Source organism: Bradyrhizobium sp. UFLA05-125, assembly GCF_059803515.1.
Genome location: NZ_JBANBJ010000010.1, coordinates 112709 through 168329, shown reverse-complemented (window position 1 = coordinate 168329; position 55621 = coordinate 112709). Strand labels below are relative to the sequence as shown.

Below are 55621 nucleotides of genomic sequence, written 5' to 3'. Positions count from 1 at the left end.
CCGTCCGAGACTGCGGACACCATGGCGCAGGCGGAGCGGCTTACGCTGCAATCTGACCTCGCCTGGGTCGGGCAATATAACGGCGCGATCACCGGCGACGTCAGCGAGCGCATGGTCAACGCCATCAAGGAATACCAGAAGGCGAATGGCGGCAAGCCGACCGGCGTGCTGAACCCGCAGGAGCGGGCCGCACTCGCCGAGACGGCGCGCAAGAGGCAGGAGAGCGTCGGCTGGAAAGTCGTGATGGAGCCGACCAGCGGCGCGCGGCTCGGCATCCCTGGCAAGCTCGTGCCGCAGCAGGCGAGCGATGCCAACGGCTCGAAATGGACCTCGCCGACCGGCACGGTGCAGGTGCTGCTCAGCCGCCGCAAGGAGGCGAACCCGACACCCGCAAAGCTCGCGGAAGTCGAGAAGAAGGAGCCCGCCGGGCGCAAGGTCGATTACACCGTGGTGAAGCCCGACTTCTTCGTGCTGTCGGGATTGCAAGGCCTGAAGAAGTTTTACGTGCGCGGCACCTTCAGGGGTGACGAGGTGCGGATCATGACGATCCTCTACGATCAGGCCATGGAAAACACCGTCGAGCCGGTCGTGATCGCGATGTCGAGCGCCTTCAACGCGTTTCCCTCGATGCCGCAGGCGGGACCACCACCGCGGAAAACCGTCGAATACGGCACCGGCATCGTCGTCACCGACGACGGCGCGATCGTCACCGACCGTCTCGTCACCGACGGTTGCCTCGCCCTCACCATCGGCGGCTACGGCAATGCCGACCGGTTTGCGGAAGACAAGGAACACGACCTCGCGCTGCTGCACATCTACGGCGCGCGCGGCTTGAAGCCGCTGAATTTGGCGAGTGGCACAGCCAAAGCGGCTGTCGATATCGTCGGCATCGCCGATCCGCAGAACCAGGGCGGCGGCACCGCCGTCTCGAGCCTCAAGACTGCGCTAGCGGCCGTCACCGGCGGCGATGCAGCGCTCTCGCCGGCGCCGGCGGTTGGATTTTCCGGCGGCGCCGCGATCGATGGTGACGGCAAGTTCGCCGGCATCGCATTGCTGAAACCGGCGGTCGTCGCAGGCCCCGCCAATCCGGCGCCTGCCGCGCAGGCCGTGATGGTGTCCGCCGATGGCGTGCGCAATTTCCTGAAGGCGAAGGATGTCACCGCCAATGGCAGCTCGACGGACGCAAAAGCGGCCGTCGTGCGAGTCATTTGCGTGCGGAAGTAGCCGAGTCAGCCGCGCCGGCCGATCAGGTAAGCCAGGGTCAAATCGTTCAGTTCGCGTTCGAGCCGCGCGAAGTCCCGAGGGCCATAGGCCATCGTTTGCGCGACATGCGTGATATGTTCGATGGTGTTCACGACCACGAACGCAGCCGTCGGCAAATCCCTGACCTCGAGCTCCGCGCGATGCGCGGCCAGCAACTCCACGACTGATTGGAGGATGTTGCGCTTGAGTTCGGCGATACGCGCGGGACGTCCGATCCGCGGCAGCTCCTCGATGATCGCGCGGCGCAAGCGCGGATTCTCCGCATGCGCTTGCATGGTCGCGCGGATCAACGCTTTCACCAGGCGCGGCAAGTTATCGTGAGGCGCCGCATTCACCCCGGCCGCAATGACCGCCGCCATGGATTCGGTGTGGCGCACGGCGACTGCGCCGACCATCGCGGTCTTGTTCGGAAAATATTGATAGAGCGATCCGACGCTGACGCCCGCCACCTCTGCGACGCGGTTGGTGTTGACCGCCTCGAACCCCTCCTTGGCCAAAATGCGAGCCGTCGCGTCCAAAATCGCGGTGACGGTCGCCCTGGCGCGGTCCTGCTTCGGCGATTTTCTCGGCTCTGTCGGGCTCATTGGGACCTCTCGGAGAGCATCCGGGAATGCGAGTTGGAAATACCGAGCATTTGCTCATATTTGACGGCACCGATCAAATCTGCACCCCGTGTGGGGCAGCCGCTTACGGAGGCACGGACAATGAGCAGGACGGAACGCAGCACAGTCATGCTGGGAATCGCCGGCGGGCTGCTCGCCTTGATGCTTTTTGCGCTGGCGCTGGCCACGCAGGGGTCGCAAGGGTTGTTTCAGATCAACCGCCCGGCAGCAGATTACGCGACATTGCTGGTGCAACGCGCGCCATTCTTGCGCACCGACCTCGGATTGGATTTCATGTTCATCGTCGTCTATTCCGCCTTCTTCATCTCACTCGCGCTGGTGCTGAAAGCCTGGGTCGCCGACAAGCCGTTCCGGACCAATGTCGCGACCGTCGTCAATTTCGCGATCGGGGCGATCCTGATCACCGGCGTGCTCGACGCGATTGAAAACGCGCATTTGCTTGCCATGCTCGCAATGGCCGAGCAGGGCCAGAGCATCGGACAGGGCGAGATCGCCGGCCAGATGGTCGAGAGCCAGATCAAGTTCATGTTCAGCTATTTCGGTCTGTTCGTGCTCTCTTTCGCGCTGCCCGAGGAGGCCGCGATCGAAAAGCTGATCGTCATGGTCTTCCGCTGGATCCAGCTTCCGGTCGGCATCGGCATCTTCGTGCTACCTCCGGAGCTGGTCCGGCCGCTGTTCATCTTCCGTGCGATCTTCTTCTTTGTCGGCCTGTGGGCGATGGCAGGGATCATCGTGCAGCGGGCACGGCGGCGGAGAGCGTGACATTCACCTCAGGACCACCATGCCGCGGCTCGAGCCACCCGCTGCTTCTGACAACTCAAAGGCCGTCGCCGCACGATCGCGCCAATCACCGCCCACGCTCTTTTACCTCGTTGTGCCCGGCGATGAGCACTTCATACGTACGACTACTGATCCAGTAGTCCTACGGATTAGCTGGCATCCCCTATTCCACCATCATCGTACCGTTGATTCGGACATCCGCGATCCCTTTGGATCGGGCCGGGCACGTCCTGAGCGAGAAGAGCTCAGCATCCGTCGATGCACGTTCGCGTGGCGTTACCCAGGACTCAGGCATTCCAAAGGATACATCATCCATGCATACCATCGTACTGGCCACCCAAAAGGGTGGCAGTGGCAAGAGCACTCTTGCCATCGGCCTCGCACTGGCCGCAAGGCAGGCCGGATTCAGCGTTCGCCTGATCGAGACCGACCCGCAGGGAACGCTGTCGAACTGGCGGCGCCGCCGCACCACGGCTGAGCCTGTGGTCGAACCGATCTACCAGGCCTCCAACATCGAGCCACGCCTGAAGATGCTGGCGGAGAGCGGCCTGCAGCTCGCGATCGTCGACACCGCGGCCGGCCTCAGCGCCGCGACCACGGCAGCGATCCGCCATTCCGATCTGTGCCTGATCCCATCCCGGCCCACGGTCGCTGACATCGAAGCCACCGCCTCGACGCTCAGCGTGGCCCGCGCCTGGAAGCGTCCCTTCGGCTTCGTGCTGAACCAGACGCCGATCCGTGGCCAGCGCATCGACAATGCGGCCAATACTCTCGGCGAGGAAGCCGCGCTCGACCTCGCCGATGTGCTCGTACGCCCGCTGATCGTGATGCGCAACGATCACCAGGACTCGCTTGCCGCCGGCCTTGCGGTCAGCGAATTCGCGCCCGGCAGCAAGTCGGCGGACGAAATCCGCGGCCTCTGGCAGTGGATCGAGACCCGGCTCAATCTCGCGACAACGACCAATCTCTTGATCGATCAGGTTATCTCGGCCGCAAACGGCATGGTGCACGCCGCCGCCGAGATCCCGTCGAACGAGAGGGCCACGCTGGCGTCCTGAGTAGGGCGATCGCTCAGACGACAGCCGGGCTTGCCTCTACCGGTAAAGGGAAGCCCAGGCGACGAAGCAATCCGGCCACCAGCCCGGCCGGATTGCTTCGCTTCGCTCTTTGCAAACGTCACGTGGCTAGGGCTGGCCCCTCCAGCAACCAGGCTTCGCGCCGCACGATCCACCTTTCGGACTTCGACTGTCCGCCGTGATGGGCGAGCTCGATGAAGCCGACGAACTCCGCGCCGGTCTTCTGCTTGACCCGGCGTGAGGCCTCGTTCGACGCGGCGTTGCAGACGTAGAAATGGTCGAGGCCAAGCGTGAGAAATGCGAAGTCGTTCACCGCCGTGATCGCCTCCGTCATCAATCCGCGCCGCCAATAAGGTTCGGCCAGCCAGAAGCCACGATTGCCCTTGGCGCCGTCGGCTCGAGGGCGGAAATGAATGTTTCCGATCGCCTCGCCGTCACCGCCCCGCAGCACCAGCACCCAATGATGGATCTCTTCACCCGCTGAGATCTTTTCGAGCTGCTGGCGGATAAAGGTTTCAGCGCCATCCGCCGGATACGGCCAGGGGACGACCATGGCGAGATGCCGGATGATGTTCCAGTTGTTGAAATGGCGCTGGATCGCAGGCGCGTCAGCCAATGCCAGCGGACGCAGAATCAGGCGTTCGGTTTCAAGCAAGGGCGTCTGCATCGCTGGCTACTTCTGACATTTCGGGCACCAGAACGTCGATCGTCCGTTCTGGGTGAAGCGCTTCACGATGCCGCCACAGCCCGGCGTCTTGCACGCCTCGCCTTCGCGATCATAGACCTTGAAGGAATGCTGGAAGTAGCCGAGCTCGCCAGAGGTCTGGCGATGATCGCGCAAGCTCGAGCCTCCTGCCTTGATCGCGTCATTGAGCACTGCGTGGATCGCTCCGACCAGCTGCCTGGCGTGATCGGTCGCCTCGCCCCCGGCAACGCCCTTGCGTTGTCCGGCCCGCGTGGCGAGCGTCGCGGCGATCCGGCGCGGCGACAGATGCGAGCGATGAAGCGCCTCGCAGACATAGATGTTGCCAAGCCCTGCCACCACGCGCTGGTCGAGCAGCGCGGCCTTCAGGCTGGTCTTCTTGCCGGCGCAGGACCGCGCCAGCATCGCCGCGTCGAATTCGTTGCCGAGCGGCTCGGGGCCGAGCCCGCGCAACAGCGGCTCGTCCTCCAGCGCATTGCGCGCGATCACTTTCATGTAACCGAAGCGGCGCGGATCGTTGAACACGATGTCGGCGCCGGAGGACATGCGAAACAGCACGTGGTCGTGCGTGGAGTCCTTGCCCTTGGGATAGTGAAATTCTCCCGGGGCCGCTGCATCATCCGGCTTGATCACGCGGAATGAGCCGGACATGCCGAGATGCATCAACAGCACGTCACCGGAGGCGAGATCGGCCATGAGATATTTTGCGCGCCTGCCGAGCCCGGTGACCACCTGGCCCTGCAGCCGCGCCACGAAATCCGGCTGAAAGGGAAACCGCAGATCGGCCCTGCGGGCCTCCGCCTTGACGATTTTTGCGCCTTCCATGACGGGCTGGAGGCCGCGACGGACGGTCTCGACTTCGGGCAATTCAGGCATGGTCGGGCATTCACCTTATGAGGGCGGTGTGATAGCGCCATTGCGGCGGCCGCGCTATGGTCCGCCTCGTGGAGTAGAGTAATGGATCGGCCGGGCGAAACCACGCATTTTGGCTTCAGGGATGTCCCCCTGAGCGACAAGCAGACACTGGTGAACGATGTGTTTCACAGCGTTGCCTCGCGCTATGACCTGATGAACGACCTGATGTCCGGTGGACTGCACCGGATCTGGAAGGAGATCATGATCAACGCGCTCGACCCGCCGCGGAGTGACCGGCCATTCGCGCTGCTCGACGTTGCCGGCGGCACCGGCGATATCTCGTTCCGCGCCGCCAAGGCGGCCGGCCCCGGCTTTCACGCCACGGTCTGCGACATCAACGCCAACATGCTTGCCGTTGGGCGCGAGCGTGCCGAGAAGCAGCATCTCGACACCCAGGTCGACTTCGTCGAGGGCAATGCCGAGGCGCTCGCCTTTGCCGATCGCAGCTTCGATGCATATACGATCGCCTTCGGAATCCGCAACGTGCCGCGAATCGATCTCGCACTTGGTGAGGCCTATCGGGTGCTGAAGCCGGGCAGCCGCTTCCTGTGCCTGGAATTCTCAACGGTCGAGATGCCCGGGCTCGATCGTCTCTACGACCTGTTCTCGTTCAAGGTGATTCCGCCGCTTGGCCGCATGGTGACGGGCGATGCCGAATCGTATCAGTATCTCGTCGAGTCCATCCGCAAATTCCCCAAGCCGAACGCCTTCGCCGACATGATCCGCGATGCCGGCTTCTCCCGCGTGAGCTGGCAGACCCTGTCCGGCGGCATCGTCGCATTGCATTCAGGCTGGCGTTTGTGATCTCTGCAATTACCCACATTGCGCGTCTTGCCCGCGCCGCGATCGTGTTCGCGCGCGAGGGCGTGTTCGGCGCCGTCGATCCGAGCCTGGTGCCGCCACCCGGACAGCTCGCCTTGAAGCTTGCGCGGCTCGTCGAACGGCGAGGCCCAAAGCATGGACCGCGGCTGTCCCGCGCACTGACCCGGATGGGCCCGGCCTATCTCAAGCTCGGCCAGTTCCTGGCAACACGCCCGGACGTTGTCGGCGTCGTCATGGCGCGCGACCTCGAAAGCCTCCAGGATCGCCTGCCCGCGTTTTCGCAAGCCGAAGCGGAAACCCAGATCGCAACCTCGCTGGAGCGTCCTCTGACGGAGGTGTTCGCGAGCTTCGGCCCGCCCGTTGCGGCAGCCTCGATCGCGCAGGTGCATCGCGGCGAGGTGGTACGCGACGGCGTGCGCAAGGCGGTCGCGATCAAGGTGCTGCGACCCAACGTCGCCGCACGTTTCCGGCGCGACCTCTCCGACTTCTTCTTCGTCGCGCACAAGGCCGAGACCTATTCGGCCGAAGCGCGCCGCCTGCGCCTCGTCGAGGTCATCAACACGATGTCGCGCTCCGTCGCCATGGAGATGGACCTGCGGCTGGAAGCGGCCGCGCTGTCGGAGATGGCGGAGAACACACGGGACGATCCGGATTTCCGCGTACCCACGGTCGATTGGGATCGCACGACACACAACGTACTGACGATGGAGTGGATCGACGGTATCGCGCTGAACGATCACGCGCGCCTGCAGGAGGCCCGTGTCGACCTGCCCGACCTCGGCCGCAAGATCATCCAGAGCTTTCTGCGCCATGCGCTGCGCGACGGCTTTTTCCATGCCGACATGCATCCGGGAAATATGTTCCTGGACGATGCGGGACATCTCGTCGCGGTCGATTTCGGCATCATGGGCCGGCTCGGCCTGAAGGAGCGGCGCTTCCTTGCGGAAATCCTGCTCGGCTTCATCACCCGCGACTATCGCCGCGTGGCGGAGGTGCATTTCGAGGCGGGCTATGTGCCCTCGCACCATTCAGTCGAGAATTTTGCGCAGGCAATCCGCGCCATCGGCGAGCCGATCCACAACCGCACCGCCGAGGAGATCTCGATGGCGCGGCTGCTCACGCTGCTGCTCGAGGTCACCGGCCTCTTCGACATGCAGACCAGACCCGAACTGATCCTGCTCCAGAAGACCATGGTGGTGGTCGAGGGCGTGGCGCGCGGCTTCGATCCCAAGCTCGACATCTGGAAGACTGCCGACCCGGTAGTGCGCGAGTGGATCGCGCACAATCTCGGCCCGGTCGGCCGCATCCAGGGCGCGATGTCCGGTGCCGGCGAGCTCGGCCGGATACTGGCGGGACTGCCAGCTATCGCCAGCCGCGCCGTGACGGTGCTCGAGCAGCTGGAAACCATGACCCGCGAAGGCCACATGCTGTCGTCGGACACGATCGAGGAAATGGCCCGTGCGGAGGGCCGCAAGGCCCGGTGGCAGACAATTGGCCTTTGGGTCATTGCCTTTTCCCTGGTTGGAATCCTGCTCGCCATCCGAGGGAACTGATTGCAATGCATTCATGATGTGATAGCATCGCTATCACCTCATTGGAGGCCCGCCTCATGGCCAGCCTGACCATCCGCAAGCTCGACGAAGGCGTCAAAACCTATTTGCGCCTGCGCTCCGCCAAGAACCGCAGGTCGGTCGAGGAAGAAGTCCGGGTCATCCTGCGGGAGCTGATCGAGGGCCGCGAGGAACCGCTGACGCCGTTCGCGGTGCCGCCGGCGGCGTCCGCCGCCCCCACATCCCCACGCACCAACGCTCTGCCCGAGGCCAGCGTCACCCTGATCATCGGCGGCGGGATCGCAGCCTACAAGTCGCTCGACCTGATCCGCCGGCTCAAGGAACGGCGCGTCGAGGTCCGCTGCGTGCTGACCAAGGCCGCGCAACAATTCGTCACGCCGCTGGCGGCGAGCGCGCTGTCCCATGAGCGCGTCTATACCGACCTGTTCGACCCCCAGAGCGAGTTCGATGCCGGCCACATTCGCCTGGCACGCGACTGCGACCTGATCGTGGTGGCGCCGGCGACCGCCGATCTGATGGCCAAGATGGCATGCGGTCATGCCGACGATCTCGCCAGCGCCATCCTGCTCGCCACCAACCGAAAAATCCTGCTGGCGCCGGCGATGAACCCGCTGATGTGGAACAACGCCGCGACGCGGCGCAACGTGGCGCAGCTCCGGCGCGACGGCGCGGTGATGATCGGCCCCAATGCCGGCGAGATGGCGGAAGCGGGCGAAGCTGGCGTCGGGCGGATGTCCGAGGCGATCGAGATCGCGGCTGCCGCCGAGCGATTGCTGCGGCCGCCCGTGCCGCGACCGCTCACGGGCAAGCGCGTGCTGATCACAGCCGGTCCAACGCATGAGCCGATCGATCCGGTGCGCTACATTGCCAACCGTTCCTCCGGCAAGCAGGGCTTTGCCATTGCCGCCGCTGCGCAGGCCGCCGGCGCAGAGGTGATCCTGGTGAGCGGCCCGGTCGACCTCGACGATCCCGACGGCGTCAACGTCAAGCACGTGGAATCGGCCCGGCAGATGCTGGAGCAAGTGCAGGCCTCGCTTCCGGTCGACATCGCCATCTTCGCCGCCGCGGTTGCCGACTGGCGCGTCGCCAATGAGGGCGAGCAGAAGCTGAAGAAGACGTCGGCCGGCATGCCGCCGCTTCAGCTCGTCGAAAACCCCGACATCCTCGCCACGATCTCGAAGCTAACGGAAAAGCGCCCGCCGCTGGTGATCGGCTTTGCCGCCGAGACCGAGCACCTCATCGACAACGCCAAGGCCAAGCTCGCGCGCAAGGGCTGCGACTGGATCGTCGCCAACGACGTCTCGCCGGCAACCGGCGTGATGGGCGGCGACCGCAACACCGTGCATCTGCTCAGCCGCAAAAGCGATGGGGAGGACGGCGAGATTGCGGTTGATTCCTGGCCGGTGATGACCAAGGAACAGGTCGCCACCGAGCTGATCGCGCATGTCGTAAAGAGCGTGGCCGGCAAATCCCTGGAGCCCGCATCTTGAGCACGAAGGTCACCGTCGAACTGCAACGACTGGCCCATGCCGAAGGCATACCACTGCCGGCCTACCAGACGGCCGAGGCCGCCGGTCTCGACCTGATGGCCGCCGTTCCCGAGAGCGAATCCCTGACGCTCGAACCGGGCAAACACGCGCTGGTGCCGACGGGCCTCGCGATCGCATTGCCGGCCGGGTACGAGGCGCAGGTGCGGCCACGTTCGGGGCTCGCCGCCAAGCACGGCGTCACCGTGCTGAACTCGCCCGGAACGATCGATGCGGACTATCGCGGCGAGATCAAAGTCATCCTGATCAATCACGGCGATACGCCGTTTGTCATCAAGCGCGGCGAGCGCATCGCGCAGATGGTGATCGCGCCGATGGTTCAGGCCACCCTGGTTCCCGTCGCCACGCTGTCGGCGACGGATCGCGGCGGCGGCGGCTTCGGGTCGACCGGACGCTGAACCTTCCACGAATTCGGATCAAATTGACCGCAAACTACGCGGTTGCCGTGGTGTGGCCCGCATTTTTTTGGGGCCACCTTTGCGTTCACGATCTGGACTCTTACCGGTCGAGTCACGAAGGGGATATTGTCCTTTGATTCGCGCGCGGCGGGGGAAAACGCCGGGCGAAGATTCGTGCGGTCTTGGGGCAATTATGTCAGGCGTGATCGTGTCGATGCGTCGGACGCTGCTGTCGTGCACGTCTTTGGCGCGCAACGGCCTGATCGGCGGCGCTCTCGCGGCGTTGCTTCCGGCTGCGCCGGCGAATGCCGCCGAGCTCATCGACACACTTTCCACACTGCTGGACTTCAACCGGCAGGAAGTCGCGGTGCTGGCGACCGCGCTCGCGTTGCTGGGCTTCTCGGTGGTCGCCGCGATCCTGTTGATGCGGACCCGCGTCCGCACTGCGAAGAATGAGGAGCGGTTGCAGACACGGATCGGGGAACTGCAACTGCAGGCCGATCGCTTCGGTGCGCTGCTCTTCGCCGAGCCGCAGATCCTGATCTCCTGGCCCGCAGGCGATAATCGCGCTCAGATCTCCGGCGACATCTCCATGGTGCTGCCCCGCGATTCCTCGCCGCAGCGCGTGCTGGCCTTCGGCACCTGGCTGCCGCCGGAGCCGGCGCTGCAGATGGATCACGCCGTCGATGCGCTGCGCGAGCATGGCGACGGGTTCCAGCTCAACCTGACCACAGCGAGCGGCCGCACGCTCGAAGCCATCGGCCGCGCCATCGGCGGCCAGGCCATCGTCAGGATTCGCGAACTCTCGGGGCTCAGACGCGAGCTCGCCGAAACCAATCTGCGCCACAAGGCGCTGCTCGACGAGACCGAGATGCTGCGCGGCTTTGCCGCCGCCAGCCCCTGGCCGATCTGGGCTAAGAGCGCGAACGGCGCGCTCGCCTATGCCAACCCCGCTTATGTGCGCGCGACTGAAGCTTTGAACGTCATCGACGCCCAGGAGCGCAAGCTCGAGCTCCTGGACAGCGCCGACCGCACCGACATGGAGCGTGGGCTGAGGGACGCGGCCAACTTCACCTCGCGCCTGCCGATCGTGATCGGCGGTGAACGCCGAATCTATGACGTGCGCGCCGTCAATGTCGGCGATGGCAGCGTCGGCGTCGCGATCGACGCCAGCGAGGCGGATGCGCTGAGCTCGGCGCTGGTGCGGATGGCGGAGGCGCATCGCCGCACCCTCGACCAGCTCTCCTCCGGCGTTGCCGTGTTCGACGGACAGCGGCGGCTTGCCTTCTACAACGACTCCTATCGCCGGCTCTGGGATCTCGACCGTACCTTCCTCGATGCCAATCCCGATGATTCCAGCGTGCTAGACCAGCTCCGCGCTGCGCGAAAACTGCCGGAGCAGCCGGATTTCCGCGCCTGGAAGGCCAAGCTGCACGAGGCCTATCGCGCGGTCGAGACCGCCCATGACACCTGGTTCCTGCCCGACGGTCGCGCACTCTCGGTGGTTACCACGCCCAGCCCCGAAGGCGGCGTCACCTATCTGTTCGACGACGTCACCGAGAGCCTCGACCTTGCCCGGCGCTTCGACGGCCTGATCCGCGTGCAGCGCGAGACGCTGGACAGTCTCGCCGAAGGCGTCGCGGTGTTCGGCAGCAACGGCAAGGTCCAGTTGTCGAACCCGGCCTTCGCGCGGATGTGGAAGCTGTCCAACGAGGCGTTGCGCGAGCAGCCGCACATCCAGGCCGTGGAGGGCTGGTGTCAGCCGCTGTTCGATGAGGCGAACGTCTGGCGGCAGATCCGCGAGGCCATCACCTCGATTGAAAATCGCGTCGATGTGCCGCTCAAGCTGGAGCGCAAGGATGGCAGCGTCGTGAACGGCATGATCCGGCCGCTGCCCGACGGCGCCACCATGCTGACCTTCCAGGACATCACCGACACCGAGAATGTCGAGCGCGCGCTGCGCGAGCGCAACGAGGCACTGGAAGCCGCCGACCAGATGAAGGTGGATTTCGTCCACCATGTCTCCTACGAGCTGCGCGCGCCGCTCACCACCATCATCGGCTTCGCGCATTTCCTCAGCGATCCCTCGACCGGTCCGCTGACGGCGAAGCAGGCCGAATATCTCGACTACGTCACCAAATCGACCAACGCGCTGCTGGCACTGACCAACAACATCCTCGATCTTGCGACCATCGACGCCGGCGCGATGAAGCTCGAGCTCGGCCCGGTCGACGTCTCCAAGACGATCGAGCTTGCAGCAGAAGGTATCCAGGACCGGCTCGCCACCGACCGCATCCGCCTCAAGGTCGAGATCGCTCCAAACGTCGGCGGCTTCGTCGGCGACGAGAAGCGCGTGGTGCAGGTACTCTATAACCTGCTCGCCAACGCGGTCGGCTTCTCGCCGCAGGATTCGATCGTCGGCATCAGCGCGCGCCGCACCGAGCGCAGCGTGGTCTTCACCGTGACAGATTCCGGGCCTGGAATACCTGCCGACATGAAGGACAAGGTGTTCAACTGGTTCGAAAGCCGCTCGCAGGGCTCGCGCCATCGCGGCGCCGGGCTCGGCCTGTCGCTGGTGCGCTCCTTCGTCGAGCTGCATGGCGGCAAGGTGCGGGTGGATTCGATCGTCGGCAAGGGCACGACCGTGACCTGCGATTTCCCGACCGACCAGGCGGCGCATCGCGACGCCGCCGAATGACCGCATCGACGACATTCTCCGTCGCGCTTTTCAACGAGACGGCCACCGCACAACTGATGGCCGACGTCGCGCTGCTGGTCAGACCCGGCGACGTCATCACGCTCTCCGGCGATCTCGGTGCCGGCAAGACCGCGGCCGCACGCGCGATGATCCGCTATCTCGCGGACGACGAGACGCTGGAAGTGCCGAGCCCGACCTTCACGCTGGTGCAGGGCTATGAGCTGCCGACGTATCCGGTGCTGCATGCCGATCTCTATCGCGTCGAGGACGAAGGCGAGCTCGAGGAGATCGGGCTGTCGCCACTGCCCGAAGCAACGCTCGTCCTCGTCGAATGGCCCGAGCGCGCGCCGTCCGCCTTGCCTCCGGATCGCATCGACATCGCGCTCACGCATCGGCCGGCGCTTGGGTCGACCGCGCGCGCGGCCGATATCACGGGCTACGGCAAGGCCGCAGCGACGGTCGCACGGCTGAAGGCGCTGCGCGAATTCCTCGACAGGTCGGGCTTCATGGAGTCAACGCGGCGGCGCATGAATGGCGACGCCTCGACCCGCTCCTATGCGCGGCTGCTCCGCGACGACGGCATCGTCATCCTGATGAACTTCCCCAAACGCCCGGAGGGCGCTGCGATCTACAACGGCAAGTCCTACAGCGCCGCCGTGCACCTGGCCGAGGACGTCAAGCCCTTCGTCGCGATCGACGAAGGCCTGCGCGAGCAAGGCATCTCCGCGCCTTTCATCCACCATTCCGATCTCGACCATGGCTTCCTGATCACGGAGGACTTTGGCAGCGAGGGCGTCATCGAAGGCGACCCGCCGCGCCCCATTGCCGCACGCTACGAGGTCGCAACCGACGCACTGGCAGCACTGCACGGCAGGGCGCTGCCGGAGGTATTGCCGCTGTCCGGTCATGACGACTACGCCATTCCCGTCTTCGACACCGAGGCACTCCTGATCGAGATCGGGCTGATGCCGGAATGGTACCTCCCCGATCGCGATGCCCCGCTGAGCGAGGAGGGGCGCGCGGAATTCTTCGCGATGTGGCGCGAGCTGCTCGCAAAGCCATTGGCGGCGCCGAAGACCTGGGTGCTGCGCGACTATCACTCGCCCAATCTGATCTGGCTTGCCGACCGCACAGGCATCGCGCGTCTCGGCGTGATCGACTTCCAGGACACCGTGCTCGGGCCGCGATCCTACGACGTCGTATCGCTGCTCCAGGACGCCCGCATCGACGTGCCAGAGAGCCTCGAGCTGACGCTGCTGTCGCGCTACATCAAGGCGCGCCGTGCCGGCGATGCCGGCTTCGATCCGGCGGGCTTCGCCGAGCTCTACGCCATCATGTCGGCGCAGCGGAACACGCGCCTGCTCGGCACCTTTGCGCGTCTCAATCGCCGCGACGGCAAGCCGCATTATCTGCGCCACCAGCCGCGGATCTGGACCTATCTTCAGCGCTCGCTGGCCCATCCGTCACTGGCCCATATGCGCGACTGGTACCTCGCCAACGTTCCGCCGCCGAAAGGCTGATTTACCGGCCGTTAGCCATCGCAGCCGTAATCTCGCCCGCTGGAGGCCGCAAAGATACGAGCAGGAAGCGAGGACGCATGGCAGCGAGCACCGAACGACGCAAAGGCGATCGCGTCGTCTTCGAGCGCGGGATACCTGCCCACATGATGGGGATCGACGGGACCTGGCGGCGCGATTGCACCATGGAGGACGTCTCCGAAACCGGCGCCAAGCTCACCATCGAGGGCTCGGTCGAGGGCCTGCATCTCAAGGAATTTTTTTTGCTGCTGTCGTCCACCGGATTGGCCTACCGGCGCTGCGAGCTGGCCTGGGTCAATGGCGATCAGATCGGCGTCAACTTCCTCAAACAGGGCGACAAAAAGAAAAAGACGCGGTCCACATCCGTGGGAGCTTGATTGCAACACCCGTCGTACAAACGTCATCCCAGGTGATTATGGCGGTTCGGTCGGCTCATCCGCGTGCTAGGGTTGCTGGGGCCGCGAAACTGAGGTTTTCGAGAAGGTCAGGCATGCCCGTCAAACCGACCAAAGCCATGGTGCTCGCAGCCGGCCTCGGCCTGCGCATGCGCCCCCTGACGGAGAAGATGCCGAAACCTCTGGTCAGCGTGGCGGGCCAGCCGCTGCTCGACCATGTGCTCGACAAGCTCGGCCAGGCCGGCGTCGCTGAAGCCGTGATCAACGTGCACTATTTGCCGGACCAGATCATCGACCACGTCGCGAGCCGCAAGCGGCCGCACGTGACCATCTCGGATGAGCGCGACCAGGTGCTCGGCACCGGCGGCGGCGTGGTCAAGGCGCTGCCGTTGCTGGGCGATGCCCCGTTCTTCCACGTCAATTCCGACACGCTGTGGATCGACGGCGTGCGCTCCAACCTCGAGCGGCTTGCGGAGAATTTCGATCCGGCGCGGATGGACATCCTGTTGTTGATGGCGCCGACTGCGAGCAGCATCGGATATAGCGGCCGCGGCGATTACTCGATGCTGCCGGATGGCACCCTGCGGGCCCGCCGCGAGAACCAGGTGGTGCCGTTCGTCTATGCGGGCGCGGCGATCATCTCGCCAACGATCTTCGCCGGCGCCCCGCAGGGCGAGTTCTCGATGACAAAAATGTTCGACCGCGCCGGCGAGCAGGAGCGGCTGTTCGGCCTCCGCCTCGACGGCCTGTGGATGCATGTCGGCACTCCTGATGCCGTGCACGCCGCCGAAGAGGCGTTTCTGGAGAGCGTGGCTTAAGGCCCACGGTCGACTTCGTAGGGTGGGCAAAGCACAGCGTGCCCCCCTCTTCTATCAAACGATCGGACTCAGAAGTGGTGGGCACGGTGCAAGCGCGCCTTTGCCCACCCTACGAAGTGCTGCTAACAGCGGACCATGATGCATCCTGCGTCGGCGAATCAGGCAGCACATGCGCGTTTTCACCGTTCCAGTCTCGGTTCCCTTCCTGCGCACCGTCGTTGCCGCGCTGCTCGACGGCCGGCTGGTCGATGGCTTTGAGGCGCGCAAGGAACCGGCACGGCTGGCGGACGCGACGCTCTATCTGCCAACGCGGCGCGCGATGCGCGTGGTGCGCGAGATCTTCCTGGAGGAGATGAAGGCCGACGCGGTTGTGCTGCCGCGCATCGTCGCCCTCGGCGATATCGACGAGGACGAGCTCGCCTTTGCCGACGAGGCCGAGCAGTTTTCCGGCACGACGCCGCTGGAGATTCCACCACGATTGGGCGAGCTCGAGCGCAGGTTGACGCTGGCGCGCCTGGTCGCGGCCTGGGCCAAAGGCGAGGTGTTGGCGCCGCTGGTGGTCGGCGGCCCGGCCTCGACGCTGGCGCTCGCCTCGGATCTTGCTCGCCTCATCGACGACATGGTCACGCGCGGCGTCGACTGGAGCGCGCTCGACGGGCTCATTCCCGACCAGCTCGATCAATACTGGCAACACTCGCTTCAGTTCCTGCGCATCGCGCGGGAGGCCTGGCCGAGCCATCTCGCCGAGATCAACCGCATCGAACCCGCGGCACGGCGCGATCAACTGATCGCCGCGGAAGCAAAGCGGCTGACAGCGCATCCCGCAGGGCCCGTGATCGCAGCGGGCTCGACCGGTTCGATGCCGGCCACCGCGAAATTCCTGCACGCGGTTGCCTCGCTCCCGCATGGCGCCGTGGTGCTGCCGGGGCTCGACACCGATCTCGACGAGGACGCGTGGCGGACCATCGGCGGCGTGCGCGATGCGCTGGGCAAGTTCGCGGAACATCCCGCCTCGAACCATCCGCAATATGCGATGCACGCGCTGCTGCAACGTTTTGGTATCAAGCGCAGCGACGTCGACATCCTCCAACCACCGTCGGAAGGTGGACGCGATCTCCTGGCCTCCGAATCGATGCGGCCGTCAAGCGCGACCGAGAAATGGCACGACCGGCTGAAGCAGAGCGATGTCGCCGGCAAGATCGCCGCCGGCATGAAAGGGCTTGCCGTCGTCGAGGCGCCCAATCCCGAGATGGAAGCACTCGCGATCGCGATTGCGATGCGGGAGGCGCGGCATCTCGACAAATCCGCAGCTCTGGTGACACCAGATCGCGCGCTTGCCCGGCGGGTGATGGCGGCGCTCGCGCGCTGGGATCTCGCCTTCGACGACTCCGGCGGCGACGTGCTGATGGAGACCTCCGCCGGCACGTTTGCACGCCTCGCGGCGGAAGTTGCGACCAAGGGCCTGGAACCACCGACCTTGCTCGCGCTCCTGAAGCATCAGCTGTGCCGGCTCGGCGCTGTGCCCGGCGCGTGGACGGCCGCGATCGAGGGCCTGGAGCTCGCGGTGTTGCGCGGCACGCGCCCGCCGCCCGGCACGGCGGGGCTCTCGCGCGAGTTCACCCGTTTCCGCGATGAGCTTGCAAAACTCTGGCGCAGCGAGGTCTCGGCGCTGCATCGAGGCGAGCCCCGCGCGCGGCTGCAGGCCGAAGACCTCGATCGTATCCAGGCGCTGATCGCGGCGTTGCAAACGGCGCTGGCGCCGATCGAGAGCCTGGCACCGTCAAAACCTTGCGATTTCGCCGAGCTCGCGCATCGCCATCGCGAGATCCTGATCGCGCTGTCGCGCGACGAGCAGGGCGTTGCGCTTGCCTTCGAGGACCGCGAGGGACTGGCGCTTGCCGCCGCCTTCGATGACCTCCTGCGCGGCGGGACAACGAGCGGGCTGGTCGTTCCGCTGCCGGATTATGTTGACGTGTTCCACACCGCATTCGGCGACCGCGCGGTGCGGCGGCCGGACAAGCCCGGCGCACGGCTCCAGATCTATGGTCCCCTGGAATCGCGCCTGATGCAGGCCGACCGCATCATCGTCGGCGGGCTTATCGAAGGCGTGTGGCCGCCCTCGCCGCGCATCGATCCCTGGCTGAGCCGCCCGATGCGGCATGAGCTCGGCCTCGACCTGCCGGAGCGCCGCATCGGCCTCTCCGCGCATGACTTCGCGCAGCTGCTCGGCGCCGACGAGGTGATCCTCACCCATTCCGCCAAGGCCGGCGGAGCGCCGGCGGTGGCCTCGCGCTTCCTGCATCGGCTGGAAGCAGTTGCGGGTGCCGACCCCTGGAAGGCGGCAAAACGAGCCGGCGAAAAATACGTGCAATTCGCTGACGCGCTGGACCGGCCCGACGAGGTCAGGCCGATCAAGCAGCCCGAGCCGCGGCCACCGCGCGCAACGCGGCCGCTGAAGTTGTCGGTCACCGCGATCGAGGACTGGCTGCGCGATCCCTACACGATCTACGCAAAATACATCCTGCGGCTCGATGCGCTCGATCCCGTCGACATGCCGCTCTCGGCCGCCGATCGCGGCTCTGCGATCCATGATGCGCTGGGCGAGTTCACAGAAGCCTATGCCGCCCGCTTGCCGCAAGATCCAGTGCGTGTCCTGCGCGCGATCGGCGAAAAGCACTTTGCGCCGCTGATGGAGCGGCCAGAGGCGCGAGCGCTGTGGTGGCCGCGTTTCCAGCGCATCGCCCGCTGGTTTGGCGAATGGGAGCAGGCGCGGCGCGGCGCGATCGAGGCGATCGCCGCCGAGACTCGCGGCGAGATATCAATCCTGCTCGACAATGGGCGCACGTTTTATCTCTCCGCGCGCGCCGATCGCATCGAGCAACGCCAGGGGGGCGGTTACGCGATCCTCGACTACAAAACCGGCCAGCCGCCGACCGGCAAGCAGGTGCGCATGGGATTGTCGCCGCAGCTCACGCTGGAAGCAGCGATCCTGCGCGAGGGCGGTTTTCCCGACATCGACGCCGGCTCATCCGTCAGCCAGCTCGTTTACGTTCGCCTGAGCGGCAACAATCCGCCGGGCGAAGAGCGCATTCTCGAGCTCAAGATCAGGCCGAGTGACACACCGCAGCCGCCGGACACCGCAGCCGCGGAAGCACGAAACAAGCTGGAAGCACTGATCCGCGCCTTCGAGGATGAGAACCAGGCCTACACCTCGCTGAACCTGCCGATGTGGACCAACCGCTACGGCAGCTATGATGATCTCGCACGCATCAAGGAATGGTCCGCTGCCGGCGGCTTGGGGGTGGAGGAATGGTGAAGGCGCCCCGTCCCATCCCCGATGCCGTGCGCGCGACGCAGGCGCGTGCGTCCGACCCGAACGCATCGGCCTTCGTGTCGGCCAATGCCGGCTCGGGCAAAACCCATGTGCTGGTGCAGCGCGTGATCCGCCTCTTGCTGTCGGGCGTGCCGCCGGAAAAGATTCTCTGCATCACCTTCACCAAGGCGGCGGCTGCCAACATGGCCGAGCGGGTGTTCACCACGCTCGGCCATTGGGTGACGCTGGATGACGCCGCACTCGACGATGCAATACGTGCGGCCGGTATCCCCTATCCCAGCACAAAGCTGCGCCGCGAAGCGCGAAAACTGTTCGCCTGCGCGCTGGAGACGCCGGGCGGCCTGAAAGTGCAGACCATCCACGCGCTGTGCACGCGCTTGCTCCAGCAGTTCCCGTTCGAGGCCAACGTACCGGCACGCTTCGCCGTGATCGACGAGCGCGACCAGACCGATATGATGGAGCGTGCCAATCTCAAGGTGCTGCTCGAGGCCTCGCGCGATCCCGATAGCGTCACCGGCCGCGCCTTGCTCACGGCGATGGCGAACGCCGCCGATGTCACCTTCAAGGAGGTCGTGCGTGAAGCTTGCCTCAGCCGCGATCATTTCATGGCCTGGACGGATACAGCCGGCAGCGCCGGGGCAGCTGCTGCGGAGATGGCGGCTGTGCTGGGCGTCGATATCGCTGACCGCATGGAGGATATCGAGATGGAAATTCTCGATGGTCCGTTCCTGCCGCGATCGCGCTGGGATGACATCGCCCTTGCGCTCGAGGACGGCAGCAAGTCCGACAACGACCAGGCAGAGCGCTTACGCGCCGCAAAAGTGTTTTCCGGCAGCGCGCAGGTCGATGCCTATCTCAGCGTCTTCCTCACCGACGAGAAACTGCCGCGCAAGGCCGTGCTGACCAAGAAGTTCGGCGATCACAATCCGTCCGTCGCGCGCCTGTTCGAGGCCGAGGCGCAGCGGCTCGGCGGACTGATCGAGAAGCGCCGCGCGGTCAGCGTGCGCGATCGCACCGAGGCTCTGCTGCATATTGCGACCGCAGCGGCGGCGAACTACCGCCGCGAGAAGCAGGAGCGCGGCCTGCTCGACTACGACGATCTCATCGACAAGACGCTGACGATGCTGAACCGCGTCAGCTCGGGCTGGGTGCACTACAAGCTCGACCGCGGCGTCGATCACGTGCTGATCGACGAGGCGCAGGACACGAGTCCGCGGCAATGGGATATCGTCGCGCACATCATCTCCGAGTTCACGGCCGGAGAAGGCGCGCGCGAGGGACTGAACCGCACCATCTTCGCCGTCGGCGACGAGAAGCAATCGATCTTCTCCTTCCAGGGTGCTGCGCCGCACGAATTCGACGCACGCCGGCGCGAGCTGCATCGCAAATTCACCGCTGCCGGCCTGAAATTCGATCCCGTCGCGTTCACCTATTCGTTCCGCTCGGGCGCGACGATCCTGCAGTCGGTCGACCACGTGTTTCGCGAGCCCGAGATCTACAAGAGCATCCACGCGATCGAGATCGGCCATCCCCTGCACAATGCGCTCAGCGATGCCGGCCCGAGCCTGATCGAGCTCTGGGATCTTGCGGAAGCCGACGACAGGCAGGACATCGAAGGCTGGCGCGCGCCGTTCGACGGCGTCTCCGTCACCAGCCCCGAGGTCAAGCTCGCCCGCCGCATCCAGGCCGAGATCAAGCGTCTGGTGGAGAGCGGCACGCTGACGGGACACACCGGCGAGCGGCGCCCGTTACGCTATGGCGACATGCTGATCCTGGTGCGGCGGCGCGGCAACGCGTTCGACGCGGTGATCCAGGCGTTGAAGCATGCCGGCATCCCCGTCGCCGGCGCCGACCGGCTAAAGCTCACCGAGCACATCGCGATCATCGATTTGATGAACCTTGCCGATGCGCTGCTCCTGCCGCAGGATGACCTTGCGCTCGCGGTGGCGCTGAAGAGCCCGCTGTTCGGCCTCGATGACGACGATCTCTTCGCACTCGCCTGGGATCGCAAAGGCCCATTGCGCCGGGCGCTGGCTGAGCACGCGCGAACAAGCGAGAAATTCGCAACCGCGCATCGCCGGCTGGAAGCCTGCGAGGCCCGCGCGCGCAACGAGACGCCGTTCGCCTTCTATGCCTGGCTGCTGGGGGGCGACGAGGGCCGCGCACGCATCCTGCGCCGGCTCGGCCATGAGGCCAACGACGCGCTGGACGAATTTTTGGAGCTCGCGCTGAACTACGAGCGCAAGGCGCCGGCCTCCCTGCAAGGTTTCATGGCCTGGCTGCGCTCGGCCGACACCGAGGTGAAGCGCGACATGGAGATCTCGCGCGACGAGGTTCGCGTCATGACCGTGCACGGCGCCAAGGGGCTGGAAGCCTCCGTGGTGTTCATGGTCGACACCACGTCCTCGCCCGCGGACACGCAGCGCCTGCGCCTGATCCATGTGCCGCGCGGCAATGGCGGTGAGGTCGTGGTCTGGGCCGGGCGGAAGGCGGACGATCCGAAACCCATCATCGACGCGCGCAAGGCAATGCTCGAGGAGACCGAGGACGAATATCGCCGCCTGCTCTATGTCGCGATGACACGCGCGGCCGACCGGCTGATCGTCGGCGGCTGCATGCCCGGCAACATGAACACGGTGCGAAGGCTGTGCTGGTACGACCTCGTCGACAAGGGGCTTACCGGTTCCGGCCTTGAGAGGCAGACGATCGAAACGCCGCTCGGCAAGGTGACCCGCTTTGCCCGTCCGGAGGACGTCGCGCCGCTCGGCACACCTGCGGCTTCCGTGAACGAGACAATCGCGCTGCCAGACTGGCTGCGAAGCCCGGCGCCGAAAGAAATCCTCGATGACGATCCGGTGCGCCCCTCAGGCCAAGCCGCCGGGGGAGGCCGGGCTGTCCGGACGGGCGAATCGGTCCAGTGCCGGGCCCTTGCACTGCAGCGCGGCACGCTGGTGCACCGGCTGCTGCAATCCCTGCCCGACATCGCCACCGACCGCCGGCGCGAGGCCGCGCTCGGCTTCATGGCGCGCAACGCCGCGGACTGGCCGGAAGCCGACCGCGTGGCGCTGGCCGACAAAGTGCTCGCCTTGATCGCCGCGCCACGTTTTGCCGCCGTGTTCGCCGCCGGCAGCCGGGCGGAGGTCGCGATCGTCGGCCGGCTGGAGCGAGCCGGCCGGGCGCCGGCGCTGGTGTCGGGCCAGATCGACCGGCTGGTGGTGACCTCCGAGGAGGTCCTGATCGTCGACTTCAAGACCAACCAGACGGCGCCGAAGAGCGCCGCGGAGGCGCCGGCGGTTTATGTCCGCCAGCTCGCACTGTACCGGGCCGTGCTCTGCCGGCTTTATCCCCAAACGCCGATCAGGGCGGTCCTACTCTGGACCGAGGCCCCTGAATATATGGAGATTTCCGCTCCCGCGCTGGACGCGGCGCTGGCATCCCTTCATGTCGGCGTGAGCGTCCTTGACCCGGCAAGGCGCCGTTCATAGGTTCACGGCATGATCTCGGGCGCGATTCCCGTCGCGCCCTTCTCTCATTGTGCGAGGTATCCCCATGGCCGTTGGTAAGGTTTCTGATTCCGATTTCGAAGCCGAAGTGCTCAAGGCGAACGGCCCGGTGGTCGTTGATTTCTGGGCCGAATGGTGCGGCCCCTGCCGCATGATCGCACCCGCGCTCGACGAGATCGCCGGCGCGATGGGCGACAAGGTCAAGATCGTCAAGCTCAACGTCGACGAGAGCCCGAAGACCGCATCGAAGTACGGCGTGATGTCGATCCCGACCCTGATGATCTTCAAGGGCGGCGAGATGGCCTCCCGCCAGGTCGGCGCGGCGCCGAAGGCGAAGCTCCAGCAGTGGATCACCGCTGCGGTCTGATCTCGCTTAGCTGACGATTATTTTCGACAACGGCCGGCGAAATGCCGGCCGTTTGGTATTGCCCGTAGCCCGGATGGAGCGAAGCATAATCCGGGGCCTTCATCGCTTGTGGCACGATCCGGGATTGCGCTCCGCTCCATCCGGGCTAAACGGCGAAAGTGTCTATCTGATCCATCCGGTCGCAAGCGCATTCGCGAGCTCACCCTGACCATTGCTGCGTGCGAGGACGGCCATGGCCTCGTGATCATATGTGACATGGCGGAACGTCACCTGCCAGGCACCGTTCACCAGCTCAAGGATCGCATAGCGCGCGTGCGGCGTGCCGGCTTCGACGACGTGCGGATGCGGATGCTTGTCGCGATAGCCGGGGCTGCCGACGCTGCCGGGATTGACGATCAGCCGGCCGTCGCGCAGCCGCACGGCCCGCGCAAGATGCGTGTGCGCGCAAAGGATCAGCGATTGCGCGATGCCTTTTGCGAATTGCTCGATGCGATCCAGCGGTGACATTGCGACCGTGCCGTCGGGATGAACGGAATCGAGCCAATAGACCTCATCGTCCTCGGGTGTCGCATGGCACAGGAACACCTGGTCGCGAAACACGCGCGTCATCGGCTGCGCGCGCAGCCAGTCGAGATGCGAGCTATCCAGCTGCGCATGGGCGGGACGATCCCATGAGCCCATCTTCTCGGGCGGACGGTAGAGCAGATAGCGATCGTGGTTGCCGAGCACGTGCACGGCGTCCAGAGGCATCAGGATATCGATGGTTCGACGCGCATCGAGTGGCCCGCTCAGCATGTCGCCAAGATTGACGATGTCTTTGATGCCGTGCGCGCGGATGTCGGCAAGCACCGCCTCCAGCGCGAGGTAATTTCCATGGACATCGGCAATCGCGGCAAAACGCATCGTCATTCCCCATCTCGTGCCCCGGACGCAGCGCGGCACGCAGTGATGCACTGCTGAGCCGGGGCCCATCTGGCCTTGCTGGGTCCCGGCTCTGCGTCGCGTCCGGGACACGAGAGATTTATGCAGGAGGCGTGCCGTTGATCCCGAGCACATGGCCGGCAAGATAGAGCGAGCCGGTGATCAGAATGCGCGGCGGCACTTCATAGGCGAGCCGTGACAGCGCGCGCAGCGCTGCCTCGACGCCGGGCGCTGTCTCGACGCGCATGCCAAAACTGCGCGCAGCATCCGCAACACGGTCGACCGGCATGGCGTTCTCGGCCTCCGGGATCGGCACCGCGATGATGTGGCGGGTGAGGCCGGCGAAATTGGCCAGGAAACCGTGCGCGTCCTTGTTGGCCATCATACCGGCGATCACGACCAAAGGACGCGACACCCGCTCCTCGAGATCGCCGAGCGCGGCGGCCGCGACGCGGCCACCCTCCGCATTATGTCCGCCATCGAGCCAGATCTCGGAGCCCTGCGGCCCCCAGCCGAGCAACGCACCGGAGGTGATCCGTTGCATCCGCGCCGGCCATTCGGCGCCGACGATACCGGCTTCGAACGCTGCATGATTGATCTTGAAGGCGCCAACTGCGCGCAGCGTTGCGATCGCAAGGCCGGCATTGTCGAACTGGTGACGGCCAAACAGGCGCGGCGCCGCAAGATCCATCAGGCCGCGATCGTCGGAATAGACCAGACGCCCGTGCTCGACATTGACGTGCCAGCTCTCGCCCGCAGCAAACAGCGGCGCACGCATGCGCTTGGCCTGCGCCTCGATCACCGCCATCGCCTCGCCCGTCTGCTCGGCCGATATCACGGGCACGCCGCGCTTGATGATCCCCGCTTTCTCGGCGGCGATCGCGCTCAAGCTATCCCCGAGGAAATCCGTGTGGTCCATGCTGATCGGCGTGATCACGGAAGCTGCCGGCGTGTCGATCACGTTGGTCGAATCGAGCCGTCCGCCGAGGCCGACTTCGAGCAGCACCACATCGGCGGGATGGTGTGCAAACATGTGGAAGGCAGCCGCGGTCTTTAGCTCGAACACGGTCGCGGGCTCGCCGGCGTTGACGCGCTCGACCTCCTCCAGCGCGGCGCGCAACTCGTCGTCACCGACAAGCACACCGCCGCCGACGCGGCCAAGCCGAAAACATTCGTTGATACGAACGAGATAGGGCGAGGTATAGGCGTGGACCCGCAAGCCGGCGGCCTCCAGCGTCGCGCGCAGATAAGCGAGCGTCGAGCCCTTGCCGTTGGTGCCGGCGATGTGGATCACCGGCGGCAGCTCACGTTCGGGATGTCCGAGCCGCTCGAGCAGTCGGTGCATCCGCTCGAGCCCAAGATCAATGCGTTTCTGATGCAGGGCTGACAGCCGCCCGATCACGTCACCGAGCGACGGCTTTGCGCTATCGGCGGAGGCGTTCACGCGTGCGGTGCGGCCGGCGCCACGTCGGGGGCCGATACGATCTGCGCCGCGCTCGTCACCGGCTGCGCCGATTTCGACCCGCCGTCCAGCGCCGGCGACCTGGTCAGCAAACGGCAGAGCCGCGCCAGGGTGGGACGCAAATCATGGCGGTGCACGACCATGTCGACCATGCCGTGCTCCTTCAGGTACTCAGCGCGCTGGAAACCTTCGGGGAGCTTTTCGCGGATGGTCTGCTCGATGACGCGGGCGCCGGCAAAGCCGATCAGCGCGCCGGGCTCGGCAATCTGCACGTCGCCGAGCATCGCATAAGACGCGGTGACGCCACCGGTGGTCGGGTTGGTCAGCACCACGATATAGGGCTGCTTCGCCTCGCGCAGCATCTGCACGGCGACGGTCGTGCGCGGCATCTGCATCAGCGACAAGATGCCTTCCTGCATGCGTGCGCCGCCCGAGGCTGCGAACACGATGAACGGCGACTTCTTTTCGACCGCGAGCTCGAGCCCGCGCACAATGGCTTCGCCCGCGGCCATGCCGAGCGAGCCGCCCATGAAGTCAAAGTCCTGCACGGCGATGACGACGGCGGCACCTTCGAGCTTGCCGTAACCGACCTTGATCGCATCGTTCAGGTTGGTGCGGGCGCGCGCATCCTTGATGCGGTCGGCATATTTCTTCTCGTCGCGAAATTTCAGTGGATCGGGAGCGACCTCCGGCAGAGCGACGTCGAACCAGGTCTCGTTGTCGAAGATCGACTTGAGTCGGGCCACCGCGCCCATGCGCATGTGATAGTTCGAGCCAGGAATGACGAACTGGTTGGCCTCGACATCCTTGTAGAACACGAGCTGCCCGGAATCCGGGCATTTGATCCACAAATTCTCCGGCGTCTCCCGCCGCAGCATGTTGCGGATCTTCGGCCGGACCACATTGGTGAGCCAGTTCATGGTTTGCTCCGATTAGCCATCCCGCAGGAATCGCCTGAAGAGATATATGGCGGCCGGGACTTCTCCCGGCAAGCCGCCGTGTGGTCCGCGTTAGAGCATGATCCGGAAAAGTGTGAAGCGGTTTTCCGACAAGATCATGCTCAAACAAAGAGCTAAAGCGCGATGACAATTCAAGCCAGTCTCATCGCGCTTTAGAAGCGGAATTATGACCTATTCCGCCGCCTGCTGCGCGCCCCGCACACCCTGGGCGAGGGATGCGGTCAGCTCGGCGACGGCGTTAACGGTTTTGCTGGTGGCCCGGCCTTCCGCATCGAGGCTGTTCTTGAGGGCATCGACCAGCGCGGTACCGACCACCGCGCCGTTGGCATGCGAGGCGATGGCGCGCGCGTTTTCCGGCGTTCGGATGCCAAAGCCGACGCAGACCGGCAGCTTTGTATGTCGCTTGATACGGGCGACCGCTTCGCTCACCGCCGTAGCGTCCGCAGCCGCCGCACCGGTGATGCCAGTGATGGCGACGTAGTAGACGAAGCCCGAGGTGTTGGCGAGCACCGCCGGCAGGCGCTTGTCGTCGGTCGTCGGCGTCGCCAGGCGGATGAAATTGAGGCCGGCCTTCATCGCGGGCAGGCAGAGTTCGTCGTCCTCCTCCGGCGGCAGGTCGACGATGATGAGGCCATCGACGCCGGCGGTCTTGGCATCGGAGAGGAACTTGTCGACGCCGTAGATGTAGATCGGATTGTAATAGCCCATCAGCACGATCGGCGTGGCATCGTCGTCCTTGCGGAAGCCGCGCACGAGCTCGAGCGTCTTCTTCAGCGTCATGCCAGCCTTGAGCGCGCGCAGCCCGGCCGCCTGGATCGACGGACCATCGGCCATCGGATCTGTGAAGGGCATGCCGAGCTCGATCACGTCGGCGCCGGCCTTCGGCAACGCCTTGATGATATCGAGCGACGTCGCCGGATCGGGATCGCCGGCCATCACGAAAGTTACGAAGGCCGAACGGCCCTGCTTCTTCAGCTCGGCAAAACGGGTGTCGATACGCGTGGTCACTTGGTCTTGCCCCTCAGGATGTCGCCGACCTGCGGGACGTCCTTGTCGCCGCGGCCGGAAAGGTTGACGACCATCAGGTGATCCCTGGGCCGCTTCGGCGCGATCTCCATCACCTTGGCGATGGCATGTGCTGGCTCGAGCGCCGGGATGATGCCTTCGAGCCGCGACAGCAGCTGGAATGCTGCGAGCGCCTCGTCGTCGGTCGCGGAGAGATAGTTGACGCGGCCGATCTCGTGCAGCCAGGAATGTTCGGGACCGATGCCGGGATAGTCGAGACCAGCCGAGATCGAGTGCGCGTCCTGGATCTGGCCATCCTCGTTCATCAGGAGATAGGTACGGTTGCCGTGCAGCACCCCGGGACGGCCGCCCGCGATCGAGGCCGCATGCAATTGCGTGAGCCCGTGGCCCGCAGCCTCGACACCGAAGATCTCGACCGAGGGATCATCGAGGAAAGGATGGAACAGGCCCATGGCATTGGAGCCGCCGCCGATGCAGGCGACGAGCGAATCCGGCAGCCGGCCTTCGACCTCCTGCATCTGCGCCCTGGTCTCGTTGCCAATGATCGACTGGAAGTCGCGCACCAGCGTCGGATAGGGATGGGGACCGGCCACCGTGCCGATGCAATAGAAGGTGTTGTGCACGTTGGTGACCCAGTCGCGCAGCGCCTCGTTCATGGCGTCCTTGAGCGTGCGCGTGCCCGACTGCACCGGAAACACCTTTGCGCCCAGCATCTCCATGCGGATGACATTGGGCTGCTGCCGCTCGACGTCGACGGCGCCCATGTAGACCACGCATTCCAGGCCGAAGCGCGCGCACAGCGTCGCGGTGGCGACACCGTGCTGGCCGGCACCGGTCTCGGCGATGATGCGCTTCTTGCCCATGCGCTGCGCCAGCATGATCTGGCCGAGCACGTTGTTCACCTTGTGCGAGCCGGTGTGGTTCAACTCCTCGCGCTTCAGATAGATTTTTGCTCCGCCGAGATGCTCGGTGAGGCGCTCGGCGAAATACAGCGGCGAGGGCCGGCCGACATAGTTCTTGAGATAGCCGTTCATCTCGGCCTGGAAGGCCGGATCGGCCTTGGCCGCGTTGTACGCCTTCTCCAGATCGAGAATCAGCGGCATCAGGGTTTCGGCGACGAAGCGTCCGCCGAAGATACCGAAATGACCGCGCTCGTCCGGACCGCTGCGATAGGAGTTTGGTTTGGCGATGTTCATCGTACGCTCAACTCTTGAGTGGCGCGCGCGGCGCGAATAAAGGCTCTGATCATCTCCGGATCCTTCACGCCGGGGGCGCTCTCGACACCAGAGGAGACGTCGACGCCGCCGGCGCCGGTGAGGCGAAGGGCCTCCGTGACGTTCTGGGCATGCAACCCGCCCGAGACCATATAGGGCAGCTTCAGATCGAGGTTTTCCAACAGGTGCCAGTCGAAGGGCGCGCCCAGTCCGCCGGGCCGTGTTGCGTCCTTCGGCGGACGGGCATCGAACAATATGCGGTCCGCAACCGCGGCGTAGCCGGGCAGCACCGCGAGATCGGCCGCCGTCTCGATTGGAAGCGCCTTCATCACCGGACGGCCGAACTTCTGCTTGATGTCGCGCAGCCGCGCGATGCTCTCCTTGCCGTGGAGCTGAAGGATGTCCGGCGACAGCGCGTCCATGATGTTGTCGAGCGTCGCGTCGTCGGCATCCACCGTGAGCGCGACCTTGAGCGCACGCTTCTTGACCTGCCGACCGAGATCGCGCCCGATTTCCAGCGACAGATGCCGTGGCGAAGGTGGAAAGAACACGAACCCCACCATGTCGGCGCCGGCATCGAGCGCGACGTCAAGCGTCTCGCGCGTGGACAGGCCGCAGATTTTGACGAGCAGGGGCATGGTTTCAAAGCGCGTGGAGGCGGCGAGGCCGCGGCCGGAAAAACGGGGATTTCGATGCGGCCGCTTCTACAACGTCGCGCGCTGCTTGTCTCGTCCGACGGGGCCGTAAAGGCCGGCGCCGGCGGGGACCGGCAGACGCTGCGGATCGGGCCGCGAGGCCGCCGTCGAGGCCCTTAAGTCAGCCAGTTCGGACCTTGCCGAGCGCGCATCGGCCTCGTGCCGGCGCGCCGCACGACGCCAGTGCCGCTGGCCGAACCAGACGGCGCAGCCGCCGGTCAGCACCCCAAGGACAGCCACCAGGATCAGGAGCAGGAATAGCGGCAGGGCAATTCTCAGCGCCGGATCGGCCGAATTGAACGGGTCGAAGGAGACCGTTACCAGATGATGGTTGGCGACGGCGAAGTCCACGAGCAGCAAGGCCACCGGAATCACGATCAACGCGGTCAGGAATTTTCGCATCTCGATCGCTCGCCTTGAATCATGCTTGTGGCCGCAACAGGCGGCCACGCCGGTAAACCTGGGCGTCGGCCCTAGTCCGGCCCGCCAGGGTCCGGATGGTCCCGGTTCAGCCGCTCGCGCATTTCCTTGCCCGTTTTGAAGAACGGGACGCTCTTCTGGTCGACGGGCACATGGGCGCCGGTGCGCGGATTGCGACCTGCGCGCGCGGGGCGGTGCTTCACCGAGAAAGCACCAAAACCGCGCAGCTCGACCCGATCCCCGCGCGCGAGCGCTGCGACGATCTCCTCGAGGATCGCATTCACAATGTTCTCGACATCCCGCTGGTAAAGATGCGGGTTGTGCTCGGCGATACGCTGAACAAGTTCGGATTTGATCATCGAGAGATAGGACCCGGAAGCGTGCGGATGACCATTTCCGTGAAAATACCTTGATCTGTCAAGACGCTAAATCAAGCTTGGACAGCGCTAAAGTGCGTGACAAAGGCCTGAAAGGCGGTCTGTCACAATACAAGCCGAACGGGAAAACCCTCTCGGCCTCGCCCGGTTCCCGGTTAATTTGACGCGGCGGGCTCCCATAGCGCGAGCATTCCGTCCAAACCGATCCGATCAACCGCCTGCGTGACTCCGCTGCGCTCGATCTGATGCGCCAGCGAGCTCAAACCGATGGCTTCGAGCGTGACGGTGGCCGCCGACTTGAGGAATGGCAGATCGCCAAAGCGAGGCTGCAACTTGTAGTCGCGGACCGGCAGGTCCTTCTTGACGCCCTTCTGCTCGACGAGCCAGGTCACCGCAGTTTTCTCGTCGCCGAGCTGGTCGATCAGCTTCAGCTCGATCGCCTGCCGGCCGGTGAAGACGCGGCCATCGGCGACCTTCTCGAGCTGCGAATCATCCATGCCGCGGCGCTCCTTCACCAGTCCCCTGAACCAGGCGTAGGAATCCTTCACCAGCGCATCGAGCGCGGCGCGCGCTTCGGGGCTGGTGGGCTCGAAACCGTTCGGCGCTGCCTTCAGCGGCGAAGATTTGACCTCCTCGACCTTGACGCCGATGGTCTTCAGGAGATCGGTGACGTTCGGAAACTGGAACAAGACGCCGATCGAGCCGACGAGCGAGCTCTGCTGTGCAATGATGTGGTCGGCCGCGATCGCGGTGATGTAGCCACCGGAAGCGGCAAGCCCCTCGACCACCACGACGAGCGGCTTCTTCGCCTTCAGTCGCGTCAGCGAATCATAGAGCTGCTCGGAGCCCGCGGTAGTGCCGCCCGGCGAATTGATGTGAACGATGACGGCGGCCGCGCGCGAATTCTCCAGCCGCTCCAGCGCCTGGGTGCGCTCGGAATCGCTGCGGATCAGGCCATCGATCTGGACGCGCGCGATCGAGCCGGCGGACGCGAATGTGCCGCCTGCGCCCCGCGTTGCGACCAGCGCAAAGCCTGCAATCGCCGCGATCGCGATCAGCGCGGTAGCGACGCGCCAGAAGGTCAGCTTGCGACGGATCCGGCGGCGATCGACGATGATGTCCGAATCGAGCGACATCGAAAAATCTCCAAAATGTGGGCTCACGCCTTTTGCAGTCGCAGCGTGACCATCGGCTTATCTGGATACATCAATTGCGACGCGATTTGAAGAATTGAAGGCTGGTAACCACGTAGCCCGGATGGAGCGAAGCGTAATCCGGGATTAGCTCGCCGCGCAAAGATACCCGGATTTCGCTGCGCTCCATCCGGGCTACGGGCGCAAAAAAGCCCCGGCGAAATGCCGGGGCTTTGATGCTTTGCGAAACAAGCGTACCGCTTACTTGTTCTCGCCGCGGTTCTTGAGCGCGGTGCCGAGGATGTCACCGAGCGTCGCACCCGAATCGGAGGAGCCGTACTGCGCGATGGCCTCCTTCTCCTCGGCGACTTCGAGCGCCTTGATCGACACCTGGACCTTGCGGGCCTTCTTGTCGAACTGGATGACGCGGGCATCGACCTTCTCGCCGACGGCGAAGCGTTCGGCGCGCTGGTCGTTGCGGTCACGGGCAAGCTCGGAGCGCTTGATGAAGGTGGTGAAGTCGGTACCGGCGATCTTCACCTCGATACCGGCTTCCTTCACTTCGAGCACTTCGCAGGTCACGACCGCGCCCTTCTTGACATCGCCCGGCTCGGCGAATGGGTCGCCTTCGAGCTGCTTGATGCCGAGCGAGATACGCTCCTTCTCGACGTCCACATCGAGCACCACGGCCTTAACCACGTCGCCCTTCTTGTAGTTGTCGATCACCTGCTCGCCCGGAAGCTTCCAGTCGAGATCGGAGAGATGGACCATGCCGTCGACGTCGCCCTCGAGACCCAGGAACAGACCGAACTCGGTCTTGTTCTTGACCTCGCCCTCGACCACCGAACCCGTCGGATGCTTCTCGACGAAGACCTCCCAGGGGTTGCGCATGGTCTGCTTGAGGCCGAGCGAGATACGGCGCTTGACGGAATCGACTTCCAGCACCTGCACTTCGACTTCCTGCGAGGTCGAGACGATCTTGCCGGGATGCATGTTCTTCTTGGTCCACGACATCTCGGAGACGTGGATCAGGCCTTCGATGCCCGGCTCGAGTTCGACGAACGCGCCGTAGTCGGTGATGTTGGTGACGCGGCCGGTGAAGCGGGCACCCAGCGGGTACTTGGCTTCGATGCCCTGCCACGGATCGTCCAAGAGCTGCTTCATGCCCAGCGAGATGCGGTGCGTCTCGTGGTTGATCTTGATGATCTTGACCTTCACGGTCTGGCCGATCGAGAGCACCTCGGTCGGGTGGTTGACGCGGCGCCATGCGATGTCGGTGACGTGCAGGAGGCCGTCGATGCCGCCGAGATCAACGAACGCACCGTAATCGGTGATGTTCTTGACCACGCCGTCGATGACCTGACCCTCTTCGAGGTTCTGCACCAGCTCCTGACGCTGCTCGGCGCGGGTCTCTTCCAGCACCGTGCGGCGGGAGACGACGATATTGCCGCGGCGGCGATCCATCTTGAGGATCTGGAACGGCTGCGAGTTGTTCATCAGCGGCGCAACGTCGCGGATCGGACGGATGTCCACCTGCGAGCGCGGCAGGAACGCCACGGCGCCGTCGAGGTCGACGGTGAAGCCGCCCTTGACCTGGTTGAAGATGACGCCGTTGACCTTTTCGTTGTTCTGGAACGCCTTCTCGAGCTTGCCCCAGCTCTCTTCGCGGCGCGCCTTGTCGCGCGACAGCACGGCCTCGCCGAGGGCGTTCTCGATGCGATCGAGGAACACTTCCACCTCGTCGCCGACCTTGAGATCGCTTTCACGGCCGGGGCCGGAAAATTCGCGCAGCGCGACGCGGCCCTCGGTCTTCAGGCCGACGTCGATGACGGCCATGTCCTTTTCAATTGCAACAACCTTGCCCTTGACGACGGAGCTTTCCTGCAGATTGCCGCCTGCGAAGGACTCGTCGAGCATCGCGGCGAAATCGTCGCGCGAGGGGCTGTAGGTATTAGCGGAAGTCGAAGCCATTTGTTCTCCAGTTGCGGACGTCTTGCCGGCCGTTGGGTTTATGGGCGTATCGCGCGCGCAGTGTCGGAAGGTCCGCAAAACCTTCGAGCGACCGCTCGTTGCCTCGGGTCTTTGACCGAGAACAGCAAGAGCGGGCCGGCGAGAGCCCGCGCGTTCGATACGTTGAATTGTTTCCGGAGCCTGAAATCGTCGCCGGTCCCAAAACGGGGATCGGAATATCGACCTTCAAGAACGGGAGCGGGCTCTTCCTCCAATGACGACCGCGGCTTAAACCCGCGGACGGCCCGCTCGGACGGCCTCGATAATGTCGATGGCGGCCCGGACGCCGCCTTCTATATCCAGTTGGGAGTTATCTAGCAAGTAAGCATCGGGGGCCGGCTTCAAGGGCGCGATCGGCCGATTCTGGTCGCGTTCGTCGCGCGCGATGATGTCGGCGAGCACGGCCGCTTCGTCCGCCTCCTCGCCCCTTGCCCTGGCCTCCATGGTACGGCGGCGGGCGCGGACCTTGGGATCGGCGACGACGAAGATCTTCACGTCGGCATCGGGGCAGATCACGGTTCCAATATCGCGCCCGTCGAGCACCGCGCCGGGCGGGTCGGCGGCGAATTGCCGCTGAAAATTGACCAGGACCTCGCGAACCCTGGGAATCGCGGAGACCACGGAGGCGGCCTCGCCGATCTGCTGGGTCTTCAGGACGGGATTGCCGAATTTTTCCGGATCAAGCTCCAACGCCACCGCAACGGCGGCAGCCTCGTCGCGCAGGTCGGCGCCCGCCTGTATCAGCGCATGGGCCACCGCGCGGTAGATCACGCCGGTATCGAGGTGACGGTAACCATAATGATGCGCGAGGCGCTTGCCGAGCGTGCCCTTGCCAGAGGCCGCGGGGCCGTCGATGGCGATGATCATGAAAAATCGGCCCCCAGCGAACGCATCATCGGAATGAAGTCGGGAAAGCTGGTGGCGATGAAGGCGGTGTCGTCGACCTTGACCGGCTGATCGGACGCGCAGCCCATCACCAGTGCCGACATTGCAATCCGGTGATCCATATGGGTGGCGACGAGTCCGCCGCCGGACACGTGACCCCTGCCCTCGACGATCAGATCGTCGCCGGAAATCTCGACCTTCACGCCGTTGACGCGCAACATGTCGGCGGTCGCCGCCAGCCGATCGGATTCCTTGACGCGCAGCTCGTGCAGGCCGCGCATGATGGTCGTGCCTTCGGCGAAGGACGCCGCCACCGCGAGCACCAGATATTCATCAATCATCGACGGCGCGCGCTCCGGCGGCACCTCGACGCCGCGGAGTTTTGAGGCGCGCACGCGCAAGCTCGCCATGGGCTCACCGGCATCGCCGCGGACCTCGCTCTCCTCGATCGAGCCGCCCATTTCGCGGAGCGTGGTGAAGAGCCCGGTGCGCAGCGGATTGGTCATGACGTCGGACAGCACGACGTCGGAGCCTTCGGCGATCAGCGCAGCAACGACCGGAAAGGCCGCCGAGGAAGGATCGGCGGGTACCACGACAGCGGCGCCGTGCAGCTCGCCCTGGCCGACCAGCGCGATGCGGCGGCCATGCCGGCCCTCTGCTACCGACGTGATATCGGCGCCGAAATGCTTCAGCATCAGCTCGGTGTGGTCGCGGCTCGCCTCGCTCTCGATGACGGTCGTTGTTCCCGGCGCAGCCAGGCCCGCCAGCAGCACCGCCGACTTGATCTGGGCGGAGGCCACCGGGGTCTTATAGGTAATCGGAAGGGGATCGCGTGCGCCCTGGAGCGTCAGCGGAAGACGGCCGCCCTCGCGCTCGGCGATCACTTTGGCCCCCATCTTCTCCAAGGGGTCCACGATGCGCCGCATGGGGCGGGTGCGGAGCGAGGCGTCGCCGTCAAACACCGCCGAGATCGGGCAGCCTGCGACCGCTCCCATCACCAGCCGGCAGCCGGTCCCGGAGTTCCCGAAATCCAGGGGCGCCTTGGGCTGGGCAAATCCGGCCACCCCGACCCCGCGCACGCGCCAGGCAAAATCCCCGGTGCGCTCGACCGTGGCGCCGAGCGCCTGCATCGACTTGGCGGTATTGAGGACGTCCTCGCCCTCGAGGAGGCCGGTGATCCGGGTCTCGCCGACCGACAGGGCACCCAGGATCAGCGAACGGTGGGAAATCGACTTGTCCCCGGGTACCCGGACTTTGCCGGTCAGGGCGCCGCTGGCGCGCGACTGGAGCGGCCTCGGTTGGTTGGAATGCGTCAAGATTGTGTCCTTGAATGCCCTCAGGTGGATCTTGAATGCTCCTTGGGGCTCGCGCGCGCAGGTACCACATGGTCAGCCGGCCGTCACGGGCATGTCTTTCTTCCGCAATGCGCTATTGACAGCGGGCCGCCAACTAGCCAAGTGAAGCACCGCTTTTCAGACATTCCCAGGATTCCTGCCGTGGCCAAGTCCGAACTCGGAACCAAACGCATTTGCCCGACCACGGGCAAGAAGTTCTATGACCTCAACAAGAATCCGGTGATCTCGCCCTATACCGGCGAGGTGGTGCCGATTGCGCCGCTGGCGCCGGCGCGCCCGACCCGCGGCGCCGAAGCGCGCAGCATGGCCCCGGACACCGCGCCCGAACCGGTCGAGACCGAGGAAATGGTCTCCCTCGAGGAGGCCGATGCCGAGGAGAACACCGGCAAGGTCAAGGCCGTCGTGCCGGAATCCGAGGACGACATCGAGGTGGACGAGACCCTTGAGGACGACGATGACGATGATTCGACCTTCATCGCCGACGACGAAGAGGGCGATGAGGACGTAACCGACATCATTGGTGATGTCGGAGGTGATGAAGAGACTTGAGATCAGACCTGATCTGTGATCAACGGTGCTGCCGCGCGAGTCACCTTTTACGGCTCGCCGGCCGAGAGTGATCCCCCAGGATCACCCCAACCGCAGGACTAACGGGGCCATAGCTCAGCTGGGAGAGCGCTTGCATGGCATGCAAGAGGTCGGCGGTTCGATCCCGCCTGGCTCCACCAGCCTTCGCTCGCTTCGCGAGCTACGGCTCGGCAAGCCCGGGAAGTCCCTCGTAGCGAAGTGAGCGAAGGCTGCCTCGCCATAGCCCGAAGGGCGACGGCGGGCTTAATTCACAATCACTCCTATTCGCGAGCTACGGCTCGGCAAGCCAGCTCCGCTCCATCTTAGCGAGGCTGCCGCGGCGTAGCCCGAAGGGCGAAGCCGGGCCTCGGCAAAATCTCGTCCTGAGATACTATCTACCCACTGCGTAGAGCGGGGGACAGGATGAAGCACGTCTACATTCTCGAAAGCCTCGATTCCGAACATTTCTACATCGGCATCACCGACGATTTGCGAGCCCGGCTCTCAAAGCACAACGCCGGCGAAGTGCCCCACACGTCAAAGTATGGCCCTTGGCGCATTAAGACCTACATCGCTTTCAGCGACGAGGCGCAGGCGATTGCGTTCGAGAAATATCTCAAATCAGCTTCGGGCCGCGCGTTTGCGAAGAAGCGCCTTTGAGGGCAGGTGACGCTCGCGCGGAGAGTTCGAGAGGACGGGGCTTACCGTTGGAAGAGCCCCCCTACTCCCCAATCACCGCATTCAGCCGGTCGCGTAGCGCGACGATCTCGTTTTTCATCGCGACCAATTCAGGCACCGTGCAATCAGATGCCGCCAGGATCGACTGCGGCACGCTGCGCGCCTTGTCCTTCAACGCCTGCCCCTGCGCCGTCAGCGCGATCAGCACCTGGCGCTCGTCCTCGGTCGAGCGCGTTCGCTTGACGAGCTGCGCGGCCTCGAGGCGCTTGAGGAGCGGCGTGAGCGTGCCGGAATCCAGAAACAGCCGCTCGCCGATGTCCTTCACCGGCACGCCGTCGCGTTCCCACAGCACCAGCATCACCAGATATTGCGGATAGGTCAGCCCGAGCCGGTCGAGCAGCGGCTTGTAGACGCGGTTGAAGGCGTGCGCGGCGGAATAGACCGCAAAGCAGATCTGGTTATCGAGCCGCAGCGGCTGGTCAGCGGCCAGTTGTTTCCGAGCCATGGGAAACCTCAACGGAAAACCTCACGAGATTCGCTTCGACATTCTGGGGCGGAGCGGCGGCACATTCAATTGCGAACAATTAAATGTGAGGCCGCGCAATTTATATTGCACACAATCTAATTGTCTGCAATATGTGGCGCACCCCAACCGGAAACCAGGGAGACCCAAGATGTCCGTGAATGTCCTCTACAAGACCAGCGCCAAGGCCACTGGCGGCCGCGACGGCCATGCCGCGACCCTCGACGGCGCGCTGGACGTGAAGCTGACCACCCCGAAGGAGCTCGGCGGCGGAGGCGGGGCGGGCAACAATCCCGAGCAGCTGTTTGCGGCCGGCTATGCCGCCTGCTTCATCGGCGCCATGAAGTTCGTGGCCTCCCAGGGCGGACCGAAGGTTCCCGCCGACACCTCGGTGACCTCGACGGTCGGCATCGGCCCGCGCTCGGAAGGCGGCTTCGGCCTCGACATCGATCTCGTCGTTTCGCTGCCCGGTGTTCCCCGTGCGGAGGCCGAGGCGCTGGTCGAGAAGGCCCATCAGGTTTGCCCGTACTCCAATGCGACCCGTGGCAACGTCGACGTCCGCCTGAAGGTTGCGTAAAGCCAAACGCGGGCTGGCTGGCCCGAAATCCCCCTCGCGCCAGCCGCTTGCGCCTTGATATGCCGCGCCACGGGATTGGCCGCGGCAGCGCATGCGGCCCTACGCCAGGAGCCATTGCCGGCTCTCGCGAACCTCGCTAGGCCTGTGATCGAACAGAGATCAGCGAGCCGAAACGAAGGTTGGCGTCATGACTTCCGAAGCCGCATCCGGTGCGATGAGTGGACTGCGCGTGATCGATCTTACGCGCGTGCTCGGCGGCCCCTATTGCACGCAGATTCTCGCCGACCACGGCGCCGACGTGATCAAGGTCGAGCCGCCCGCGGGCGATGAGGTGCGCGAGTGGGGACCTCCCTTCCATGAGGAGGACGCGGCATATTTCGTCGGCATCAACCGTAACAAGCGCTCGATTGGCCTGGATCTCGCCTCCGAGGGCGGCCGCCTCGTGCTGCTCAAGATGCTGGAGAACGCCGACGTCCTGATCGAGAATTTCAAGCCCGGCACGCTGGAGAAATGGGGCATCGGCAACGAGGTGCTGCGCGAAAAATTCCCGCGCCTCGTGCATTGCCGGATCTGCGGCTTCGGCGCCGACGGCCCGCGCGGCGGCAATCCCGGCTATGACGCCATCATCCAGGCGATGACCGGCATGATCGCGGCGACCGGCTCAAAGGAAAGCGGGCCGATGCGGATCGGCGTGCCGCTCGTCGACATCACGACCGGACTCTATGCCGCGATCGGCATCTTGATGGCGTTGTCGGAACGGCAGCGCTCAGGGCTTGGGCAATTCCTCGAGACCACGCTGTACGAGACCGGTCTTGCGATCATGCACCCGCATACCGCAAATTACTTCATGCACGGCAAGCCCCCCGGCCTGACCGGCAACGAGCATCCCAATCTCGTGCCCTATGCGATCTTCCCGACCAAAACCGACGACATCTTCATCGGCGTCGGCAATGACGGCACGTTCCGCAAACTGGCCAGGGAGATCGGCAAGCCCGAGCTCGGCACCGATCCGCGCTTTGCCCGCAACAAGGACCGCATCGCCAATCGCGAGGCGCTGCGCGCCGAGCTTGCCGCCGTGTTCCGCCAGCACGAGGCCGAGCCGCTGTGCGATCGCCTGCTCGCCGCAGGACTGCCCGCAGGTCCCGTGCAGAAGATCGACCAGGCGTTGAACAACCCCCATACGATCTACCGCGGCGATATTATCGAGAAGGACTGGTACAAGGGCGTCGCCTCGCCGATCCGGCTCGATCGCAGCAAGCCGAGCCTGCGCCACGTGCCGCCGAAATTCAGCCAGCACGCCACTGAAGTGCTCGGCGAGTTCGGATATTCCAGCTCCGAGATCGACGCGATGGTCGAGAACGGCGTGGTCTGCGGGCCCGAGCGCAAGCGCTAGGATCGCGGCGAGCAACATCCCCCTCGTCGATGCCGCACTGCGGCGCGCCCCACGAGCGCCGCGAACGGCGTGCCTTGCGAAGGCACCTTCGCCTAATTTCCGGCTTCCCTTTTGCGGCGCTTGCCGCTTTCGTTTCGGCCGCTTACACAGTCACGTGAACGTCATACGGCGCTGCTAGCGCAAGCGCACTTTGATGACGGCCCAAGGGAGGTTTTCTTAATGGCTCTTCGACAATTCGCTGCGGCTGCCACCATTGCCGCCACGTTCGGCTTTGCCGCCACGCCGGCGCTGGCCGTGACCGAAATTCAGTGGTGGCACGCGATGACGGGCGCAAACAACGACGTCATCGTCAAGCTCGCCAACGACTTCAACGCGTCGCAGAGCGACTACAAAGTCATTCCGACCTACAAGGGCAACTACGCCGACACGATGAACGCCGGCATCGCGGCCTTCCGCGCCGGCAACGCGCCGCACATCATGCAGGTGTTCGAGGTTGGCACCGCGACCATGATGGCCGCGACCGGCGCCGTCAAACCGGTCTACAAGCTGATGGCCGAGACCGGCGAGAAGTTCGATCCCAAGGCCTACCTGCCCGCGATCACCGGCTACTATTCGACGTCGAAGGGCGAGATGCTGTCCTTCCCCTTCAATTCGTCGTCCACCGTCATGTGGGTGAACCTCGACGAGCTGAAGAAGGCCAACGTCGAGATCCCCAAGACCTGGCCCGAGGTCTTCGAGGCCGCCAAGAAGCTGCACGCCAATGGCCATCCCACTTGCGGCTTCTCCGGGTCCTGGGTGACCTGGGTCAATCTCGAGCAGCTCTCGGCCTGGCACAACGTGCCGCTCGCCAGCAAGGCCAACGGTCTTGACGGCTTCGACACCAAGCTGGAATTCAACGGACCGCTCCAGGTCAAGCACCTCGAAAACCTGATCGAGCTGCAGAAGGACAAGACCTACGACTATGCCGGCCGCACCAACACCGGCGAAGGCCGCTTCACCTCGGGTGAGTGCGCCATCTACCTGACCTCGTCGGCCTTCTTCGGCAACGTCAAGGCGCAGGCCAAGTTCAACTTCAACGCGGTGCCGATGCCTTACTATCCGGACGTCAAGGGCGCGCCGCAGAACTCGATCATCGGCGGCGCCTCGCTCTGGGTCATGGGCGGCAAGTCGGCCGACGAATACAAGGGCGTCGCGAAATTCCTGACCTTCCTCTCGGACACCGATCGCCAAGTCTACATCCACAAGGCCTCCGGCTACCTGCCGATCACCAAGGCAGCCTATGAGAAGGCAAAGGCCGAGGGCTTCTACAAGGATCAGCCCTATCTCGAGACCCCGCTGCTCGAGCTGACCAACAAGGAGCCGACCGAGAACTCCCGCGGCCTGCGCCTCGGCAACATGGTTCAGCTCCGTGACGTCTGGTCGGAAGAGATCGAGCAGGCGCTGGCCGGCAAGAAGACCGCCAAGCAGGCACTGGATGCCGCCGTCGAGCGTGGCAACACGATGCTGCGACAGTTCGAAAAGACCGTCGTCAAGTGAGGCAATGAGCGGCAGGCCGCGGATGCGTGGCCTGCCGCTCTGCTGACGTCATGCAGAAGCAATCGATTTTCCAATCAAGGCTATTGCCGTTCGCGCTGGTTGCACCGCAGCTCGCGATCGTCCTGATCTTTTTCTACTGGCCCGCCGCACAGGCGGTGATCCAGTCCTTCCTGCTCCAGGACGCCTTCGGTCTTTCGACCAGCTTCGTCTGGTTCGACAACTACATCGAGCTCTTCAAGGAGCCCGCCTATTTCGAGGCGATCGTCCGCACCTTCTTCTTCTCGTTCGCCATCGCCATCTCCTCGCTGTCGCTGGCGCTGCTGCTCGCCGTGATGGCGGACAAGCCAATGCGCGGCGGCACGATCTATCGCACGCTCCTGATCTGGCCCTATGCGGTGGCTCCCCCGGTCGTCGGCGTGCTCTGGATCTTCATGCTGCACCCCTCGCTCGGTGTACTCTCGCGCTACCTGCGCGACATGGGCGTCGACTGGAATCCGCTGCTCGACGGCAACCAGGCCGCGCTGCTGGTCATTCTCGCGGCCGCCTGGAAGCAGGTCTCCTACAATTTCCTGTTCTTCCTCGCCGGGCTTCAGGCTATCCCGAAGAGCGTGCACGAGGCCGCTGCGATCGACGGCGCCCGTCCGATGCGGCGGTTCTGGACCGTGACCTTCCCGCTGCTGTCGCCGACCATCTTCTTCTTGCTGGTCGTCAACATCGTCTACGCGTTCTTCGACACCTTCGGCATCATCGACACCATGACTCGCGGCGGTCCGGGAACATCGACGGTAACGCTGGTCTACAAGGTCTACACTGACGGCCTGCTCGGCGGAAACCTCGGCAGCTCCGCGGCGCAATCGGTCATCCTAATGGTCATCGTCATCGTGCTGACGGGAATCCAGTTCCGCTTCGTCGAACGCAAGGTGACCTACTGATGGTCGAGCAAGAGGGCATCCGCCGCTACGTCGCCCATATCATCCTGTGGATCGGCATCGCGATCGTCGCATTCCCCGTCTACATCGCGATCGTGGCCTCGACCCAGGACAACGCGCTGATCGCCAACGGTCAGATGTCGCTCTTGCCGGGCGGGCACTTCCTCGAGGTCTACTACCAGACGATTTTCGTCGGCACGAGCGGATCGACCCGCGAGCCCGTCGGCAACATGATGCTCAACTCGCTCGTCATGGCGATGCTGATCGCGGTCGGCAAGATCGCGATCTCGATCATCTCGGCCTATGCGATCGTGTATTTTCGCTTTCCGTTCCGGATGCCGATCTTCTGGATCATCTTCATCACCCTGATGCTGCCGGTCGAGGTGCGCATCTATCCGACCTACAAGATCGTCGCCGACCTCCTCATGCTGGACAGCTATGCCGGGCTGTCGCTGCCGCTGATCGCGTCGGCCACCGCGACGCTGCTGTTCCGCCAGTTCTTCATGACGGTGCCAGACGAGCTCCTGGAGGCCTCGCGGATCGACGGCGCCGGACCTCTGCGATTCTTCTGGGATACGCTGCTGCCGCTGTCGCGTACCAACATGGCGGCGCTGTTCGTGATCCTCTTCATCCTCGGCTGGAATCAGTATCTCTGGCCGCTGTTGATCACGACCCGCGATGACATGCAGACAATTCAGGTCGGCATCCGCAAGATGATGACCACCAACGACGCGCTCACCGAATGGCCCATCGTGATGGCAACCGCAGTGCTCGCGATGCTGCCGCCGGTTTTCGTCGTCGTGGTGATGCAGAAACTGTTCGTACGCGGCCTGGTCGAGACCGAGAAGTAGGTTTTTGGAAGTGTTTTTTCATGGCTAACGTGACCCTGCGCAACGTCCGCAAGACCTATCAAGGTGGCTTCGAGGCCATCAAAGGCGTCAACGTCGATGTCGGCGACGGCCAGTTCTGCGTGCTGGTCGGCCCAAGCGGCTGCGGCAAGTCGACGCTGCTCCGCATGGTCGCGGGGCTCGAGACCGTCAGCGGCGGCGAGATCGACATCGGCGGCCGCGTCGTCAACCAGGTCGAGCCCGCCGACCGCGACATCGCGATGGTGTTCCAGAACTACGCGCTCTATCCGCACATGAGCGTCTACAACAACATGGCCTATGGCCTGCGCAATCGCGGCATGGCGGAAGCCGAGATCAAGACCCGCGTCGAGGAAGCCGCGCGCGTGCTCGAGCTCGCACCCATGCTCGAGCGCAAGCCGCGCCAGCTCTCCGGCGGCCAGCGCCAGCGCGTCGCGATGGGCCGCGCCATCGTGCGGCAGCCAAAAGTGTTCCTGTTCGACGAGCCGCTGTCCAATCTCGATGCCAAGCTGCGCATCGCGATGCGGGTCGAGATCCGCAAATTGCAGCGCCGGCTGAACACCACGTCGATCTACGTCACTCACGACCAGCTCGAGGCGATGACGCTGGCCGATATCCTCGTCGTGATGAACGGCGGTCAGGTCGAGCAGATCGGCAATCCGCTCGCGATCTACGAGAAACCGGCAACGACGTTCGTCGCGTCCTTCATCGGCGCACCGCCGATGAACCTGATGTCGACGCGGCCGGACGAGATCAGGACGCAGCTCGGAGGCGGGCGAGTGGCGGAAGCCGGCATCCTCGGCATCCGCCCGGAGGACTTCGTCATCACCGGCCAGACGCCGGCCGGCGGCGTGGCACTTGGCCTCACCGTGGAAGCAATCGAGCGGGTCGGCGCCGAAACCTTCGTCTACGGCTCGCGCCAGCAGGACGAACAGCAGGTCTCAGCGACGCCCGGCGAGCTGCCGCCCGGCGAGGTCATCGTCCGCATTCCCGGAACCGAGGCACCCGCGATCGGCCAGAAGATCCGCGTCGCTGCTAGCCGCGAAAAGCTGCATCTGTTCAGTGGCGACGGCCGCAAGCGGATCGAGGCCTGAGGCTTTCCGTCAAGGGCCGTTAAAAATATCGAAAACAACCCCATGCAAAGTAGCCGGCATGGGACTTGGTCATTCCGGAGCTCGCGTCAGCGAGAACCCGGAATCTCGCGCCACAATCTCTGGATTCCGGGTTCGGCGCTACCCGCCGCCCCGGAACGACGAATTCACAGCCCCCCGCTAGGTGCTTGAACGCGCATGGGGATATGCCCATATTGGGTCACAAGGGGTGCCATTCCGGGCCCTGAAACGTCAAAGTCGCTTTCGGCGAGGACTTTGTAAACTATGTCTCGTGTTCCCACGTTATCCAGTCCGTTCCTTCTGGGGTTCGACGAGATCGAGCGCGTGCTCGATCGGGTCGTCAAAGGCGCCGACGGGTACCCTCCCTACAATATCGAGAGGTGCGACCGGTCGGACGGCCAGCCCGAGCGCCTACGTATCACGTTGGCGGTCGCCGGTTTTACCCGCGACCAACTCGATGTAACCATTGAGGAAAACCAGCTCGTGATCCGCGGGCGTCAGCAGGACGACAAGACCCGGCAATACATCCATCGCGGCATCGCCGCGCGCCACTTCCAGCGCACCTTCGTGCTGGCAGAGGGGATGCTGGTGCTGGGTGCGGATCTGAAGAACGGGCTGTTGTCGATCGATCTTGCCCGGCCGGAACCGGAAAGGATCGTTAAGACAATCGCTATCAATGAGCACGAATAATGGAACGAGTAGCGGACTCGACCGCTTAGTTTCGAGAGAGGAGTCGAGACCATGAGTAACGGTCACGTTGCATTCGAATACGAAGCCAACAACGTCTCACCGGAGACGCTGGCAACCCTCGGCGAGGGCCACATCGCCTATGTGAAGCAGATCCGCTCGGAGGACGTGCCCGACCTGTTTCCCGAGGCGCCCAAGATTGCGCCAGGCCTCAAACTCTTCGCGCTCCACGCCGCCGACGGCACGCCGATCATGTTGACCGACAGCCGGGAAGCCGCGATCGCCAATGCCTGGAGCAACGAGTTGCAGGCGGTGAGCGTGCACTGACGTAGCGTCGCACGTCGCAATAGAGTTTCAAGCGGGCACGCCCTGACGAGGGCGTGCCCGTTTTGCTTTGGGGCTCGCAATTGGTTTGATAGATCGTCGTCATGAACACGATCGCCCCCATCCCGGTCGCCAGCTTCGAGATATCGCCCGGCGCGCCGCTTTGTGACGCCCTCCTCGCGCTCAACAACAGCCACGCGGAGGAGTTGTCATGGCTTGAGCCTGAGCGGATGAAACATCTCGTCGCGGAGGCGTTCTACGCCCGGAGGATCGGCGATCTCGACGCTTTCCTCATCGCGATTGACCAGGACGGACAATACGACAGTCCAAACTTTCTGTGGTTTCGATCCCGCTATGCGCGATTTGTTTATGTCGACCGAATCGTCGTCGCACCATCGGCGCGTGGTAACGGATGTGCGCGTCGGCTCTACGCCGACCTGTTCGATCGCGCAGCCGAAGCCGGGCACGACCGCATCGTTTGTGAGGTCAATCGGCAACCACCGAATCCATCATCGGATGCTTTTCACGCTGCGTTGGGATTTATCGAGGTCGGCACCGCCATCATCCACAATGGCAGCAAGACGGTGCGTTACCTGTCGCGCTCGATCTAGTTGGCGCGTCTGAAAGGTGAAGCGGTTGGCCTACGCCGCGGTCGCGGGCGGCAGCGCGAGCACGGAATAGATCGCCTGCGCATCGCGCGAGGCGCGCAGCTTCTTGGCGATGTCCTGGTCGCGCAACAGGCGCGCGATGCGCGCCAGCGCCTTCAGGTGATCGGCGCCCGCGCCTTCAGGCGCGAGCAGCAGGAAGACGAGATCGACGGGCTGGCCGTCCATCGCCTCGAAATCGATCGGGCGATCGAGCCGCGCGAACAGGCCAAAAATCTTTTCCAGCTTGGGCAGCTTGCCGTGGGGAATCGCGACGCCGTAGCCGACGGCGGTGGTGCCGAGCTTCTCCCGCTGCAACAGCACCTCGAACACCGAACGCTCGTTCTGTCCGGTCAGCTCCGCGGCCTTCGCAGCGAGTTCCTGCAAGGCCTGCTTCTTGCTGTTGACTTTCAATGCCGGGAGAATCGCCTCGGGTGCGACCAGATCGGTAATCGGCATGGAGCTTTCCGAGGTGAATTAAGCCGTCAGGTTCCGAATTGGCCAACTTGGAAGACCAGATTTGGCCGGCGTCAATAAGGTGAAGCAGGAGGCGGACTTAGCCCCGGTCCTGATGTGGGGCGCTTCTACTCCAACGCAATCCCGGTGCCAACTCCCGCAAACGCCTTTTACCGTGCTCATCCTTAAAGACAGGAGTCCTACGGGGAGGATCCCAAAATCCACGATGAGGGCGGTCTAACTCCCAGCTTTTGACCCAGGAGGGTCGATCCAGCCGACATTGCCATCCGCCCGGCGGTAAATGATGTTCACGCGGCCGCTCGAGCCATGCTGAAATACCAGGCAATGGGCGCCGCTGAGGTCGAGTTCCATGACGGCTTCGCTGACCGAGAGCTGCCTCAAGGAGGTGGTCGATTCTGCGATGATTACGGGGCTATAGCCGGTGACCTCGTCCTCGCCCTCGCCGGGAGCCTCCAGGACGTAGGCGGTGGCGTCCAGTGAGGCCAGCGCCGCCGAGGCCGCAGCGGCCTTGCGGGCGGAGCGGTCCTTCAGCCGGCTCTTGTAGCGCTTGAGCCGCTTCTCGATCATCAGCAGCGCCTGGTCGGCGCTGGCATAGGCGTCCGACGCGTTCGAATCGGCCTCCAGCGTGATCCCGGAATCGAGGTGCAGCGCGCAATCGGTGCGGAAGCCGAACCCGTCCTTGCTCAGCGTAATGTGGCCCGAATAATTGCCGTCAAAATATTTGCGCAACACCTCGTCCGTGCGCTCGGCGACGCGCCCGCGGAGGGCTTCGCCGACGCTGATGCTTTTGCCCGAAATCCGGAGAGTCATGTGATGCCTCGCCTGGTTGGTGCCTAGCTTGGATCAATCCCGAGGGGAGATTGAGAGTAGCGCGATTTGAGGCGCGCGCAATCAGGCCGGCTCGGTGTTGCGGGAGCGATCGGACAGGGCGGTGGAGAGGACGTTACCAAGAGCGCTCTGCTTGTCGCGACGGCGTTGTACCGAAGAGGGAATGCGCATGGCTTCGCGGTACTTCGCAACCGTGCGCCGGGCGATATCAATGCCGGACGCACGCAACCGTTCCACGATCGTGTCGTCGGACAGGATGGCGGACGGCTCCTCCGAATCGATCAGCTGCTTGATGTGGTGGCGGACGGCCTCGGCGGAATGCGCCTCGCCGCCATCGGCCGAGGCGATCGACGCCGTGAAGAAATACTTCAATTCAAAAGTGCCGCGATTCGTCGCCATGTATTTGTTCGCGGTGACGCGCGACACGGTCGATTCATGCATCTGGATGGCGTCGGCGACCGCTTTCAGGTTGAGCGGCCTCAAGTGCGCGACGCCATGGGTGAAGAAGCCGTCCTGCTGGCGCACGATCTCGGTTGCGACCTTCAGGATGGTGCGGGCGCGCTGATCGAGCGCGCGCACCAGCCAGGTCGCGTTCTGCAAGGCATCGGTGAAATAGGATTTGTCGCCGTCCTTGCCGATCTTCTTCGACAGCTCGGTGTAATAGGTCTGGTTCACGAGCACCCGCGGCAGAGTGTCGCTGTTGAGCTCGACATGCCAGCCGCCGTCGGGACCCGGACGAACATAGACGTCCGGCACCATGGTCTGGAGGCGCGAGGAGCCGAACTTCATGCCGGGCTTGGGATTGAGGCGGCGGATCTCGCCGATCATGTCGGCGATATCCTCATCGTCGACGCCGCAGAGCTTGCGCAAGGACGCGATGTCGCGCTTGGCCAGGAGATCGAGATTCTCGACCAGCGCCTGCATCGCCGGATCGTAGCGATCGAGCTCACGAAGCTGGATCGCGAGGCATTCGCTCAAATTGCGTGCGCAGACGCCGGGCGGATCGAACTTTTGCAGCACCGCAAGAACATCGGCGACATCCCGCTGCGATGCACCAAGCCGCTCGGCGGCCTGGCCGAGATCCGGCGGCAGATAGCCGGCCTCATCGACGAGGTCGATGAGGTATTGCCCGATCATGCGCTGCGCCGGCGCGGTGAATGCGACCGAGAGCTGCTCGGCGAGATGGTCGGCCAGGGTGGTTTCCGCCGCGACGAAGGCTTCGAGATTGTAGTCCTCGTCACCGGAGGCGCCGCCGCCCCATTCGGTGTAGACGCTCGGCGCCGCATCCTGCGCATTGCGCGCCGCGGCCTCCGCCGGCTCTTCCGAAAAGACGTTGTCCAGCCCGGTATCCAGCGTCTGCTCGATCTCGGCGCGGGTGCCGAGATCCTTGCTCATCCACTCTTCCTGGCCGGGCTCGAAGGCTTCGCCTGAACCGCCGCCGGGCTCGTCGCCATGGCTGCCGCCGGAGTCGTCGCTATCACTGAATTGGGCCGCTTCGGTCGGAGCATCGCCCGCGCCCTGCTCGTCATTGGCCCGCTCAAGCAGCGGATTGCGCTCGAGTTCCTCCTCCACGAAGGTCGTGAGATCGAGATTGGACAGCTGCAGCAGCTTGATCGCCTGCATCAGCTGCGGCGTCATCACCAGCGACTGCGACTGCCGAAACTCTAACCTCTGCGTCAGCGCCATGAAGCAAGAACCGTTCCCAAAATTTTGGTCCGATTTTTGCTTATCTTAGTCTGAGCCCGATGTACACGTCTTGACGAATGCAAAAATCGGGCTAGAGGCGGAACTCCTCGCCAAGGTAAAGACGGCGGACGTCCGGGTCGTTGACGATCTCATCCGGACTCCCCTCGGTCAAGATTTCACCGGCATAGACGATATAGGCGCGATCGGTGAGGCCGAGGGTCTCGCGCACATTGTGGTCGGTGATCAGCACGCCGATGCCGCGGTTGGTCAGATGGCGGACGAGGTCCTGGATGTCGCCGACCGCGATCGGATCGATGCCGGCGAAGGGCTCGTCGAGCAGCATGTAGTTGGGGCGCGTCGCGAGCGCACGTGCGATCTCGACGCGGCGGCGCTCGCCGCCGGACAGCGCGATCGACGGCGATTTTCGCAGGCGCGTGATGTTGAATTCGTCGAGCAGCGAGTCGAGCTGCTGCTCGCGCTTCTTGCGCGAGGGTTCCACCACTTCGAGCACGGCCCGGATGTTCTGCTCGACGGTGAGGCCGCGGAAGATCGAGGCCTCCTGCGGCAGATAGCCGATGCCGAGCCGCGCGCGCTGATACATCGGCAGCTTCGTCACGTCATGGCCATCGAGCTCGATCGCGCCGCGATCGGCCTTGATCAGCCCTGTGATCATGTAGAACACGGTGGTCTTGCCGGCGCCGTTCGGACCGAGCAGGCCGACGGCTTCGCCGCGGCGCACATAGATGCTGACGCCGCGCACCACCTGGCGGCTGCCAAAGCTCTTTTCCACGCTATGCACAGCAAGGAGGCCCGGCCGTCGCAGCAGCTGCGGACCGCCCGCGCCGTTGGTCCTGGTGGTGGTCTGGGCGGGTCTGGGAGCTTGCGCGCGCGGTCGCGGCGGCTCCTGCGTCGGGATCGGCTGCTCGCGCGCGATCGGCGGCGCGTCCCGTACCGGGCTGGTCACGAGACCGCCGATGCTGTCACCGAGCGCGGTGATGTCCTGGCGTGCAAATCCTGGCCGGCCGCGTTTGGCGGGGCGCCGACGGAACATGCTGAATAAATCGACCATCCCCGCTGTCTCAAGCCTTTCACGGTGATCCCGCGATCTGCCGCCCCGGCGCGATTCGCCGCAACAGCATGAGTGAAAGGGTGTGTCTTGCCCAGAGAAACACCCTCGATCCCTTGTCAGAGGAATCCCGCCGCCGAGCCCGCCAGGGTAGATACAGTCTTGTCGGGCAGGCTTCAACCTCGCTCCGACAGCGCGTGATGTAAGCTGCTGGATTTACTTCGGTTTGCTTGTGCCCGGGAGTGCCAGAGGCGGGCCGGCGCCGGGCTTGGAGGAGCCGCAATCGCCACCGCCGCCCTGCGGGAGCAGGGCCTGCACCTTGCCGCTGTCGGATTCCACACGAGACACGCCGGTGGTCATGTCGACCATCAGGCGGTCGCCGCGCAGCACGTTCTTGCATTGGGTGAGGACGACGCCGCCGAGCATCGTGATCAGATTGGTCTTGGTGTCGAAGATGGCGGTCTCGCCGGTCACCACCTGCTCCTTTTGGGTGACCACGACATTGCCGCGCGCTTCCAGCCGCTTGATCGAGGAGCTGCCGTTCGGCCCGGGCGTTGCCGATTGCATCGGTGCCGCCGCCTTTGCGCTTTTCGCCGGCGGCGGTGCCGCCTGCCCAGACCCGGAGCCGCCCGATTCATAGAACACGACCAGCGTCTTCGAGGTCATGGTTGTATCGCCCTGGACGACCTTCACGTTGCCGGCGAAGGTCGCCTCCTTCTTCTTGTCGCGCATCTCGAGCGAGGCGGCCTCGATCTGGATCGGCTGATCGCGGTTCTGCGAGAATCCCTGCATGGCGTTGGGCACGCCCTGCATGGTGCTTTGCGCATGCACTGCTGCGATCAGCGTCACACCGAGCGCGAGCGCGCCGGCGGTGAACGCAACGCTTCTCGAAAAACCGTTGCGCAAAAAGTGCTTCGTCATCGAGATCATCTTGAGGTCGCAGACTTGTTTTGGAGGGCGCGCGTTTTCGGCGGCGGCGGCGGCGCGGGCTCGGCAGGCGCCGGCGGCGCGGCCGCCGGCTCGTCATTGCCGAGCTTGTCGAGGTGCATCACGACGTTGCCTTCGAAGCGGATGAGGTCGCCGCCCTCCATGATCTTCAGGCGGTCCGAGGACACGGTGCCGTTGGTCAGTTTGACGTCGACATGTTCATCCGAGGTGACCGTGTTGTTGGCCATGTCGACGAAGGCCTGGCTGAGGCGCGCCTCATAGCCCGTCGAGGTCCGCACGAAGATATCCTTGTGCAGATCGAGCTGCTGCTGCTTGTTGTCGAAGCTCCCGGTGAGGGCGTCGAGGAATACGGTCGATTGATCCTGCATCAGGAGCTTGGCCCTGAGCTTGTGCAAATCGACGTGATCAGGGTCTCTGATGTCCTGGGTCGCGGTTTTGGCCCAGAGCTCATAGGGTCGCTGGTCGGGCGTGTAGCCCGACAGGTGCGGCGTTTCCATGGTGATCTTGGTGCCGGACACCACCAGGTTTCCGGGATCGAAAGCCACTTCCTTGGTGGTCCGGAACTTGTTGAAGGCCGAGACGAAGATGACCATGGCCATCGCCACGACGACCGTCACCGGTACGGCGATGCGCAGAAGATGGACCAGCCGGCTGTGGCGCGCCGCGGCCGCAAAGCGCGCCTCCAGGCCGTCATAGGCTACATCATAGGCTGGGTTCTGGACCGAATTCACCGCTGCTCCGGGGCGCCCGTTGACACCCGATTGTATCCGGCGCCGCCGGAATATGCAGCCCGCGACAGGCAGCTACGACTGTGTCCGAAACGGGGCGGCCGGGGGCGTCCTGAGACCCTCCCGGCCGGCACAACCGACCACCTCAAGAGTGCGCAAAAATGTCTTCGGCCTCCCAACCCTGCAAATCGAGCTTTGCCCGCGTCGGCAGGAAGTCGAAGCAGGCCTGGGCCAGCGCCGTGCGGCCCTCCCGCACCAGCATGGCATCCAGCCGTTCGCGCAAGCTGTGCAGATGCAGCACGTCGGAGGCGGCGTAGGCGAGTTGCGGCTCGCTCAGGCTGTCCGCGCCCCAATCGCTCGATTGCTGCTGCTTGGACAGATCGACGTTGAGCACCTCGCGGACGAGGTCCTTGAGGCCGTGGCGGTCGGTGTAGGTGCGGGTCAGGCGCGAGGCGATCTTGGTGCAGTAGAGCGGCGTCGTCATCACGCCGAAGGTCTCGTACAGCACCGCGATGTCGAACCGCGCGAAATGGAAGATCTTCGTGACGGAGGGATTGGCGAGCAGCGCCTTCAGATTCGGCGCGTCGGTGTGCCCCTTCGGGATCTGCACCACATCCGCGCTGCCGTCGCCCGGCGAGAGCTGCACGACGCAGAGCCGGTCGCGATGCGGGTTCAGGCCCATGGTCTCGGTGTCGATCGCGACCGAGGAGGTGTAGCGGGACAGGTCCGGCAGATCGCCGCGATGCAGGCGTACGGTCATGGCGTTTCAAACCTTCAGTCGAATAGATGCAGCCCTAGCAGGCTAATGCCGGGAACGGGAACTGGCGAGCGTCGGGCGCGCGAGCGAAATCCGCAAAGCCGGCTGACCTTTCGTCCCCGCTTCGGCGGTGTATCCGCTGCCAGATATCCGCGCAAGCCGACCTCAGGGGCGATGGACCCTGCGAAAGTCGGCCAGGAAGACCCAGAAGCACAGCAGCGCTGCGAAAAGCTGAAGGAAGCCACCTTCGATGGCGCCGCCGGAGATCGAGACCGAGGTCGGAATGAGGATTGCGACAGTCAGGACGGCCGCCATGACCATGGCCGGAAGATCGACGATGAGAACGGCGGCATAGATCGCCAGTTCAAAGAAGGCATATTCCTTGAGGCGCGGCGAACAGAGGTAGAGCGCATACATCGCCAGAACCGTGATGCGCGCCGCCTGCCGGGGATGATCGATCAGCCATCGATCCAACCTGTTCGCGAAGCATCCGGTCTCGAGCGAGGCCCGATCCCCGATTGCGCGCGATACGGACAAAGCAAATGGCGCCAGCACGAGCGCGATCGCTGCAAGCCCATAGAGAGCGAAGACGAGCGCTTCGCTGCCCGCCAGCCCCCACTGCCTTGCCAGGCCCTGGACGAGAATGAAGAGCGAGGGATTCATCCTGTCTTGGGCGATGCCAAGCTGCCCAGGAATTTGACCGGAGATGGCGCGGAGCCAGCTTGCGAAGAGATCGGCGTAAACCAGCATCGACATCAGGATTGGCAAGATGAACGTGCCAGTCGCGACGGCGATCAGGATGAGCTTGCGAGAGCGCGGCTGCGGCAGGAAGTAGAGGGAAGCAAGGACCGGACAGAAGACCAGCTTGAACGATGTCACGAGGCCGAGCACCGCGGCACCGGTCAGGCGCAGCATGAAGCTTGTCTTGTCCTCCTCTTCAAGGCGACCGAGCAGGAGCGCCAGCGCAACCGCCGTCAGCAATCCGGTCAGAATCGAAAAATTCCCGGAGGCCAGCGTCCATTCGAAACCGACGAACGCGCCGAGGGCACAGAGCACTCTAAGACATGTATCGCGCGGGCCCGTACGGGGCGCGCCAAGACCGGGCAACACCAGTCCGCAGAGAATGGCGAGGACGAGATAGAAAGCCCTGTGATGATCAACGAGCAGCCCCGCGGAGCACAGCGGACGGAAGATATCCAATGTGACCGGCAGATAGGGGTATGCGAACGTCGTGTTCTTCAAATTGCTGATGAGATAGGGGTCGAACCCCTCGACATAGGCATCGACCCCCGCGCAGTTCACGTGGAGGTCCCAGCCGAGTTGCCCACCGAAATTGCCGTCGACGACGAAGCTCGCAAGGACCAGAGTGGCGAGGAGCGCGGCAAAAAGGGGCAACCAGGCGTTCGGCAACCGGCCGAAACCGCCACCGGGATGCGACAAGGCGAGCTCAGCCTGCCCGACCGACGTCGCCGTCAAGTTCGGCCGCTGGGCGTTGTCGTTGGCCATGACCAGCGCCCGGCGCCTTTAGAGCCCTGCGGCCTGGCGGTTGGCGGCGGACACGCAGAGATGCGCGGTGCGGAACAGCGCGCTGCCGGCGTCCTGGGACGACAGCGTGTCGCACTTCTCGACGACATAACCGATGCCATTGCGTGCGGCATAGGCGAGCTTTGATGCGTGATCTCCGAGTCCGGCCGTCTCGGTCATGCGCTGATGCCAGACCGCGTAATAGGACGGTGTCCACATCGCCGCCGCACCGCGCTTGTAGTCGACCCAGACCCGGCGGTGCGAGACGAATTCAAAGTTGCCCTGCCGCGACAGGGCAATATCCGCAATCGACGGCGTCGGTTTTGCGTCAAGGTCGGGTCTCGGCGGCACGATGAAAGTCGCGCTTGAGGGCGTCGATGTGCGCGCCCAGTTGCCCACATCCGCCCATTCCTGCGCCCCTTCGGAATAGGCCCGATCGAACACGAAGTAGTTCCAGGCGCCCAGCGGAAACAGCACGCATCCCGCCATGGCCAGCAACGCGTATCCTACCCTGCGACGATAGGGAGGCACCGCTTCCGTCGCTTCGCGAATATGTCGGGCCGCCAGGATGATCGGAATGGCAATCAGGAATGCGACATCGCCCAGATAGAGTGCCAGCACGATCGCGCAGCCGGGCAGGAACAGGGCAGAGCTGTCACGACGCAACCAGCACGTGGCGAGCGCGGCAATGGCGAGGCCCGCCAACAGATGAATGATCGTACCCGAGCGAAGCAGCTGAATGTTGAGGAGGAAAGGCGACGTGCTCAGGGATGGCAGGACGACGCCGAGCAGATAGAGAATTATCGCTCCGAGATAGGCAACCTGCAGCTCACGGCTTGTCGGCCCGAACCAGTAGAGCGCGATTGCGCCAAGGGCCGCGATCTCCGTGATCTGGAGGATGCCGGACATCGAGATCGAATCGATCAGGGAGTGTCCGGCAAAATATTCGCGGAGATAGGCGGCATAATCCACGCCAAGCGATTTTCCGAGCTCGGGATTGGTCAGGATCGCGTGCAGCACCGGAAACATGATCGGCGCGGAGATCACGAGGCCGATCGTGGTCCGCAAGAAGATCGCACTGAAGGTCGTTTCCTTCTTGATCCAGAGGCCAATGGCGATCAACGCCAGCAGCGGCGCGAGCCAGATCGCCATGAACGCGTTGACGAAGAACGTGGCACCCATTGCCACCGTCGCCGCCGTGAACCGCGCCCGGGCCGCGAAATAGATCGCCAGAAGAATGGTGCCGTTGGCGATTTCCGAGTGCGTGAAATAGTTGATGAACAGGCCGCCGGTGCCCGCGGGGCTATAGCCCAGAAGCAGCGGCATCGAGCAGACGAGCAAGGTGAACACGATCCTGTCGCGCCGATCGGTGATGCCGAGCAGCGACGCGCAGCACAGGAAGCCGAGGACGGAGAGCACCCTCGACAGAAAATTCAGGACGAAGAAAACCAGCTCGGTGTGGTCAAAATATTTCTGCGTGTCGCTCAAGACGATCCAGACGCCGGACGCGAAGTAGCGCATCGACTGGATGAACGCATCGTCCTGATACTGCGGCTCATTGTAAAGGCCGGCAACGATCGGAAGGTGGAAGATGTTGTTGTCGACGCCGAAGACGAATCCGCTTGTCAGGATCGACAATAGCGAGCCGGCCAGCGCGATCGTCAGCGTCTCGATGAAGGGAGCCGGAACGCTCGCGGCGCCCTCGCGCCGGTCGATAGGCATGGTCAGGCTTGTCTCGGTCATCAGATCGCTGCCAGCATGATGCAGATCATCGCCATCACCGTGATACGGCTGGCGTTGTCCTTGAAGGTGTAGAGGATCGGGTCGTCCGGCATCTCGCGGCGATGCGCCATCATCAGCGCGCGGCCGAACCAGTAGAGCAGGAGCGGATTGAGAAGCCACAGCATCCAGGGACGGCTGTAGAGCGTCATTACAGTCGAGGACGAGACGTAGAGCGAGAACACGATCACCGCGTTCATGCCGCTCGCCGCCGCCATCGCCGCAATGACCTGGAGATCGCCGATCCTGTAGTCGCGATTGGCGGGATCGGAAAGGCCGGCGCCCTGCCGCAGCGTCAGCTCGCTGAAGCGCTTGATCAGCGCCAGCGAGGTGAACACGAACAGCGAGAACATCAGCAGCCATTCCGACAGCACCACACCGACACCGACGGCGCCGGCGACGATTCGCAGCGTGTAGAGGCCGGCCAGCGTGACGACGTCGAGCAGCATCTTCCGCTTGAGCAGCAGCGAATAGGCGATCGTGGTGCCGAGATAGGCGCCCAGCACCCCGGTGAAGATGCCGGAGATGCAGAGGCTAGCCGCGAACGCGCCGAGCCACAGCACGGGAATCGCGAAGAGCGCGGAGGCGATCGGCAGATCGCCGGCCGCCAGCGCGCGGTGGCGCTTGGTCGGATGCTGGCGGTCGGCCGAAAGATCCAGCAGATCGTTCATCAGATAGGCGCCCGACGCGCAGGCCGAGAACGCCAGGAAGGCCAGCAGCGCCGCGCCCAGCGCCGACAGGCTCATCTGATGCGCGGTGACCAGGGGCACGAAGACCAGCGTGTTCTTGGCATATTGATAGACGCGGAGCGCGTTTACCCAGGTCGTCAGGCCAACCTTGCGATCGGCATCCGGGGCACCACGGTTGCCGACATAGTCGAAGGCGTCGAGATCGGCGGTCGCGATCACGCCGTCGAAGCCGAGATGCGCGGCGATGCCCTCGGCATGGTGGCGGAGGCGGGAGGCGGTGACATAAACCTTGCGGCCCTGCGCGCGCGCCGCGAGCGCCAGGCTCAGGACGTCCTGCTCATAAGGGAGGTTGGCATAGTCGAGCCTGGCGTCCTCGGCGAGGTGCAGGAGCTTGTCCCTGTGCCAGCTTCCGGCGGCGCGCAGGCGGCCGAGCATGTGCCCGGGCTCGCAAAGCAGCGCCTCCAGCAAGAGATCCGAGCGCAGCAGCCCGCCTTC

At 64.4% G+C, this 55621-nt stretch carries 51 protein-coding genes and 1 tRNA gene (1 of these 52 only partly in view); 26 read left to right on the top strand and 26 right to left on the bottom strand.

Annotation, left to right across the window (positions count from 1 at the left end):
* On the top strand, positions 1-1224 hold a 1224-nt coding region (locus SO156_RS13255; RefSeq protein WP_498535067.1), incomplete at its 5' end, for a serine protease.
* A 5-nt stretch (positions 1225-1229) separates the two neighbouring features.
* On the opposite strand, the gene SO156_RS13250 is transcribed toward SO156_RS13255, so the two are convergent.
* Complete coding sequence (locus SO156_RS13250; RefSeq protein WP_498535066.1) at positions 1230-1847, bottom strand: TetR/AcrR family transcriptional regulator; 618 nt, start codon at positions 1845-1847, stop codon at positions 1230-1232.
* Between the two features lie 120 nt (positions 1848-1967).
* Between SO156_RS13250 and SO156_RS13245 the strand changes: the two genes are divergently transcribed.
* Positions 1968-2648, top strand: coding sequence for a hypothetical protein (locus tag SO156_RS13245; protein ID WP_498535065.1), 681 nt, complete (start codon positions 1968-1970; stop codon positions 2646-2648).
* Positions 2649-2980: 332 nt separating this feature from the next.
* Entirely contained in the window at positions 2981-3724 is a 744-nt protein-coding gene (locus SO156_RS13240) for a nucleotide-binding protein (RefSeq protein WP_498535064.1), read from the top strand.
* Between the two features lie 118 nt (positions 3725-3842).
* On the opposite strand, the gene SO156_RS13235 is transcribed toward SO156_RS13240, so the two are convergent.
* Both SO156_RS13235 and mutM read right to left on the bottom strand, forming a co-directional pair.
* The gene (locus SO156_RS13235; RefSeq protein WP_498535063.1) at positions 3843-4409 is read right to left on the bottom strand and encodes a GNAT family N-acetyltransferase; all 567 of its coding nucleotides are present in this window, start codon (positions 4407-4409) and stop codon (positions 3843-3845) included.
* A gap of 6 nt (positions 4410-4415) precedes the next feature.
* Entirely contained in the window at positions 4416-5321 is a 906-nt protein-coding gene (mutM, locus tag SO156_RS13230; RefSeq protein ID WP_498535062.1) for a bifunctional DNA-formamidopyrimidine glycosylase/DNA-(apurinic or apyrimidinic site) lyase, read from the bottom strand.
* Between the two features lie 81 nt (positions 5322-5402).
* Here mutM and ubiE point away from each other — a divergent pair, with 81 nt between their 5' ends.
* The 11 genes from ubiE (at position 5403) to trxA (ending at position 22351) form a co-directional block, all read left to right on the top strand.
* Positions 5403-6164, top strand: a complete 762-nt coding sequence (gene ubiE / locus SO156_RS13225; RefSeq protein ID WP_498535061.1) for a bifunctional demethylmenaquinone methyltransferase/2-methoxy-6-polyprenyl-1,4-benzoquinol methylase UbiE — start codon at positions 5403-5405, stop codon at positions 6162-6164.
* On the top strand, positions 6161-7735 hold the full coding sequence (gene ubiB, locus SO156_RS13220; RefSeq protein WP_498535060.1) for a 2-polyprenylphenol 6-hydroxylase: 1575 nt from the start codon (positions 6161-6163) through the stop codon (positions 7733-7735). The genes ubiE and ubiB overlap by 4 nt, the downstream gene beginning before the upstream one ends.
* 56 nt (positions 7736-7791) lie before the next feature.
* Positions 7792-9243, top strand: a complete 1452-nt coding sequence (coaBC, locus tag SO156_RS13215; protein ID WP_498535059.1) for a bifunctional phosphopantothenoylcysteine decarboxylase/phosphopantothenate--cysteine ligase CoaBC — start codon at positions 7792-7794, stop codon at positions 9241-9243.
* Complete coding sequence (gene dut / locus SO156_RS13210) at positions 9240-9698, top strand: dUTP diphosphatase (protein WP_498535058.1); 459 nt, start codon at positions 9240-9242, stop codon at positions 9696-9698. The genes coaBC and dut overlap by 4 nt, the downstream gene beginning before the upstream one ends.
* A gap of 193 nt (positions 9699-9891) precedes the next feature.
* The gene (locus tag SO156_RS13205) at positions 9892-12396 is read left to right on the top strand and encodes a PAS domain-containing sensor histidine kinase (protein ID WP_458150224.1); all 2505 of its coding nucleotides are present in this window, start codon (positions 9892-9894) and stop codon (positions 12394-12396) included.
* Entirely contained in the window at positions 12393-13916 is a 1524-nt protein-coding gene (gene tsaE, locus SO156_RS13200) for a tRNA (adenosine(37)-N6)-threonylcarbamoyltransferase complex ATPase subunit type 1 TsaE (RefSeq protein ID WP_498535057.1), read from the top strand. The genes SO156_RS13205 and tsaE overlap by 4 nt, the downstream gene beginning before the upstream one ends.
* Before the next feature lie 77 nt (positions 13917-13993).
* The gene (locus tag SO156_RS13195) at positions 13994-14311 is read left to right on the top strand and encodes a PilZ domain-containing protein (protein WP_498535056.1); all 318 of its coding nucleotides are present in this window, start codon (positions 13994-13996) and stop codon (positions 14309-14311) included.
* A gap of 113 nt (positions 14312-14424) precedes the next feature.
* Positions 14425-15147 (top strand): nucleotidyltransferase family protein, encoded by a 723-nt coding sequence (locus SO156_RS13190; protein WP_498535055.1) that lies wholly within the window; start codon positions 14425-14427, stop codon positions 15145-15147.
* A gap of 169 nt (positions 15148-15316) precedes the next feature.
* On the top strand, positions 15317-18463 hold the full coding sequence (gene addB, locus SO156_RS13185; protein WP_498535054.1) for a double-strand break repair protein AddB: 3147 nt from the start codon (positions 15317-15319) through the stop codon (positions 18461-18463).
* The gene (addA, locus tag SO156_RS13180; protein WP_498535053.1) at positions 18457-21966 is read left to right on the top strand and encodes a double-strand break repair helicase AddA; all 3510 of its coding nucleotides are present in this window, start codon (positions 18457-18459) and stop codon (positions 21964-21966) included. The genes addB and addA overlap by 7 nt, the downstream gene beginning before the upstream one ends.
* A gap of 64 nt (positions 21967-22030) precedes the next feature.
* The gene (gene trxA / locus SO156_RS13175) at positions 22031-22351 is read left to right on the top strand and encodes a thioredoxin (protein ID WP_027528295.1); all 321 of its coding nucleotides are present in this window, start codon (positions 22031-22033) and stop codon (positions 22349-22351) included.
* Between the two features lie 162 nt (positions 22352-22513).
* On the opposite strand, the gene SO156_RS13170 is transcribed toward trxA, so the two are convergent.
* From SO156_RS13170 to aroA, 12 genes are all read right to left on the bottom strand, one after another.
* The gene (locus SO156_RS13170) at positions 22514-23254 is read right to left on the bottom strand and encodes a metallophosphoesterase family protein (protein WP_498535070.1); all 741 of its coding nucleotides are present in this window, start codon (positions 23252-23254) and stop codon (positions 22514-22516) included.
* 118 nt (positions 23255-23372) lie between these two features.
* Entirely contained in the window at positions 23373-24716 is a 1344-nt protein-coding gene (locus tag SO156_RS13165; protein ID WP_498535052.1) for a bifunctional folylpolyglutamate synthase/dihydrofolate synthase, read from the bottom strand.
* On the bottom strand, positions 24713-25654 hold the full coding sequence (accD, locus tag SO156_RS13160; protein WP_458144479.1) for an acetyl-CoA carboxylase, carboxyltransferase subunit beta: 942 nt from the start codon (positions 25652-25654) through the stop codon (positions 24713-24715). Before accD ends, SO156_RS13165 begins: the two co-directional genes overlap by 4 nt.
* Before the next feature lie 210 nt (positions 25655-25864).
* Positions 25865-26701 carry a tryptophan synthase subunit alpha gene (gene trpA / locus SO156_RS13155; RefSeq protein WP_458144480.1) on the bottom strand — a complete coding sequence of 279 codons (837 nt, stop codon included), beginning with the start codon at positions 26699-26701 and terminating at the stop codon, positions 25865-25867.
* Positions 26698-27915: a tryptophan synthase subunit beta gene (gene trpB, locus SO156_RS13150; protein WP_498535051.1), complete on the bottom strand. Its 1218-nt coding sequence runs from the start codon at positions 27913-27915 to the stop codon at positions 26698-26700. Before trpB ends, trpA begins: the two co-directional genes overlap by 4 nt.
* Entirely contained in the window at positions 27912-28571 is a 660-nt protein-coding gene (locus SO156_RS13145) for a phosphoribosylanthranilate isomerase (RefSeq protein WP_498535050.1), read from the bottom strand. Before SO156_RS13145 ends, trpB begins: the two co-directional genes overlap by 4 nt.
* Before the next feature lie 66 nt (positions 28572-28637).
* On the bottom strand, positions 28638-29030 hold the full coding sequence (locus SO156_RS13140) for a DUF1049 domain-containing protein (RefSeq protein WP_458144483.1): 393 nt from the start codon (positions 29028-29030) through the stop codon (positions 28638-28640).
* Positions 29031-29101: 71 nt separating this feature from the next.
* On the bottom strand, positions 29102-29407 hold the full coding sequence (locus SO156_RS13135; protein WP_027528287.1) for an integration host factor subunit beta: 306 nt from the start codon (positions 29405-29407) through the stop codon (positions 29102-29104).
* 173 nt (positions 29408-29580) lie between these two features.
* The gene (sppA, locus tag SO156_RS13130) at positions 29581-30561 is read right to left on the bottom strand and encodes a signal peptide peptidase SppA (RefSeq protein ID WP_498535049.1); all 981 of its coding nucleotides are present in this window, start codon (positions 30559-30561) and stop codon (positions 29581-29583) included.
* Between the two features lie 258 nt (positions 30562-30819).
* Positions 30820-32529: a 30S ribosomal protein S1 gene (rpsA, locus tag SO156_RS13125; RefSeq protein WP_254101372.1), complete on the bottom strand. Its 1710-nt coding sequence runs from the start codon at positions 32527-32529 to the stop codon at positions 30820-30822.
* Positions 32530-32796: 267 nt separating this feature from the next.
* Positions 32797-33435, bottom strand: coding sequence for a (d)CMP kinase (gene cmk / locus SO156_RS13120; protein WP_458144485.1), 639 nt, complete (start codon positions 33433-33435; stop codon positions 32797-32799).
* Complete coding sequence (aroA, locus tag SO156_RS13115) at positions 33432-34769, bottom strand: 3-phosphoshikimate 1-carboxyvinyltransferase (protein ID WP_498535048.1); 1338 nt, start codon at positions 34767-34769, stop codon at positions 33432-33434. Before aroA ends, cmk begins: the two co-directional genes overlap by 4 nt.
* Before the next feature lie 180 nt (positions 34770-34949).
* Between aroA and SO156_RS13110 the strand changes: the two genes are divergently transcribed.
* From SO156_RS13110 to SO156_RS13100, 3 genes are all read left to right on the top strand, one after another.
* On the top strand, positions 34950-35357 hold the full coding sequence (locus SO156_RS13110) for a TIGR02300 family protein (protein WP_458144487.1): 408 nt from the start codon (positions 34950-34952) through the stop codon (positions 35355-35357).
* A gap of 103 nt (positions 35358-35460) precedes the next feature.
* A tRNA-Ala gene (locus SO156_RS13105) sits at positions 35461-35536 on the top strand.
* A 262-nt stretch (positions 35537-35798) separates the two neighbouring features.
* Positions 35799-36035: a GIY-YIG nuclease family protein gene (locus SO156_RS13100; RefSeq protein ID WP_458144488.1), complete on the top strand. Its 237-nt coding sequence runs from the start codon at positions 35799-35801 to the stop codon at positions 36033-36035.
* A 61-nt stretch (positions 36036-36096) separates the two neighbouring features.
* Here the strand turns inward: SO156_RS13100 and SO156_RS13095 are convergent, their stop codons facing one another.
* On the bottom strand, positions 36097-36558 hold the full coding sequence (locus SO156_RS13095; protein WP_458144489.1) for a MarR family winged helix-turn-helix transcriptional regulator: 462 nt from the start codon (positions 36556-36558) through the stop codon (positions 36097-36099).
* Positions 36559-36727: 169 nt separating this feature from the next.
* Here SO156_RS13095 and SO156_RS13090 point away from each other — a divergent pair, with 169 nt between their 5' ends.
* The 9 genes from SO156_RS13090 (at position 36728) to SO156_RS13050 (ending at position 44611) form a co-directional block, all read left to right on the top strand.
* The gene (locus SO156_RS13090; protein ID WP_458144490.1) at positions 36728-37153 is read left to right on the top strand and encodes an organic hydroperoxide resistance protein; all 426 of its coding nucleotides are present in this window, start codon (positions 36728-36730) and stop codon (positions 37151-37153) included.
* Between the two features lie 187 nt (positions 37154-37340).
* Positions 37341-38546 carry a CaiB/BaiF CoA transferase family protein gene (locus tag SO156_RS13085; RefSeq protein ID WP_498535047.1) on the top strand — a complete coding sequence of 402 codons (1206 nt, stop codon included), beginning with the start codon at positions 37341-37343 and terminating at the stop codon, positions 38544-38546.
* Positions 38547-38765: 219 nt separating this feature from the next.
* Positions 38766-40082, top strand: coding sequence for a sn-glycerol-3-phosphate ABC transporter substrate-binding protein UgpB (gene ugpB, locus SO156_RS13080; RefSeq protein WP_458144492.1), 1317 nt, complete (start codon positions 38766-38768; stop codon positions 40080-40082).
* Between the two features lie 50 nt (positions 40083-40132).
* Positions 40133-41014, top strand: a complete 882-nt coding sequence (ugpA, locus tag SO156_RS13075; RefSeq protein ID WP_458144493.1) for a sn-glycerol-3-phosphate ABC transporter permease UgpA — start codon at positions 40133-40135, stop codon at positions 41012-41014.
* Positions 41014-41862, top strand: a complete 849-nt coding sequence (gene ugpE / locus SO156_RS13070) for a sn-glycerol-3-phosphate ABC transporter permease UgpE (RefSeq protein WP_498535046.1) — start codon at positions 41014-41016, stop codon at positions 41860-41862. The genes ugpA and ugpE overlap by 1 nt, the downstream gene beginning before the upstream one ends.
* A 20-nt stretch (positions 41863-41882) precedes the next feature.
* The gene (locus SO156_RS13065) at positions 41883-42971 is read left to right on the top strand and encodes a sn-glycerol-3-phosphate import ATP-binding protein UgpC (RefSeq protein ID WP_498535045.1); all 1089 of its coding nucleotides are present in this window, start codon (positions 41883-41885) and stop codon (positions 42969-42971) included.
* 282 nt (positions 42972-43253) lie between these two features.
* Positions 43254-43679, top strand: coding sequence for an Hsp20 family protein (locus SO156_RS13060; RefSeq protein WP_011083554.1), 426 nt, complete (start codon positions 43254-43256; stop codon positions 43677-43679).
* A gap of 51 nt (positions 43680-43730) precedes the next feature.
* Complete coding sequence (locus SO156_RS13055; protein WP_027528273.1) at positions 43731-44003, top strand: BQ00720 family protein; 273 nt, start codon at positions 43731-43733, stop codon at positions 44001-44003.
* A gap of 101 nt (positions 44004-44104) precedes the next feature.
* Positions 44105-44611: a GNAT family N-acetyltransferase gene (locus SO156_RS13050; protein WP_498535044.1), complete on the top strand. Its 507-nt coding sequence runs from the start codon at positions 44105-44107 to the stop codon at positions 44609-44611.
* Positions 44612-44641: 30 nt separating this feature from the next.
* On the opposite strand, the gene ptsN is transcribed toward SO156_RS13050, so the two are convergent.
* The 10 genes from ptsN to SO156_RS13000 all read right to left on the bottom strand — a co-directional run.
* Positions 44642-45103 carry a PTS IIA-like nitrogen regulatory protein PtsN gene (gene ptsN / locus SO156_RS13045; RefSeq protein WP_008141251.1) on the bottom strand — a complete coding sequence of 154 codons (462 nt, stop codon included), beginning with the start codon at positions 45101-45103 and terminating at the stop codon, positions 44642-44644.
* A 234-nt stretch (positions 45104-45337) separates the two neighbouring features.
* Entirely contained in the window at positions 45338-45931 is a 594-nt protein-coding gene (hpf, locus tag SO156_RS13040; protein ID WP_458144500.1) for a ribosome hibernation-promoting factor, HPF/YfiA family, read from the bottom strand.
* 81 nt (positions 45932-46012) lie between these two features.
* Positions 46013-47635, bottom strand: coding sequence for an RNA polymerase factor sigma-54 (gene rpoN, locus SO156_RS13035; protein WP_498535043.1), 1623 nt, complete (start codon positions 47633-47635; stop codon positions 46013-46015).
* 91 nt (positions 47636-47726) lie between these two features.
* Complete coding sequence (lptB, locus tag SO156_RS13030; protein ID WP_458144502.1) at positions 47727-48704, bottom strand: LPS export ABC transporter ATP-binding protein; 978 nt, start codon at positions 48702-48704, stop codon at positions 47727-47729.
* 213 nt (positions 48705-48917) lie between these two features.
* Positions 48918-49622, bottom strand: coding sequence for an LptA/OstA family protein (locus SO156_RS13025; RefSeq protein ID WP_458144503.1), 705 nt, complete (start codon positions 49620-49622; stop codon positions 48918-48920).
* A 5-nt stretch (positions 49623-49627) separates the two neighbouring features.
* A complete protein-coding gene (gene lptC, locus SO156_RS13020; protein ID WP_458144504.1) occupies positions 49628-50380 on the bottom strand; it encodes an LPS export ABC transporter periplasmic protein LptC in 753 nt (250 codons plus the stop codon).
* Positions 50381-50522: 142 nt separating this feature from the next.
* Complete coding sequence (locus tag SO156_RS13015) at positions 50523-51137, bottom strand: ribonuclease D (protein ID WP_498535042.1); 615 nt, start codon at positions 51135-51137, stop codon at positions 50523-50525.
* Positions 51138-51299: 162 nt separating this feature from the next.
* Complete coding sequence (locus SO156_RS13010; RefSeq protein WP_498535041.1) at positions 51300-52640, bottom strand: hypothetical protein; 1341 nt, start codon at positions 52638-52640, stop codon at positions 51300-51302.
* Between the two features lie 18 nt (positions 52641-52658).
* A complete protein-coding gene (locus tag SO156_RS13005) occupies positions 52659-54401 on the bottom strand; it encodes a DUF6798 domain-containing protein (RefSeq protein ID WP_498535040.1) in 1743 nt (580 codons plus the stop codon).
* Positions 54401-55621 carry the 3' portion of a UbiA family prenyltransferase gene (locus SO156_RS13000; RefSeq protein ID WP_498535039.1) on the bottom strand. The gene runs 90 nt beyond the window's last position, so the window shows 1221 of its 1311 coding nt (coding positions 91-1311); the start codon falls outside the window, past its right edge; the stop codon is at positions 54401-54403. The genes SO156_RS13005 and SO156_RS13000 overlap by 1 nt, the downstream gene beginning before the upstream one ends.

Excerpts from the sequence above, each read along its gene's own strand:
- ubiE (WP_498535061.1), top strand. The coding sequence starts at position 5,403 with ATGGATCGGCCGGGCGAAACCACGCATTTTGGCTTCAGGGATGTCCCC.
- ptsN (WP_008141251.1), bottom strand. The coding sequence starts at position 45,103 with ATGCCGATTACCGATCTGGTCGCACCCGAGGCGATTCTCCCGGCATTG.
- SO156_RS13170 (WP_498535070.1), bottom strand. The coding sequence starts at position 23,254 with ATGCGTTTTGCCGCGATTGCCGATGTCCATGGAAATTACCTCGCGCTG.
- SO156_RS13135 (WP_027528287.1), bottom strand. The coding sequence starts at position 29,407 with ATGATCAAATCCGAACTTGTTCAGCGTATCGCCGAGCACAACCCGCAT.
- hpf (WP_458144500.1), bottom strand. The coding sequence starts at position 45,931 with ATGACTCTCCGGATTTCGGGCAAAAGCATCAGCGTCGGCGAAGCCCTC.
- SO156_RS13010 (WP_498535041.1), bottom strand. The coding sequence starts at position 52,640 with ATGGCCAACGACAACGCCCAGCGGCCGAACTTGACGGCGACGTCGGTC.
- ugpB (WP_458144492.1), top strand. The coding sequence starts at position 38,766 with ATGGCTCTTCGACAATTCGCTGCGGCTGCCACCATTGCCGCCACGTTC.
- coaBC (WP_498535059.1), top strand. The coding sequence starts at position 7,792 with ATGGCCAGCCTGACCATCCGCAAGCTCGACGAAGGCGTCAAAACCTAT.
- tsaE (WP_498535057.1), top strand. The coding sequence starts at position 12,393 with ATGACCGCATCGACGACATTCTCCGTCGCGCTTTTCAACGAGACGGCC.
- ugpA (WP_458144493.1), top strand. The coding sequence starts at position 40,133 with ATGCAGAAGCAATCGATTTTCCAATCAAGGCTATTGCCGTTCGCGCTG.
- addB (WP_498535054.1), top strand. The coding sequence starts at position 15,317 with ATGCGCGTTTTCACCGTTCCAGTCTCGGTTCCCTTCCTGCGCACCGTC.
- SO156_RS13145 (WP_498535050.1), bottom strand. The coding sequence starts at position 28,571 with ATGCCCCTGCTCGTCAAAATCTGCGGCCTGTCCACGCGCGAGACGCTT.
- rpsA (WP_254101372.1), bottom strand. The coding sequence starts at position 32,529 with ATGGCTTCGACTTCCGCTAATACCTACAGCCCCTCGCGCGACGATTTC.
- SO156_RS13060 (WP_011083554.1), top strand. The coding sequence starts at position 43,254 with ATGTCTCGTGTTCCCACGTTATCCAGTCCGTTCCTTCTGGGGTTCGAC.
- SO156_RS13085 (WP_498535047.1), top strand. The coding sequence starts at position 37,341 with ATGACTTCCGAAGCCGCATCCGGTGCGATGAGTGGACTGCGCGTGATC.
- SO156_RS13015 (WP_498535042.1), bottom strand. The coding sequence starts at position 51,137 with ATGACCGTACGCCTGCATCGCGGCGATCTGCCGGACCTGTCCCGCTAC.
- SO156_RS13005 (WP_498535040.1), bottom strand. The coding sequence starts at position 54,401 with ATGACCGAGACAAGCCTGACCATGCCTATCGACCGGCGCGAGGGCGCC.
- SO156_RS13025 (WP_458144503.1), bottom strand. The coding sequence starts at position 49,622 with ATGACGAAGCACTTTTTGCGCAACGGTTTTTCGAGAAGCGTTGCGTTC.
- trpB (WP_498535051.1), bottom strand. The coding sequence starts at position 27,915 with ATGAACATCGCCAAACCAAACTCCTATCGCAGCGGTCCGGACGAGCGC.
- SO156_RS13245 (WP_498535065.1), top strand. The coding sequence starts at position 1,968 with ATGAGCAGGACGGAACGCAGCACAGTCATGCTGGGAATCGCCGGCGGG.
- mutM (WP_498535062.1), bottom strand. The coding sequence starts at position 5,321 with ATGCCTGAATTGCCCGAAGTCGAGACCGTCCGTCGCGGCCTCCAGCCC.
- SO156_RS13065 (WP_498535045.1), top strand. The coding sequence starts at position 41,883 with ATGGCTAACGTGACCCTGCGCAACGTCCGCAAGACCTATCAAGGTGGC.
- SO156_RS13250 (WP_498535066.1), bottom strand. The coding sequence starts at position 1,847 with ATGAGCCCGACAGAGCCGAGAAAATCGCCGAAGCAGGACCGCGCCAGG.
- lptB (WP_458144502.1), bottom strand. The coding sequence starts at position 48,704 with ATGGTCGATTTATTCAGCATGTTCCGTCGGCGCCCCGCCAAACGCGGC.
- sppA (WP_498535049.1), bottom strand. The coding sequence starts at position 30,561 with ATGTCGCTCGATTCGGACATCATCGTCGATCGCCGCCGGATCCGTCGC.
- SO156_RS13055 (WP_027528273.1), top strand. The coding sequence starts at position 43,731 with ATGAGTAACGGTCACGTTGCATTCGAATACGAAGCCAACAACGTCTCA.
- SO156_RS13240 (WP_498535064.1), top strand. The coding sequence starts at position 2,981 with ATGCATACCATCGTACTGGCCACCCAAAAGGGTGGCAGTGGCAAGAGC.
- SO156_RS13095 (WP_458144489.1), bottom strand. The coding sequence starts at position 36,558 with ATGGCTCGGAAACAACTGGCCGCTGACCAGCCGCTGCGGCTCGATAAC.
- accD (WP_458144479.1), bottom strand. The coding sequence starts at position 25,654 with ATGAACTGGCTCACCAATGTGGTCCGGCCGAAGATCCGCAACATGCTG.
- trxA (WP_027528295.1), top strand. The coding sequence starts at position 22,031 with ATGGCCGTTGGTAAGGTTTCTGATTCCGATTTCGAAGCCGAAGTGCTC.
- SO156_RS13195 (WP_498535056.1), top strand. The coding sequence starts at position 13,994 with ATGGCAGCGAGCACCGAACGACGCAAAGGCGATCGCGTCGTCTTCGAG.
- addA (WP_498535053.1), top strand. The coding sequence starts at position 18,457 with ATGGTGAAGGCGCCCCGTCCCATCCCCGATGCCGTGCGCGCGACGCAG.
- SO156_RS13235 (WP_498535063.1), bottom strand. The coding sequence starts at position 4,409 with ATGCAGACGCCCTTGCTTGAAACCGAACGCCTGATTCTGCGTCCGCTG.
- cmk (WP_458144485.1), bottom strand. The coding sequence starts at position 33,435 with ATGATCATCGCCATCGACGGCCCCGCGGCCTCTGGCAAGGGCACGCTC.
- ugpE (WP_498535046.1), top strand. The coding sequence starts at position 41,014 with ATGGTCGAGCAAGAGGGCATCCGCCGCTACGTCGCCCATATCATCCTG.
- SO156_RS13190 (WP_498535055.1), top strand. The coding sequence starts at position 14,425 with ATGCCCGTCAAACCGACCAAAGCCATGGTGCTCGCAGCCGGCCTCGGC.
- SO156_RS13090 (WP_458144490.1), top strand. The coding sequence starts at position 36,728 with ATGTCCGTGAATGTCCTCTACAAGACCAGCGCCAAGGCCACTGGCGGC.
- SO156_RS13205 (WP_458150224.1), top strand. The coding sequence starts at position 9,892 with ATGTCAGGCGTGATCGTGTCGATGCGTCGGACGCTGCTGTCGTGCACG.
- SO156_RS13050 (WP_498535044.1), top strand. The coding sequence starts at position 44,105 with ATGAACACGATCGCCCCCATCCCGGTCGCCAGCTTCGAGATATCGCCC.
- SO156_RS13100 (WP_458144488.1), top strand. The coding sequence starts at position 35,799 with ATGAAGCACGTCTACATTCTCGAAAGCCTCGATTCCGAACATTTCTAC.
- rpoN (WP_498535043.1), bottom strand. The coding sequence starts at position 47,635 with ATGGCGCTGACGCAGAGGTTAGAGTTTCGGCAGTCGCAGTCGCTGGTG.
- SO156_RS13140 (WP_458144483.1), bottom strand. The coding sequence starts at position 29,030 with ATGCGAAAATTCCTGACCGCGTTGATCGTGATTCCGGTGGCCTTGCTG.